We start from the raw sequence: 54,593 nt of genomic DNA on the forward strand, positions 1-54,593 counted from the left end.
GCCGGTGCTGCCGGCCACCGCTGCGCAGGCCGAGGCCTTCCTGGCCGCGCCGGTGAATGACTGGACCGAGCTGGCGCAGCCGCTGCTGGGCCACCGCATCACCGAATACACCCCGCTGTTCACCCGTATCGACCCGAAGAAGATTGACGCCATGATCGACGCCTCCAAGGACACCCTGACCGCCGCCGCGGCTGCCCCCGCTGCCAAGGTTGAAGCAAGCAAGCCTGCCGCACCGGTGGTGGCCAAGGACGAAGCAAAGAGCGCTGACGCGCCGGCCTACATCGGCATCGACGACTTCGCCAAGCTCGACCTGCGCATCGGCAAGGTGCTGGTGTGCGAGTTCGTGGACGGCTCGGACAAGCTGCTGCGTTTCGAACTGGATGCCGGCGAACTCGGCAAGCGCCAGATCTTCTCCGGCATCCGCGCCAGCTACGGCGAGCCGGAAGCGCTGGTCGGCCGCAGCGTGGTGTTCATCGCCAACCTGGCCCCGCGCAAGATGCGCTTCGGCCTGAGCGAAGGCATGATCCTGTCGGCCGGTTTCGATGGCGGCGCGCTGGCGCTGCTGGACGCCGACAGCGGCGCGCAGCCGGGCATGCCGGTCCGTTGATGCAACACGGGCGCGGCCCCGGCCGCGCCCGGTCATGAGCACTGCGATGGGAGGTACCGTGATGGGAGATGCTGCGTTGGAACTGGCGCTGTTCGACTTCGACCACACCGTCACCACCTGCGACACCTACGGCCGCTTCCTGCGCCGGGTCGCCACCGCCGAACAGCTGGCACAGGCCTGGTGGAAAGTCGGCCCCTGGCTGCTGGCCTACAAGCTGAAGCTGATCTCCGCCGAGCGCATCCGCGCACGGGTGACCCGGTTGACCTTCAGCGAGCGCCACGCCGATGACATCGAGACGCTGGCGGCGGGCTTTTCCCGCGAGTTCCTGCCCGATGTCGTGCGTCCGGAAATGCTGGAGCAGATCCGCTGGCACAAGGCGCAGCAGCACACCGTGGTGGTGGTATCCGGTTCACTGGATCTATACCTGCGGCCGTGGTGCGAGCAACTGGGCCTGCAGCTGATCTGCAACCGGCTGGAAAGCCAGGACGGTCGCCTGACGGGCCGCTACGCCGGTGGCGATTGTGGTCCGCGCAAGGTCGAGCACATCCGTCGCCGGTTCGATCTGTCGCGCTATGTGCGCATCCACGCCTACGGTGACAGTTCCGAGGATCGTCCGATGCTGGCGCTGGCGCACGAGCGCTGGTATCGCGGCAAACCCCTGAAGTAACCACACGCGCAGCCTTCGCCACGCATGAGCCTGATTCCGCCCCTGACCGAACGCCTGGACCGCTTGCTGCCACAGACCCAATGCGGGCAATGCGGCTACGACGGCTGTCGCCCGTATGCGCAGGCGATGGCCCGTGGCGAGGTGGGGGTGGATCGTTGTCCGCCGGGTGGCGATGCCGGTGCGCGGGCGTTGGCACAGGTGCTGGGTGTGCCGGCGCTGCCATTCGATCGATCGCGGGGCGAGCACAAGGCACCGCAGGTGGCGCTGATCGTGGAGGCGGACTGCATCGGCTGCACGAAGTGCATTCAGGCGTGCCCCGTGGATGCGATCGTCGGCGGCGCCAAGTACATGCACACGGTGATCGCCGATCTGTGCACCGGCTGCGAGTTGTGTATTCCGCCGTGTCCGGTGGATTGCATCGAGCTGGTGACACTGTAACGGGGTCAGATCCCTTTTCCTCCGGAAAAGGGATCTGACCCCTGTTCGGTGATTACGGCACGGCCGCCGTCACGATGATCTCGACCTTCCATTCGGCGTGCGCGAGCTTGGCTTCGACGGTGGCGCGGGCCGGGGTCGCGCCCTCCACCACCCACTCGTCCCACGCCTTGTTCATGCCTTCGAAGTCAGCCATATCGGCCAGGAAGATCTCCGCACGCAGCACGTGCTGGCGGTCACTGGCGACCAGCGCCAGCAGCTTGTCGATCTCGGCCAGCACCTGACGGGTCTGCCCGGTGATGTCCTGGCTGGTGTCTTCCGGAATCTGGCCGGAAAGGTAGGCGACCTTGTTGTACACGGTCATCTCGGACATGCGCGGTCCGACGTCGTAACGCTCCATCATGGGCGTGGCTCCTGCGGGTGGTCTGAACTGCATTCTCACCCAGCCGGCGTTGGAAGTGTGTGCCCTGTGCGGCCACTGAACACCGCCAGCGGCGGCACAGCCGTGGCGCTGGTCAAACCGCGCTGGCAGGCGCACGATGCGCGACGCCCTGCGTTGACACCGCCCTCGCCCTTACTGACGCACCCTTGCGCCGATGACCGCCCCTACCGATTCCGTCCCTGCCGCCGCTGCCCCGACCTGGAAGCGGGTCGTCACCATCGTCGTTCCATTGTTGATCCTGGCGCTGGCCCTGCACGGCCTGGCCGGTGAATTCGATGAGCACGGCTATCGCGCGATCCGCCAGGCCTTCCGCCAGCTCAGTGGTGCCCAGATCGCGCTGACCGTGCTGCTCGGCCTGGCCAGCTACGCGTGCCTGATCGGCTTCGATGCGATCGGCCTGCGCCGCAGCGGCATCCGCGTGCACCCGGCACGGATCGGCATCACCGCGTTCCTGGCCCACACCCTCGGCCAGACCGTGGGCTTTGCCGCACTCACCGGCGGTGCCGTGCGCCTGCGTGGCTACCGCAGTGCCGGCCTGGACCTGGCGCAGATCGGCCAGGTGGTGCTGATGAGCACGCTGGGCTTCATCTTCGGCGCGTGGCTGCTGATCGGCGTGGCGCTGTGCATGGAGCCGGCCGCTGCCGCGCTTGCGCTGCCGCTGGATCCCGCAGCGGTGCGCGTGGTCGGCATCATCGCGCTGATCGCTTTTGCCGCCACCGTCATCCTGGTCGGCCGCGACGGCCGCCAGTTCCGCATCTTCGGCCATGGCCTGTGGTTGCCGGACCGTCGCACCATGCTGGGTGTCACCGTGCTCAGCGTGGTCGAACTGGTGTTGGCCAGTGCCGCGTTCTACGTGCTGCTGCCGGATTCCACGCCGACCGGACTGCCTGGTTTCGTCGGCCTGTACCTGGTGGCCGTGCTGGCCGGCCTGGTCTCCACCGTGCCGGCCGGCCTGGGTGTGTTCGAGTGGAGCCTGCTGAAGCTGCTGCCGCAGGTGGCACCCGCAGCGGTGCTGGCGGCGGCATTGATCTACCGCGTCAGTTACTACGTGCTGCCGCTGCTGCTGGCCACCGTGTTGGCACTGGCACCCGCACTGCGGCAACCGCTGCAGGCCAGCGCAGGCGCAACCCGAGCTGGTTGGTACGCGCTGCGTCCGTGGTTGCCGCAGATCATCGCGCTGGCGGCCTTCAGTGTCGGCGCTGCGCTGGTCATCGACGGCACCTTGCCCACGCCGCGGCGGCACCTGATCAATGCCTCGCTGCCGATCCTGGAAACCTCGCACCTGATCGGCAGCCTGGGCGGTGTCGCCCTGCTGTTGATCGGCCAGGGCCTGGCCCGCCGCAGCCACGCGGCCTGGATGCTGGCGATGGCAATCTGTGTGATCGCGCCGCTGCCGATCTGGCTGCGCGGTGGCCAACCGCTGATCGCGTTGTCGGCGTTGCTGGTGGCGATGGCGCTGTGGGCGGCGCGACGCGAGTTCTATCGCCAGGGCGCGCTGCTGGACGAAGCCTGGTCATGGCCCTGGCTGCGCAACCTCGGCCTGGTGCTGGTGGCAGTGACGTGGCTGCTGTTCTTCACTTACAGCCATGTTGAATACCAGAACGAGCTGTGGTGGCAGTTCGCGGTGTCCGGCAATGCACCGCGCGCGCTGCGTGCGCTGCTGCTGGTGGCGATGGCATTGGTGATGTTCGGGCTGGCGCGGTTGCTGCACAGCACGCGCAGCCCGCTGCCGCCTGCCGACGATGCAACGCTGCAGGCACTGGCACCGGTGCTGGCCGGCGCTACCGACACCCAGGCCTGCCTGGTGCTGACCGCCGACAAGGCGGTACTGCGCGATGCGGAACACAAGGGCTTTGTGATGATGCAGCGCTACGGCGGCTCGCTGATCGCGATGGGCGATCCGGTCGGGCCACCCGAGGTGGCGCGTGCATTGATCTGGCGCTTCCGCGAAGAAGCCGACCGGCTCGGCCTGCGCCCGGTGTTCTACCAGGTGGGCGAAGCGTATTGGCAGACCTACCTCGATCTCGGGCTGGGTCTGGTCAAGCTGGGTGAAGAGGCCATGGTGCCGCTGCACGACTTCGGCCTGGAAGGCCGCGAGCGTGCCGACCTGCGGCAAGCCTGGAACCGCGGCAAGCGCGGTGGGCTGTCCTTCCGCGTTGCACCCGCGGAAGAGATCCCGGCCCTGCTGCCACGCCTGCATGCCATTTCCAACGCGTGGCTGGACGACAAGTCCGGCGATGAGAAGGGCTTCTCGCTGGGCAGCTACGACCCGGATTATCTGGTGCGTTTCCCGATCGCCCTGGTCGAAGCCGAAGGCCGGATCGTGGCCTTTGCCAACCTGTGGCAGGCACCGGCCGGCGCTGAGTTGTCAGTGGATCTGATGCGCCACGTCAGCGACGCACCGAAGGGCACGATGGACTTCCTGTTCATCGAGCTGTTCCTGTGGGGCCGCGCGCAGGGATATGCGCGGTTCTCGCTGGGCATGGCACCGCTGTCCGGCCTGGCCCAGCACCGCCTGGCCGGTCGCTGGAACCGCCTGGCCGGCCTGCTCGCACGACATGGCGAGCGCTTCTATGGCTTCAGCGGCCTGCGCAGGTTCAAGTCGAAGTTCGATCCGCAGTGGCGACCGCGCTACCTCGCCGCGCCCGGCGGCATGCACCTGCCGGCCGCACTGCTGGATGCCACGCGCCTGATCTCGCTGGACCCGCGACGCAACTGACGCCCCGATCCGCCGGGCATGGCCCGGCGCTACCTGATGGATCGTCCGCACGGGTAGCGCCGGGCCATGCCCGGCGGTGGTCCCATGAGGCCGATTACGCGCCGCCCTTGAGGATCACCTCGGCAAGGCGATCGTAGTCACCGCCGAAGTGATGGTCGCCCGGCAGCTTGACCTTGTGCACGCCGTCGTTGCCCGGCAGATCGGGGCATAGCGCGTCCTCGTCCTTGTCGCCGTACACGCACAGGGTCTTGTCCGCCGGCAGCTTGGCTACTTCCGGCGCGATCGGTAGACCGCCACCACCACCGCCCAGCCAGTTGCTGACATGGAATTCAAAGTCGGCGTTCTTGCCCACCGACAGCAGCACGATGCGCTCGAGACCGGCGCGGGTGCCCGTGTCCAGCTGATTGATGGTGGCCGGCAGCACATCGGCGCCCTGCGAGAAACCGATCAACATCACCTTGTCGCGCTGCCATTGCTGGCGGTAGTGGCCGATGATCTTCTGCAGATCGACAGCGAATCCCTGCGGCGTGCGTTCGCTCCAGAAGTAACGCAGCGAATCGAGGCCAACCACCGCCACGCCATGTTCGGCCAGGGCACCCGCTACATCCTTGTCCAGGCCGGCCCAGCCGCCATCGCCGGACACGAACACCGCCAGTGTGTCACCGCTGCCCTGCGCCGGCACTTCCACTACCGGCAGCCCCTTCAGGGCATCCGGCGGCGGTGCCAGCGCGACCCCGGCCTGCGCGCCGATCACCCGGGCGGCTGCCACCAGCCCTGGTGTCGCATCGCCGGCGACGGTGCGCTTGAATTCACGGGCCATCGCAACCTGCTGCACAAACGGGCCTGCACTGTTGGTTGAACACCCCGGCGCACCGGCCGCGTTCAACCACGGGAAATTCAGTTCACTGGGCTGCAGGCGGTCGTGCTTCACGCCATCGCCGCAGACCATGCGCTCGTGCGTGTGGGCTGGGCAGAAGCCCGAGGTCAACAGGCCGGCAAAGACCTGGGTGTCGGCCTGCGCTGCCAGCGCGTAGGCCAGTTCAGCACCTTCACCGCTGCCGCCGACCAACGGCAGGTGATACCCCGGCAGATGCAGGAACGCCTGCACCCAACGCGAGAAATTCTCGACATCGCCCGCCCCGAACGCGCAACTGCTGTTGCCTTCGCGCTTGAGCACGCCGCGCAGGTGGGCCACGTCCACCGATGCGACCAGCGCACCATCGGCGCGCAGCGCTTCGATAGGCGTATGGCCAGCATCGGCGCCATCATGGAACCAGATCACCACCCGTTGTGGCGCCCCGGCCGGCACATGCACCGGTACCTGATCGAAGCGCCCGTGGCTGACCTGCTGCACTGCCGCCATCGCTGGCAACGCCGCCAGCGCCAACACCAGTCCCATCGCCCTGCCCAGCCCTGCACGCATCGTTTCGGATCCCGTTGGAATGCGCACACGATACGCCGCCGCTGCGTGCACGGCACGTACCGGTACAGGCGACCCGCAACGCAGCGGGTGGTCGATTCAGCGGGTGCCGGTGGTACGCCCGCGGCGATACAGCGCCAGCGCCAGCCAGATCAACCAGCCAACGATTACCGCGATCACCAGTTTCTGCCCCAGCCCGCGCGGTGGCCCACCGCGCCACAGCACGTGCATCCACAACAGCACGAAGGCCAGCCATGCCCAGCCCCACAACAGCGCCGCACTGCCCCGCCAGCCCGGTTCGCGGCGCAAGTACCAGGCCTGCAGCAGCATGCCGACGCTGGCGCACAGGAACGCGGTATTGGCGGCCAAGCCGTGGATCAACGGTGCCAGCAACGGCGTTGCCGCAGGCAGCCAGCTGTCACCGATGGCAACGGTGGCCAGGCCGCCGGCAGCCACGCAGAACAGCAGCGGTGCCGCTGCGCTGCGCCGCGGCCCCACGCTGTACCGGTACAACGCGATGCCGAGCACGGCGATGGCCACTGCCAGCAGGCAGTAGGCCGTGCGCAGCGCCAGGCCCCACGGCCCATGCAGGTACAGGCTCAGGGTAGCCTTCACCCAATCCAGATCCGCCCGCGCGAACTGCGTCCACAACGCGGTCGCCACGAACAACAGCAGCGCCACCAGCGCCAGCATCGCGGCTGGACGGGCACGGCTCATGGGTCGGCGTCCGGGTGCCGCGCTTTCCAGTCAGCCAGCGCCTTGCGGTAACGCTGCAGCTCCTCGCTGTACAGGTCGAGCACGCACAGCGGACAGCCACTGCCGCAACATTCGTTGGGGCCGGGTTCTTCCGGCGGCAGCGGACGGGGATCGGCAGGGGTATCGGAGACGGTCACGGCTGGAAACAGCACCACGCGATTGCAGGTGGATAGTGTAGCGGCGCGCTCAGGCGCCCAGTTGGCGGCGCAGGTTGGCCCGCGCGGCGGCATCAAGTCGCTGGTCGAAAAAGTCGCTGAGGAAGATCCGCGGCGCGCGCAGCAGCCCCTGCAGGAAGCGGCGCCGTCCGGCGCGGTACAGGAAGCCCGGCACTACGCCCTTGTACTCTTCGGCCACGCCACGGTCGTAGGCGGAGAACACCGCTTCCGGCGCCGCCAGGATCGCCATGTCGCAATCCAGGAACAACGCGGCTTCGGCATCGACATCGGCCGGGCCCAGCTCGCCATGGCGGGCGGTAAGCAGGATCAGCTGCTCGACCCGGCCGGCGTCCACCGATGCCAGCTCCGGTGAGTCGGCGATGGCCCGCAGCGCCAGCGCGGCCGACTTTGCCTCGTTGTCCTTGCGCCCGGCCTGGTAGATCGCATCGTGATACAGCGCCGCCAGATAGACCTCGGCCGGCTGCTGCCAGCCCGGACCCTGGGCCACCTCCTGGCAATGCTGCAGCACCGCGCGTACGTGGCCGAAGTGGTGGTAGGCGCGCGGCGGCGTCGCATAGGCATCCTGCAGTGCCTGCCAGTGCGCGGGAGCGAGAGTCAGCGGGGCGAAGTCCATGCGTGGATGATCCCGCCGTTGGCAACGCCGGGCAAGCTGGCTGTTTTTTCACCAGCAGTTCACGCACCTCGCCAGGCAAGGCCCGGCAGCAGTTGTCCACAGGTTTGTCGCGCGCTGGTCCACACCGGCTGTGGATGAGCGGCGTGCCGGTCGCCGGTGGATGCGGACCGCCACATGCAGGTCTACACTGGCCGCAGGCGGGAGCGCCCGCCGCTGCCGGAAACCGTCATGCGCCGTCTTGCCGCTCGATGCTTTCTCCTGTCACTGGCTGTGCTCGGCGCGCCAGCCCTGTCCGCGCAGGACGCTGCGGCTCCTGCGCCCGCCATCCCGACCATCTCCACCGTAAAGGTCACCGCCACCAGCGTGCCGACGCCCGAACAGGTGTTCGCGATCCCGCCGGCGATGCGCGAGATGCTGCAGAAGCAGGTGATCAACCGCAGCTACTCGCGTGACCAGCGCCTGCAGGCGCTGGTGGAAATGATCTTCAGCCAGCACGGTCTGGACCTGCAGTACGACGCGGATGCGACCTACACCGTCAGCGAGATCTGGCAGCACCAGCGCGCCAACTGCCTCGCCTTCACCCTGCTGTTCGTCACCCTCGCCCGTGAGGCCGGCATCCAGGCGCGGGTGCAGGAAGTCGGCCAGGTGGTGTCGTGGTACCAGGACCAGGACCAGGGCGTGGTCTACAACGTCGGGCACGTCAACGCCGGCGTGGATGTCGGCGGCCGCTACGGCACCGTCGATCTGGACCGCAACGTGCTGTACGACCGCCATGGGCCGCAGCCGATCGGCCGTGAGCGGGCGCTGGCGCACTACTACAACAACCGCGGCGCGGAGCATCTGGCCGATGGCGACCTGAGCGGCGCGCGTGCCTTCTTCGATGCCGCGCTGGCACAGGACCCAAGCTTCGCCTCGACGTGGAACAACATCGGCGTGCTCGACAACCGCCTGGGCGATGACCAAGGCGCACGCCGCGCGCTGGACACCGCCCTGCGCCTGGACGGACGCCAGAGCGCGGCGCTGAACAACGCCAGTGCGCTCTATCGCAAGCTCGGCATGACGGCGCAGGCGCAGGCCATGCAGAAGAAGCTGCAGTCGGTGCAGCGCGAGGATCCATTCGCGCAGTACATGCAGGGTGCCCAGGCCGAACGCGCTGGCGAGCTGGACAAAGCGATCACCTATTACCGGCGCGCGGTGCGCCTGTACGACACCGCGCACCAGTTCCACTTCGGCCTGGCGCGGGTGTATTTCCTGACGGGCCGGCTGCAGCGTGCAGACCGCGAACTGCTGCGGGCGCAGGAACTGGGCGGTTCAACCCAGCAGGCCCGCTACCAGGCCAAGCTGGACAGCCTGGCCCGCTGGCGGGCGCAGCAGGCCAAGCGCTGAGGCGCGATCAGGCCTTCTTGAGGAAGCAGGTCTTCAGCACCAGCCCCTTGATCTTGTCCGAGTTGCCTTCGATGTGTTCGGCATCGTCTTCGACCAGGCGGATGTTGCGGATCACGGTGCCCTGCTTGAGCGGGATCGATGAGCCCTTGACCTTCAGGTCCTTGATCACGGTGACGGTGTCGCCGGTCTGCAGGGTATTGCCGTTGCTGTCACGCACGACCAGGGTCGAGCCAGCACCTTCTTCGGCCGTCCACTCGAAGCCGCAGTCGGCGCAGATCCACAGCGCGCCGTCGGCATAGGTGTTTTCCAGGGTGCACTGCGGGCAGGCGGGAACAGAAGACATCGCAAGTACCTCAAAATGAATCAACAGCCGCCATTGTAACCGCCCGGCCTTTTCGTTCATTTTCCGGCGGCGCCCCGGCTGGGCCCCCGCCCGCCCCCGCACAAGGCAGGCACCGGAACTTGCAGCGCGCGGCAAACTCCAGCAGAGTGCGCGGCCCCTGATCGTCCCCGGACCTCCCCATGCGCCTCGGCATCGACTTCGGTACCAGCAACTCCGCCGCCGCCATCGTGCGTGATGGGACGCTGCTGCCGATCCGCTTCGGCGAGGCCGAACAGTTCCGTACCAGCGTGTACTTCCCCGGCGTGGTACCCGACCCGGACGATTTCCAGCTCGACGCCGGGCAGGAACACGAACTGCAGCAGCTGATCGACAGCGCCGCCCGTGCAGCCCGCGCCGCCGGCCAGGAGCGCACGCCACAGGCCCTGCGCCGCGAGGCGTTGCGCGCCCTGCGCCGGGAGTGGATGGAGTCGCGCGCCGGAAAGGAACGCAGCGCCAGCGACCTGCTGCAGAACGCGGTCTATGGCGACGACGCGCTGGAAGCGTATTTCGAGGAGCACGAAGGCAACCTCGTGCAGAGCCCGAAGTCCATGCTCGGCTACAACCTGCACCCGCGCGCGCGGCAGACCATCACCGGCATCGCCGCGCACATCCTCGAACACATCCGCTTGACCGCCAGCGCCCAGCTCGGCCTGCCGCTGCGCAGCGCCCTGCTCGGCCGCCCGGTGCAGTTCCGCAGTTCGATCGGTGAGGCTGGCAACGACCAGGCCCTGGACATCCTGCGCGAAGCGGCCAGCCAGGCCGGCTTCGACCAGATCGATTTCCTTGAAGAGCCCGCTGCCGCCGCGATGCATTACCACGCTGAAAGCAGCGATCGGCACCAGGCGGTGATCGTCGATATCGGCGGTGGCACCACCGATATCGCACACGCTGAAGTGGGCGGCAGCGAAGCGCCACGCATCCACCGCGCCTGGGGCATCGCCCGCGGCGGTACCGATATCGACCTGGCCCTGAGCCTGTCCGGTTACATGCCGCTGTTCGGCCGTGGCATCACCCGCGTGCCCACCCACCATTACGTGGAAGCGGCCACCGTGCAGGACATGACCCGCCAGCGCGAGTTCCGCCAGCACAACTACGACAACGTGGATGCGCCGTGGGGCGCGCGCCTGCAGGCGCTGCAGGACACCGGCAACACCGCCCGCCTGTACCGCGATGTCGAGCGCGCCAAGATCGCCCTCAGCGGCGCCAGCGAGCACCGCAGCACGCTCGACTACATCGCCCGCGACCTGCACGTGGACAACAGCGCCGACGGCCTGGCCGCCGCCGCCCACAGCTACCTGACCCAGATCCGCGAACTGCTTGCGCAGGTCCGCAATGACATCGGCGGCGATCCGGACGCGGTGTTCCTGACCGGCGGCATGTCCCGCGCCGGCTACCTGCGGCAGGCCGCTGCCGAGGCCTTCCCGGGCGCCCGGATGGTCCACGGCGAACCCTCGCTGGGGGTCGTGCAGGGCCTTGCGCTGGCGGCAGCCAGCCGGGATTAACAAAACGTTACGCGGTCTGCGCTACCCTTGGCCGGCTAGAAAACCGCTGCACCTTCCGCTGGCCTCGCCGGTGTGTGTACCCATGGTGCAGCCTGCCCCGCCCAGCGGGTCTGGCGACCATGCCCTCTGGCTCGATCATGGTCCGCGTACTACCCGAGCCGCCATCGAGACCCGCTTTGGGCACCCGCCAGGCCCCTGTGGCCGTACAACCTGACGCTGAACCAGCACCCATCGACTGCCGCCGTTGTGACGCGGTCTGTTGCCGGTTGCCGGTCCTGCTGCAGCCCGGCGACCACGTGCCCGGCCAGTTCCTGTCGCGCGACGCACACGGCCGTGCCGTGATGGCGCGCAACGAGGAAGGCTGGTGCGCGGCGATCGATCCGTATCACCTGCGCTGCACGATCTATTCGCAGCGCCCGGCGATCTGCCGCCAGTTCTCGATGGGCGGCGACGACTGCCGCCGCGAGCGGCAGGACTACCTGCGCCAGGCTGAGTCCTGCGCGCTTTCCTCCCCTTCCACCTGACAGGAGCAACCATGCCCCGCAAGGCAAAGACCCCCGCGAAGGCCAGCAACAGCATCCGCAGCGAACGCAAGGGCGCATCCGCCAGCACCGTGGTCAACAGCGACTCGATCGCCTCCGACCTGGCCGCGTTCCGCAAGAGCGGTGGCAAGATTGAAGTTCTCGGTACCACCTGGGCGCTGAAGAAAGCCAGCTGACCCACCCCCGACCGCGGCGGCGCTGCCGCCGCGGCCTGCCGGGCCGCGCTCAGCGGTCCAGGCGTACCTGCACACTGCCCGAGTGCGACTGCACGCGGATATCGCCGTCGCCGCTGCCCAGGCGGGCATCCAGGCTGCTGCCCGGCCCATAGCGTGGCCGCTCGATCTTGCCGGCGTCGCTGTTGATCGACCCACTGAAGCTGTTCACCGACAGCTGTGCCGACACCGTGCGCGGCAGGCGCAGGCTGACCGAGGCACTGACCGATTCGACGTTGATACGGCCGCCCGGCGCCAGCCCGGCCGCCGACAGGTCGATGCTGCCCGACACGGTTTCCACCGCAAGCCGCTGCACGCGACCGGCGTCGACCTCGACCCGGCCGGACACCGTCTGCGCACCGATATCGCCCGACACGCCGCCGCCGGCTTCGATGCGGCCACTGACCGTGTTCACGTCCAGCTTCGGCGTCTGCAGTCGCGCACTGACACTGCCACTGACCGTGTTGAGCTTGCTGTCGCCACTGCGACCGGACGCACTCAGGCTGCCGCTGACCGTATCGGCCTGCAGGCGGCGCACGTCAATGCCACTGATGTCCTGGCTGGCACTGACCGTGCTCAGCAGCAGTTCCACCGAGCGCGGCACGTTCAATACCAGCGTGGCACCGCCGTTGTTGCTGCGGCGGGGATACTCGATCTCCCAGCGCACGCGGTTGGCACTCTTTTCCTGGCGCAGCTGCAGGCCATCGCTGAGCGTGCCGGTAAGCTGCACGTCGTTGCGGTCCCAGCCACGCACGCTCACCTTGCCGGCCACATTGCTCAATTCGATACGACCGCCCGCAGCCAGCGTATGGCGTTCGTCGATGCGGGTGTCGGCCAGTGCCATGGCCGGCACCAGCAGCAGCGCGACACAGCAGGACATCAGGGTTCGGGTCATCGGGGGTCTCCTCAGGTCGTCAAGCCGGATTCGGCGGCATAGGCCGCCTGCCGGGTCAGTTCCAGCCGCAGCGCGTAAGTGCGCTTGAGCTGTCCAAGCAGGTGCGGCGCACGCGGGTCCTGCGCCATCGCGGCGCGGATCTGTTCCGCGCTGCGATCCAGTTCATGCAGCGCGGGCTGCCACTCCGGCGCAGTGCCATCAGGCAGCGATGCCACTGCCTGCCGGTACTGTTCGGTCATCGCATCAGCCTGCAGCTGCAGGCCACTGGGTGCAGGCAGCGCCTCGGGTGCATGCCGCCACGGTGCCACCGCGTAGAGCGCGAGGCTGGCCGCCAACGCCGCGCCAACCGGCAACCACCAGCGTCGACGGCTGCGCAGTGGCAAGGCCACCACGTTGTCCTTCGGCACCTGTGCGGCAACCGGTTCGCGGGGTGGCAACCGCGCCGACAGGCGCTCCCAGCCATCGGTGGGTACGCTGCGTTCGCTCGGCAGCGCGCGCAGCCGGGCCAGCAGGTCGTGGTCGGAATCGTGGTCGTGTGTACTCATGTCATGTCTCCCAGCCGTGCACGCAGCAGGCCACGCGCGCGATGCAGCTGTGCTTTGGAACTACCGACCGCCATCTGCAGCTGGCCGGCGATTTCATGGTGTTTCCAGCCTTCGATATCGTGCAGCACCAGCACCGCACGTGCGCGCGGCGGCAGGGTCGCCAACGCGCGTTCGAGATCGCGTTCGGTGCCGGCGCAACCGTCATGCACCGCCATCTCCGGTATGCCACCGTCCACGTCGTCCAGGCTGTCGTGGTCATGCCCGGCGGCACGGCCGCGCAGTTCCATCAACGCGGCATTGACCCCCAACCGATGCAGCCAGGTCGACAGGCTGCTTTCGAAACGGAAGCCGGGCAATGCCTTCCATGCCTGCAGGAAGGCCTCCTGGAGTGCATCTTCGGCACGTGCCTGCTGGCCGCCGCACAGCCGCCACAAGGTGGCAAACACCCGCGGCGAGTGCCGCCGATACAGCAGTTCGTAGGCAGCGGTATCGCCGGCCGCCGCCGCACGCACCAAGGCGGTTTCGTCGACGGCGTCGGTGGCGGCAGGCGGCGCGGGCATGGTGGTGTCGAGCATATCCGTTGGATGCGGCCAGCCGGAAAAAGGTTTAGATCTGCCGACGCGCTTTGCGGTTGCAACCTTTTCGCGGCTGGCTGCATCCATCACAGGTCCCCCGCAGGCCTGCCCGGCCAGGAGCCTCCCATGTCCAGTCCTTCCTGCGCCGCCCTGCTGGCGATCGTGGCCTGCATGCTGCTGCAGGCGTTCGGCCTATCCCTGCACTGGCGTGCCGAGAGCGGTCACGCCTGCCTGCAGCAGCACAAACAGGACCTCGTCTGCCTTGCCTGGACACAGGCGGTCGAAACGTCGACACGCGCCGGGTAACATCAAGCCCCGTTTCCGTCACACGTTGTCGCCCCATGATGTTGTCGCTGAAGGACCACCTGCCCGCCTGGACCCACCCCTGGCTGCATGACATCGGGATCGCCCTGCAGATCCTGATCACCCTGCTCGCCGCCTGGCTGCTGCGGGTCGTGGCCCGGCGCCTGATCCGCCGCTTCGCCGACCACTACACGCTGCCACCGGAAATGGTGATGGGTGCGCGCCGGATCACCAGTTTCGTGGTCTATTTCAGCGCGGTGCTGTACATCCTCAGCCTGCTCGGCGCCTCGCCCTCGGTGTTGTGGACGGCCTTCACCGGTTTTGCCGCGGTGGGTGCGGTGGCGTTCTTCGCGGCCTGGAGCGTGCTGTCCAACATCTTCTGCACACTGCTGATCTTCACCACGCGGCCGTTCCGCCTGCATGACTACATCGAAGTGCTGGAAAACGGCGAAAAGCCCGGACTGAAGGGCCGGGTGATCGACGTCAACCTGATCTACACCACGCTGCAGGAAACCGGCGACGGCCACGAGGGCACGGTGCTGCAGCTGCCGAACAACCTGTTCTTCCAGCGCACGGTGCGCCGCTGGCGCGACCCGACACAGGCGCCCGGCGGCATCCAGGGCGACGGCTGAGGGTGGGTTGGTCGGCAGGGCTGCGCCCTGCACCTGCAGATGCTTCAAACCAAAGCAAAGGCAACAGCAAAAGCTGGGTTCCTGTGGGATGGCGGGGCACTGTGGGTTTGCGGGGACGCCGTGAACCCGTCCATGGGGGCTTGGCAGCCGCATCCATGCGGCTGACACCCCGCAAACCCACAGTGCCCCGCCTTCGACAGGTTCCCGCTGCTGTTGGTACGTGTCGACCTTGGTCGACACGTAGATCCACGCCATGCGTGGATGCTCTTCGATCCGATATCGAAATTTTCGATTCCGATGGAGATTCATCCACGCACGGTGGGATCTACCCGATCGCGGCAATCTGTCAGAGGTGGGGCGGTGTGGGTAGGCAGGACCGTTGGCGCCATGGATGGCGCCATCGAGCCCCCATGGAAGGGTTTACGGCGTGTCCTGCCTACCCACACCGTCCCGCCTTCCCACGGAATGCCCGCTTTTGACGTTGAAGTTGACGTTGCCTCGGCAGGTGCAGGGCGCAGCCCTGCCAAACCCCCTTCACCTCAGCTGGCTGTCCTTGCTGCCACGGCGGTTGTAGCCACTTTGCGCCTGCTCTTCGTCGTGCGCCCGCTGGCAGTTCACGCACAGCCGAACCCCAGGCACCGCCTGACGACGCGCCAACGGAATCGGCGCGTCGCATTCCTCACAGTGTTCCAGGCCCGGGCCTTGGCGCAGCTGGCGCCGTGCGCGGGCAATCGCATCGTCAACGGTGGCGTCGATCTGGTCCTGGACCGCGCCATCTCCGGCCCAACCGGTAGCCATGGCCATCCTCCGCAGGGGTGTCGCCCGATATGGGGACGATACACCCCGCCGCAATCGGCAGCGCCGGGCCATGCCCGGCGGACGCTGCGGCCGGTTCAGCGCCGCCTTACCAGACCAGGTCGTCGGGAACCTGGAACTGCGCGTAGTAGGCGTCGTCCTCGGCGTTGCCGGTGGAAATCTCGGCGCTGGAGCCGGGCGTGCCATGGTCGACAACAATCGCTTCCGGGGCGCGCTCGCGCACTTTTTCAGCCGCCGCGCGCGGCAGCACCGCGTAGCTGTCGCCGTGGGCCACGATGACCAGAACGCCCACCGACAGCGCCTTGCGCAGCTTGGTATCGATCAACAGAGTGCGGATCACCGCGCCATCGCTGAAGCGGTACTCGTCCTCGCCTTTGTGCGGCACGGCGTGGGCGCTGATGATCTGCTTGGCCTGCGCCTTGCGCTCAGCCTGCTTGGCCTGCGCGTTGCGCTCGGCGGCCAGCGCGCGGTCGCGCTCGACCTTCTCGGCGCGAGCGCGTTCAGCTTCACGCTGGACTTCCGCCGACGTCGACTCGGCCTTGCCCTGGCGGGCCTTGGCCTGTTCACGCGCGGCGGCGCTGGCCTGCGACTTCTTGGCCAGGCCGGCCTTGAGCAATTGTTCCTGCAGCGCGTTGGGCTTTGCCATGGTCGATACGTACCGCGTGTAATCTGGATGCCCCATTCTACCGACGCGCCGACGCCCCTGCATGGCTGTCCTGAAGTACCTCACCGGCTACCCCGAACCCCTGGTCGCCCAGGTCAGCGACCTGCTGGCCCAAGGCAAGCTCGGCCCCTGGCTGCAGCAGCGCTACCCCGACCCGCATGAGGTGCGCAGCGACCGCCAGCTGTACGACTACACCCAGGACATGAAGGACCGCTACCTGCGCAAGTCGGTGCCGCTCAACAAGGTCTGCTACGACAACACGCTGGAAGTCATCAAGCATGCCCTGGGCACCCACACCGCCATTTCCCGGGTGCACGGTGGCCGGCTCAAGGCCAGCCGCGAGATCCGCATCGCCACCGTGTTCCGGCAGGCGCCAGCCGCCTTCCTGCGCATGATCGTGGTGCATGAACTGGCCCATCTGAAGGAGGCCGACCACAACAAGGCCTTCTACCAGCTGTGCCAGCACATGGAGCCCGATTACCTGCAGCTGGAGTTCGATACCCGGCTGTACCTGACCGAGCTGGCCAACCGTGGGCAGCGCTGAGCTGGCGTAGCGGCTACACTGCGCGCCCCCTGCCCGACCTTTCGCCATGGAACCGACCCGACTCGACAAACGACTGTCCGCCCTGCTCGGCATCCCGCGTGGCGAAGCGCGGCGCTATATCGAGGGCGGCTGGGTCAGCGTCGATGGCGAGGTGGTGGAACAGCCGCAGCGCCCGGTGGACGAGAGCGCCAGCATCGTGGTGGCCGAGCAGGCCAGCGACAGCAAGGCCGAGCGCGCGAGCATGCTGCTGCACAAACCGGCAGGCGTACCGGCCGATGCCCTGTGCGCGCTGATCCGCACCGAGACCCGCAGCGAGCTGGATGCCAGTGACATCCGTCCGCTGCAGCGGCACTTCCACGGCCTGCAGCTGGCCTCCTCGCTGCCGGCCGACGACAACGGGCTGGTGGTGGTCAGCCAGGATCCGGCGGTGCTGGCACACCTGCAGCGCAACCTGGGCCGCACCGAACAGGAGTACCTGGTCGAAGTGGCCGAAGGCGGCCCGGAACGCGGCCCTTGGCTGATGGCCCGGCTGCAGCATGAAGCAGGCGGCCCCAAGGTCAGCTGGCAGAGCGAGCAGCGCCTGCGCTTTGCAGGCAAGGGGCTGACTGCGAAAGGGCTGAGGACTGCGGTGACGGCTGCCGGCCTGCAGGTGGTGGCGGTGCGCCGCCTGCGCATTGGCCGTGTGGCGCTGGGTCCGCTGGCCGTGGGCCAGTGGCGCTATCTGGGCAGCGACGAGCGGTTCTGAGTCACGGCGCTCCATCCACGCATGGCGTGGATCTACTGATGCTGCTTCATCCACGCATGGCGTGGATCTACTTCCAGGCGTGGCGTGGATCTACGCGTGGTGTGGATCTACCATCGGCGTCATGAGTCTGCGCAAACCCCTATGGCGGCGCCTGCTGCGCGTCGCCGCGATCATCGTCGCCGCCCTGCTTCTGCTGGTCCTGTCCGGCCTGCTGCTGGCCGACCACCTGACCCCACAGGCGCGCGGTGAAGCGTCGCAGGTCCTGCCACTGCAGCCTGCGCAGACGCCCATCGATCGACAGATCGTGTCGCTGCAGTCCGCCCATCCGGGGCAGTCGGGCGTGGCCTTTCTCAGCGATGGCATGGATGCATTCGCTGCCCGCGCGATGATCACCGAACACGCCGGCCGCAGCCTGGACCTGCAGTACTACATCTGGCACGACGACCTGATCGGCCACCTGATGGCCAAGGCGCTGTACGACGCTGCAGAACGTGGCGTGCGCGTGCGCATCCTGCTCGATGACATGAACGCCAAGGACAAGGATGCGCTGATGATGGCGCTCGATGCGCATCCCAACATCGAGCTTCGCCTGTACAACCCGTTCCGCAACCGCAGCGGTATCGCCCGTACGCTGGAGCTGGTGCAACGCGCCTTCAGCGTGAACCACCGCATGCACAACAAGAGCTGGATCGCCGATGGGCGCATCGCCATCGTGGGGGGCCGCAACATCGGTGAGGAATATTTCAGCGCGCGCAGCGACGTGAATTTCCAGGACCTGGACCTGGTGGTGGCCGGCCCGGCCGTGCAGCAGGCCAACCAGATCTTCGACGACTACTGGAACAGCGACGCGGCGATTCCGATCTCGGCGCTGGCGACCTACACCGATGCGCAGCTGCGCCAGCTGGTACGCCAGTCCGATCTGGACGCACTGCATGCGCAGGCGCAACCGTACCTGCAGCGCGTGGCCGAGTCGCGCCAGCGCCAGCGCGCCAGCCCGCAGCCGCTGCACTGGAGCACGCAGGTACGGATCGTGTCCGATCCGCCGATGAAGCACCACGGCGATGCGCACGACGACTGGCTGGTCACCGAGCTGGTCCGGCAGCTGCAGTCGACGCGCTATAAGGCCCTGTTGATCTCGCCGTACTTCGTGCCGGGCAACGAAGGGCTGGACGGCCTTTCGGCGATGGCCGGTCGTGGCGCCCAGGTCGGCGTGGTGACCAACTCACTGGCGGCCAACGATGTGGCCGCGGTGCACGGTGGCTACATGGGCTACCGGGTGCCGCTGCTGAAGGCCGGCGTGCAGCTGTACGAACTGAAGGCGAGCGGCCAGAGCGGTGACGGCAGCCTGTTCGGCAGCAGTGGCGCCAGCCTGCACACCAAGGCATTGCTGGTCGACGACCGGCGCGGGTTCGTCGGATCGTTCAACCTCGATCCGCGCTCTGCCTATCTCAACACCGAGATGGGCGTGCTGTTCGACGACCCGGTGCTGGGCGCGCAGCTGCGCGCGGAGTACCTGCGCCTGGCCAGCCCGGAACACAGCTGGTGGCTCGCACTGGGCGCTGATGACGAACTGCGCTGGCTGCAGCGCGAGCCACCACCGCACTGGGTCGACGCCGAGCCCGGCAGCAGCCTCGGCAAACGCTGGACGGCGCGGGTGATCAGCTGGTTGCCGCTGGAATCGCAGCTGTAACGATCAGCGGGCGCCCCCTTCCCCATCGCCGTGCAGGCTCTCATCCAGTGTTTCCACATTGCGCCCGTGCAGGCGCCGCCAGATCCAGCGCAGCGCGTGCGGCGGCGCTGCCGGCAACTGCTCCAGCAAGGCCAGCATGCGGCCCTGGCTGGCATGCCCGTGCCGGCACAGCAGGCTGGCCGCCGCAGCGGCGCTGGCCAGTCGCAGGCTGTCGGCCAGCGGACCGTCAGCGTCAGGCGCCAAGGCCTGATGCACCGGTTCGGGCAGTTCCCAGGCGGCAGCCACCCGCTGTGCCAGCGGTAGTGACCACTGCTGCAGCAACTGCAGGGCCAGCGCGGGCTCCACATCTTCGCCGCGTGCCTGCGCTTCCTGCAGCAGTTGGCGCATGACCAGCGCTGCGCCCAGCCCCTGCACCAGGCCCAGCCATTGCGCGGCGAAGGCATCGCCGAAGGTGACCGTGCGGGCGTGGTCGGCGGCCGCGCGCGAAGCCAGCAGGGCGTGCTCCCAGATGATCGAACTGAACTGCGGGAACACCTCGCACTGCACCTGCATCACCGGCTGCACCAGCACTGCGCTGATGATCTGCCGCACGCCTTCAGTGCCGACCAGGGTCACGGCCCGCTGCAGGCTTTCCACGGGCCGCTCGTGCACCTTGTAGGCCGGGCTGTTGGCGATCCGCAGCAGGTTGCCGGTCAGCACCGGATCCTGGCCGATGATCGCGGCCATCACCCGCGCCGATGCAACGTCGTCATTGACCGTCTGGATCAGCTGCGGCAGCAGTTGCGGGCGTCGCGGCAGCTGTCGGGTGGCCCAGTCGCGGTCCCGCAGCGCGCGGTCCACCGCCTCGGCCAGGCCCGATGCACTGACTTCGGCGGGCTCGCCGGCCAAGCGCGGATAGAGGGCCAGCGCATGCAGCCCGCGCTGCAGGTGAGCGGCGACCTCGACCGCCGGCAAAGCGTCGCCCTGCAGGCTGGCCGCCGCCGCGGCCACGGCCTGGCGGGGCGCTGCGGCCAAGCGTGACGGGGCCTGCCCGGTCAGCCGCGACAGCCAACGGAGCACAGATCGCCACCACGCTGCGGTCATCGCCGCCCATCCTGTCGTTGTCCTGCTGCTGCCACTGCCTGCGCCTTCATCACATCCGGCCACCTGCCGTCGTCGCAGCATCGGCCGCACTTTCATCTTCTTTAACCCGGGCGCCTCCGGCGTCGACGGCATATCCCGGGCGAATGGACTAGAATGGCGCCGCGCGACCCGTCCCCCTGTACCGACGACGTCGCTTTTTTTGTTTTCGGACCCTACCGTTCATTGGCAGTTCGCCGCAGTTCACCGCAGATCGCGCCATCGGAGACCCCATGCTATTCGAAACCCTCGCAACCACCGGCCACGAACAGGTGGTGTTCTGCCACAACCAGGATGCCGGCCTGCGGGCGATCATCGCCATCCACAACACCACCCTGGGCCCCGCCCTGGGCGGGGTGCGCATGCGCCCCTACGCCAGCACCGACGATGCGCTGGCCGACGTGCTGCGGCTGAGCCGCACGATGACCTACAAGAATGCGCTGGCCGGTCTCAATGTCGGTGGCGGCAAGGCGGTGATCATCGGCGACCCCAAGGTCGACAAGACCGAAGTGCTGTTCCGCGCCTTCGGCCGCTATGTCGATTCGCTGGGCGGTCGCTACATCACCGCCGAGGACGTCGGCACCGACGTCAACGACATGGAGAACATCTACCTGGAGAGCCAATTCGTCACCGGCGTGCACCAGGTCCATGGCGGCTCGGGTGATCCGGCCCCGTTCACCGCCTATGGCGCGCTGCAGGCGCTGATGGCCTCGATGCGCTTCAAATTCGGCCATGAGGAAGTGGGCAAGACCAGCATCGCGGTGCAGGGTCTGGGCCATATCGGCATGGAACTGGTGAAGCTGCTGCGCGACCGTGGCGCCAAGCTGTATGTCACCGACCTGGACAGCGCGCTGGTCGATCGTGCGGTCAGCGATTTCGGCGCCGAGGCCGTCAAGCCGGACGAGATCCACGAAGTGAACGCCGATGTGTTCGCGCCGTGTGCGCTGGAAGGCGCGATCAACGCCGACACTCTGCCGCGGATCAAGGCGAAGATCATCTGCGGCACCGCCAACAACCAGCTGTCCAGCCTGGAGATCGGCGACGAGCTGCATGCGCGCGGCATCCTGTACGCGCCGGACTACGCGGTCAACGCCGGCGGCGTGATGAACGTGTCGCTGGAAATCGACGGTTACAACCGCGAGCGCGCGATGCGATTGATCCGCAGCATCTACCACAACCTGACGCGCATCTTCGAACTGTCGCAGCGCGAGAACATCGCCCCGCAGCGTGCCGCCGACCGCATCGCCGAAGCGCGCATCCTGTCGATCGGCAAGCTGAAGATGCCGCTGGGCCGCAGCACGCCGCGCCTGGGCAACCTGCGCGGCGGCTGATCGCCGCCCTCGCGGACCGGGCGCGTGCCGACCGTGGGTCGGCACCGCCGGGTAGACGCGCCGGGCAAGCCCGGCGCCATGATCAGAAGCCCGTGCTGTAGCGCAGCGCCGCCTGCCGGGCATCATTGCCACCCACGCGCTGGTCGATACCCAGGCTCAGGCGGCCATTGCGGCCCCACCACGATTCCAGCGCCAGGCCGAACAAGGCACTGCCACGCGGTGCGTCGACACCGGCCAACGGCGCCCAGGCATCAACGCCGACGAAGCTTGCCTGCCAGGCCTGCTCACTGCCATCCAGCCGTTGCTGCCATTCGGCATGGCCGCGCAGCGTCCAACGCCCCCACTGCCGCTCGCCCCGCAGGCCCGCCAGCATCTGGCTGCGCTGTGCCCGTGACGCCTCCCCGCGCAGGCCGAAGCCGAAGCCACCCTGCTCGCTGAAGCCGTCGGTATCCAGGCGCGTGCTGCTGGCCCCCAGGTACGGGGTGAACGATGCACCGATGCGGCCGAAACGATAGCCGCCTTCGACGCTGGCACTGCTGAAACGCCCGCCGTAGCGCGCAGACACACCGTAGGCACCGGCGCCCAGCAGCAACTGGCGTTCCAGCTCACGGGTGAACTGGCCGGTACCGAACTGGGCCAGCGCGTAGCCACGCCCCAGGTTCCAGCCGGCATACAACTGCGCCTGCGTCTGGCGGTCACGCCCACGATCGCCGCTGAAGTTGCTGCCGCCGTTGCTGCGCGTTTCGCCGAAGGCCATGCCGAGCAGACCATTGCTGCCCAGTGCCACGTCCTGGCCTGCCATCCAGCCCTGGCTGTCGGCGGCATTGCCGGCAAAGCTGCCCTGCCCCGCTTCGCCCAGCGCGCTCTGCCAGGCGCCACGCAGCTTCGGCGCCGCCTGCACGCGATCAAAGCGCTCGGCAACTGCACGGCGTGACATGTCCACACTGTCGAAGGTCGACGCTTCAGCACGGGCATGCGCCTGCCCGGACAGACTCTCCAGGCTCGCTGACAGGCCATCGGTCCCACCCGCCGTGCGCTGCAGCGCGCCGGCGGCCGCACCGAATGCCGAACCCTGCAGATCCGCATTGCGGTCCAGCGCGGTGAATGCCGACGCCACCCGCAGTGCCGATGCCTGTGCATTGGCGCCGAGGCCGGACGCGGCGGCGGAAACACTGACCTGGGTCAGGTCCATCCACGCATCGTTGCTGCCATAGCCGTACTGTGCCTGCAGCAGGGTCAGGCCGTTGGCGCCGGTGTTGGCCACTGGTGTGGTGAACGTACCGTTGATACCGCCGTTGGCATGGATCAGCCCTTGGCGGCTGCCGGCCTGCGGCACGTAACCGGAAACGATGCCATCGACCACCACGCCACCGGCCAGGCGTGCGGTGCCGGTCACCTGCAGCGGGTTCACGCCCAGCGCGACGATCAGCTGCGCATCCGGCCGCTGGCTGTAATTGCCTTCGATGGTCGCGGTGGTGTTGGCGTTGATCAGCACCACGCTGGCGCCGTTGTCGACGTTGCCGATCACCCGCGGGGTACCCGGCATGAACTGCAGGCCGGCCATCGAGGCACCGCCGGCACCAGAGATGCTGACGTTGGAACGGATCACAGCGCCGCCCCGCAGGGCCAGGCTGCCGCGCTCGATGCGGGTGGCACCGCTGTAGCTGTTGTTGCCGCTCAGTTCCAGCCGGCCATCGCCGCGCTTGACCAGGCCGCCCGCGCCAGCGATGTCGTTGCTCCAGATCGAGCCCGAGGAAGCCGCATCGACATTGACCGTGACATCGCCCCAGTCGAAGCGGCCGGGACCGTTCACTGCCTTGCCGACGTTGAGCATGCCGTAGCCGTAGATCGGATCGACGCCCGGCGCACCGATGTCGGTGGCGGTGCCGAGCAGGGTCTGCCGCACCAGGTCGTTGTCGAAGTACGGGTAGCGCTGCCAGACCAGCGCAGCAGCACCGGAGATCAGCGGCGCGGCGAAGGACGTGCCGTAGTTCCACAGGTATTTGCCGGTACCCGGCTCCGGGAACACCGCGCTGCCGGGAGCGGTCAGGCAGTAACGCGCGGTGTCGCCACAGGCATTGGCCCAGGGCGCTCGCTCACCTGGCTTGTTCGGATCGATCGCGGTGGCTACCAGCCAGCCCTTCTCCAGGTCGGCCGCCGGCAGCGATCCGCCGAAGCCTCGCTGGCTGGGCAGCGCGGCCACGCTGCTGGGCTGGTCGCGCCCCTCGTTGCCGGCGGCGAACACCACCAGGCCACCGTGATTGATGATGAAGGGACGGTATTCGGCCGCGACCTGCGCGGTGGTACCGAGGTCGGTCCAGTACAGGCCGCCCCAGGAATTGTTCATCACCTTCACGCCGTAGTTGATCAGGTCCTGGTGGACCCCGGCCACGCCGAGCGTGCCGCTGAAGGAATTGCCCTTGCCGCTGCCGTCGTCCTTGGGCGCAGTGTCGGAAATGATGCGTGCCGAGACGATCTCCGCACCCGGTGCGATGCCGCCCGGCCAGACGCCCACCGATGCGCCGGCAGCCAGGCTGGCGACGGCCGTGCCGTGGCCAAGCACGTCATCGACGTTGAGATTGTTGCGGCTCGGGTCGATGTAGTTGAGGTTGGCCACCACCCGCCCGTTCAGCGCCTCGGCACTGCGCAGCACGCCCGAATCGACGATGCCGATGCGCACGCCGCGGCCGGTCGCGCCAGTGGCCTGTGCGGCACGCGCATTGGTCTGTGCCAGATGCGCATCCACAGCCGGTTCCAGCGGCCTGGACGCGGGAGGCGGGGTGACCGGGGGCGTGACCGGAGGCGTCGTCGGGGGCGGGTCGATGCGCACGTTGCTGCCGCCCCCTCCACCGCCACACGCCGACAGCGCCACCGCCAGCGCCGATGCCAGGACCGACCTTCCCATCGTCTTACGTTCCATCGTTTCCTTCCCATGAACGTTGGCCTGCCGCCATCCGGGCAGGCATCCAGTACTGCCCAGCGGCAGTCTTCGCCGACCCTCTATACTGAGCCGACCCCCACGCAGTCTGCCGGGAAACGGCGCCGCTTCCAACGCCCGTCGTCTCCTTTCCGAACATTGCTCACGCATCAACGAGATTGCCATGTCCAACATCGTCATCGCCGCCGCCAAGCGCACTGCCATCGGCTCCTTCCTCGGCCAGTTCAACGGCGTTCCGACCCCGACCCTCGGCGCGGCCGCCATCGCTGCCGCACTGGAACAGTCGGGCGTTCCTGCCAGCGACGTCTCCGAAGTGCTGATGGGCTGCGTGCTGCCGGCCAATCTCGGCCAGGCCCCAGCCCGCCAGGCAGCGATCGCCGCCGGCATCCCGCTGTCGGTCGGCGCGACCACCCTCAACAAGGTCTGTGGTTCGGGCATGAAGGCCATCATGCTCGGCCATGACCTGATCAAGGCCGGTTCGGCCAAGGTCGTGGTCGCCGGCGGCATGGAATCGATGTCCAACGCCCCGCACCTGCTGCCCAACTCGCGCACCGGCAACCGTTTCGGCAACTTCCAGGCCGTGGACCACATGGCCCACGACGGCCTGGTCAATGCCTACGACGGCAAGGCCATGGGCGAATTCGCCGAATGTGCCGTGGACAAGTACCAGTTCACCCGCGAAGAGCAGGACGCCTACTCCATCGAATCGGTCAAGCGCGCACAGGCGGCCCAGGCCAACGGCGCCTTCGCCGACGAAATCGTTGCGGTGAAGGTCGCCACCCGCAAGGGTGACGTCGAGGTCGCCAGCGACGAACAGCCCGGCCGTTCGGACATTGCCAAGATCCCGACCCTGCGCCCGGCCTTCAAGAAGGACGGCAGCGTGACCGCCGCCAGCTCCTCCAGCATTTCCGATGGCGCCGCTGCCGTGGTCCTGCTGACCGAAGAAGATGCTGCCGCACGCGGCCTGCAGCCGCTGGCACGCATCGTCGGCCATGCCACCCACTCGCAGGAGCCGGAGTGGTTCACCACCGCCCCGATCGGTGCCATCCACACGCTGCTGGAGAAGACCGGCTGGTCGCTGGACCAGATCGATCTGTTCGAAGTCAACGAGGCTTTCGCCGTGGTGGCGATGGCGCCGATGCGCGAACTGGGCATCCCGCACGACAAGCTCAACGTGAATGGCGGTGCCTGCGCGTTGGGCCATCCCATCGGTGCCTCTGGCGCACGCTTGGTGGTCACCCTGGTCAACGCATTGCGCACGCGCGGCGGCAAGCGCGGCATTGCCACCCTGTGCATCGGCGGCGGCGAAGCGACGGCAATCGCCATCGAGTTGATCTGAAAGGGTTTAACGTCTATTTCGCAAAAATGAATGCGGGATCGCTTGACACCCAATCTTGGCTTGTCATCATGTTGTCGGCGCGCAGCATGCGCGTTGCCTAATTCTAACGACGAGGATTTACACAATGAGCATCAACAAGCTGCTGGTCGCGATGTCCCTGGCTCTGGCCCTGGCCGCCTGCTCGAAGCAGGAAGCTGCCCAGGACGCCGCTGCTTCGGCCAACCAGGCCGCCACCGAAGCCCAGGCTGCTGCCGACCAGGCCGCCGCTGCTGGCGCCCAGACCGCCGACGCTGCCCAGCAGGCCGCTGACACCGCCGCCACCGCTGCTGACGCTTCGGTTGACGCCGCTGCCCAGGCTGCTGGCGCTGCCACCGACGCTGCTGCCGGCGCTGCTGCCGACGCTGCCAAGGCTGCTGAAGGCACCGCCGAGAAGGCCAAGGACGCTGCTGAAGAAGCCAAGAAGTAATAACTTCTTTCTTCAAGCTGTTCTGAAGAAGCCGCTGGTTCGCCAGCGGCTTTTTCTTTGCGCGCCGTTCCGTGCGCAGGTCACCACCACGTCTTCACAACGGTATGAATAGGCTGGCGTCCCCATCCATTGCAGCACCGGAGACCGCCATGAAGATTCGCCCGCTGACCACCACCCTGCTGGCCGCCTCCCTGCTGCTCGCACTGGCCGCCTGCAAGGGCCCGGAAGCCGAACAGGCCAAACAGGATGCCGCGCAGGCCGCCGACAGTGCTGGTGTTGCCGCACGCGATGCCGTCGACAAGGCTGCCGCAGCCACCCGTGAGGCCGCCGACAAGACCGCGGCCGCCTCCGAGCAGGCTGCCGCCGACACCCAGCAGGCGCTGGACAGCGCTGCCGCCGCGACCGCCAACGCGGCTGACAAGGCCAAGGTCGCAGCGACCGATGCCGCCGCGCACGCCAGCGACGCCACTGCCGATGCCGCGCAGAAAGTTGCCGACAAGGCTCGCGACGTGGCCGACGACGCCAAGGCCACTGCCGCCAAGGAAGAAGCCAAGCACTAAGGCCTTCGAGTTCGCCGGGCATGGCCCGGCTACCGGAAAAAGCCGAGCACGGGCTCGGCTCTACAGGAAAAGCCGCGGCATCGCCGCGGCTTTTCTGCTTTCTGCTTTTCGCTTCTTCTGTTGATTCCGTGCTGGACGCGCACGGAAACCGTCCAAGGCCGCGCGGGTGGGCTGCGCAGGGGCGTAAGCGCCATGGATGGCGCGCCCGAGCCTACATGGACGTATTTACGGCGCCCCCTGCGCAGCCCACCCGCGCGGCCCTGCCCACGCTCCTGCAGCGCCCACCACGAGGGGCTCCGCCGTTGGCCGTCACCTACGGCAGCGCGCGCGCCAGCATCCCCGCCACATCCACCCCGGCCGGCAGCGTGCCGAATGCCAACCCATGTTCGCCCTGCAGCCGGCTGCGGATGAACGCCTCGGCCATCGGACTGCGTGCGCGCAGCAACAACGCCGCCTGCAGCAGCAGGGCAGTCCGTTCGCAGAACACGCGCGCCTGCGCCTCCTCCGGTGCCGCCGCATCGCGCCAACGCTGCAGTGCGGCCGCATAGCGCGCATCACGGTCGGCCACCGCCTCCAGTTCACCCTGCAGTGCCGCCAGCACCTCCGGCTCGCGCGCCAGCGCGCGCAGCACGTCCAGGCACTGGATGTTGCCGCTGCCCTCCCAGATCGAATTCAACGGCGCCTGCCGGTATAGCCGCGGCAACATCGATTCCTCCACGTAGCCGGCACCGCCCAGGCATTCCTGCGCTTCGTTGACGAACGCAGGCGCACGCTTGCATATCCAGTACTTGCCCAATGCCGTCCCCAACCGCGCGAGCGCGGCCTCGACCGGATCGCTGCCGGCGTGATCGACCGCGCGCGCGATACGCATCGCCAGCACCGTGGCAGCTTCCGATTCCAGCGCCAGATCGGCCAGCACGTTGGCCATCAGCGGATGGTCCATCAGTGGCTTTCCAAAGGTGCGCCGATGCCGCGCGTGGTGCAGCGCCTGCGCCAGCGCCATGCGCATTTCCGCCGCAGCGCCCAGCATGCAGTCCAGCCGGGTCATCATCACCATGCCGATGATGGTGGCCACGCCGCGTCCCTCCTCGCCCACCCGCCAGGCCTGGGCACCGCAGAACTCCACTTCGCTGGAGGCGTTGGCCCAGTCGCCCAGCTTGTCCTTCAAGCGCATCAGGCGGAACGCATTGCGATCCCCGTCGGCCAGGCGCCGTGGCATCAGCAGGCAGGTCAATCCGGCCGGCGCCTGCGCCAGTACCAGAAAGCCATCGCACATGGGTGCGGAGAAGAACCACTTGTGTCCGATCAGTCGATAGCGCTCACCATCGATGGGTTCGGCGCGGGTGGTGTTGGCGCGCACGTCCGAGCCGCCCTGCTTCTCGGTCATGCCCATGCCCAGGGTGATGCCGGCCTTGTCGGCCACCGGCACATCGCGCGGGTCGTACACCGGTGCGGCGGCCTTGCGCGACCAATCGGCCAGATGCGGCTGCCCGCGCAGCACGGCCACTGCGGCATGGGTCATGGTCAGCGGGCAGCTGGTGCCTGCCTCGGCCTGGTGGTGCAGGTAGCTCAGTGCAGCGCGCGCAACATGGGCGCCGGGCTGCGGCTCATGCCAGGACAGTCCTGCAACGCCGTGCTCCTTCGCCGTCTGCATCAGCTGGTGGTACGCCGGATGGAATTCCACGGTATCGATGCGATGGCCCTGCGCATCGTGCGTGCGAAGGCGTGGGCGGTCGCGGTTGGCGTCGAAGCCGATGCGGTACAGCTCGTCCCCGGCCAGTCCTCCATACACCGCCAGGCGTGGCGCGAAGGCTGCCGCGCCCTCGCGCTGTACGGCCTCCATCAGCGCGATGTCGTCGGTCCACAACTGGCGGCCGGCGAACGGTGGCGGCTGGTTGAGCACCACGTGGGTTTCGTAGGGAGCGCTGCTGTTGAAGCTCGGTCCACTCATCGGTTCCTTCCCCGCCGGCAAGAGGTGTGCGGCCCGATTGTGCCGTATCGTCCGGCAATCCCGCGTTCAGGCCGATTCTCGCCGCGTGCACGACCGCCACGCCACAGTGAGGGCATGGCAGGCAATGACGATCTGGTGGTACTGCGGCCGGAAGGGCTGTACTGCGCGGCAGGCGATTTCCATATCGATCCCTGGCGGCCGGTGCCGCGCGCGGTCATCACCCATGGCCATGGCGACCATGCGCGTCCGGGCATGGGCGAATACCACTGCAGCACCGGCAGCGTGCCGATCCTGCGCTGGCGCCTGGGCGATGTGCCGCTGCACGCGCATGCCGAGGGCGTGCCGTTTGCGCTGGGCCGGGTGCAGGTATCTCTGCATCCCGCCGGCCACGTGCTCGGCTCATCGCAGGTGCGCATCGACGACGGCGAGCAGGTCTGGGTGGCGTCGGGCGACTACAAGCGCCAGCCCGACCCCACCTGCACACCGTTCGAAGTGGTGCCCTGCGATACCTTCATCACCGAGGCGACCTTTGCGCTGCCGATCTATCGCTGGCCCGATACCCACGCGGTGGCGGCCGAGATCGCCGCCTGGCGTCGCGAGTGTGCGCAGCGCGGGGAAGCGGCCGTGCTGCTCTGCTACGCGCTGGGCAAGGCGCAACGCGTGCTGGCCGAGCTGCGCGCGGTGGATGACCAGCCTGCGTGGCTGCATGGCGCCATCGCCAACGGCGTCGCCGTCTATCGCCAGGCCGGTGTACCGATGCTCGACACGCTCACCGTTGCCGAGCAGGGACGTCAGCCCGATGCGGCCGGCCAGCTGATCCTGGCGCCGCCCTCGGCCGCCGGCACGCCCTGGCTGCGCCGGTTCGGCCGCCACCAGCTCGGCTTCGCCTCGGGCTGGATGCAGTTGCGCGGAAATCGCCGCCGCCGCAACGTCGACCGTGGCTTTGTGATCTCCGACCATGCCGATTGGCCGGCCCTGCTGCAGACCATCACGCAGACCGGCGCGAAGAGGATCATCGCCACCCACGGCAACACCGATGCGCTGATTCCGTACCTGCGCGAACGCGGCATTGCCGCCGAAGCCTTCCGCACCGACTTCGGAGGCGAGGAATGAAGGCCTTCGCCGCGCTGTACCAGCGACTGGATCGCAGCACCGCGACGCTGGACAAGCGCGCGGCGCTGATCGACTACTTCCGGCACGCACGTCCGCACGATGCAGCGTGGGCGCTGTTTCTGCTCAGCGGTGGCAAGGTGGGCGGCGCACGCCGCAAGATTGCAGGCAGTGGCGAACTGCGGGCGTGGATCGCCGAAGAATCCGGCCTGCCGCCATGGCTGGTCGAGGACAGCTACGCGCAGGTCGGCGACCTTGCCGAGACGCTCACGCTGCTGCTGGATGATCCGGCCAGCGAAGGCGAGGATCGCCCCCTGGCCGACTGGATCGAACAACACCTGCTTGCCATCGCCAACCAGCCAGAGCCCGTGCGCCGTACCGCTGTAGTCGAGGGCTGGCGCAAGCTTGCTTCGACCGAGCGCCTGGTCTTCAACAAACTGTTGACCGGTGCACTGCGCGTTGGCGTATCGCAGCGCGTGGTGCAGCAGGCACTGGCGGAGTGGTCCGGGCTGGACATCGCCCGCATCGCCCAGCGCATGCTCGGCGACTGGGTGCCCTCCCCCGGCCTGCTTGCCATGTTGCTGTCTGCCGAAGAACTGCCGACCGATCGCCAACAGCCCTATCCATTCTTCCTCGCCTCGCCGCTGGAAGGTGAGCCCACCGAGCGACTGGGCGAGATCGGCGACTGGCTGCTGGAATGGAAGTGGGATGGCATCCGCCTGCAGCTGCTTCGGCGCCAAGGCGAAGTGGCGCTGTGGTCGCGCGGCGAAGAACGGCTGGACGGTCGCTTCCCGGAGATCGAACAGGCCGCCGCATCACTGCCCGATGGCTGCGTGCTGGATGGCGAACTGCTGGCATGGGACGACGCCGACAATCTTCCGCGTGCATTCACCGCACTGCAGACCCGCATCCAGCGCCGCAAGCCCGGCGCCGCCACCCTGCGCAACACGCCGGTGCGCGTGCTCGCCTATGATCTGCTTGAACGCAACGGTGAGGACCTGCGTGCGCTGCCACTGCAGCAACGTCGCGCGCAGTTGGCCGAGGTGGTCGGCGCGCTCGGCGATCCGCGCATCCAGCTGTCGCCCGAGGTGACCGCCGACGATTGGCAGCATGCCGCGCAGCTGCGCGAAGCATCGCGCGAGCGCGGCGTGGAAGGGCTGATGCTGAAGCGCCGCGATTCGATCTACCAGTCCGGGCGTCGCCGTGGCGACTGGTGGAAGTGGAAGGTCGAGCCGCTCACCATCGATGCCGTACTGCTGTATGCACAGGCAGGTCATGGCCGGCGCAGCACGCTGTACACCGACTACACCTTCGGGGTGTGGGATGGCGACACGCTGGTTCCCGTGGCCAAGGCCTATTCCGGGCTGGACGACAAGGAAATCCTCGCCCTCGACCGTTGGATCCGCGCGCATACCCGCGAGCGCTTCGGGCCGGTACGCAGCGTCAGTGCCGAGCAGGTGTTCGAACTCGGTTTCGAAGCGGTCAACCGCAGCGCACGGCACAAGTCCGGCATCGCCGTGCGCTTTCCACGCATCCTGCGCTGGCGCCACGACAAACCGGCTGCCGAAGCCGACCATCTCGCCCAGTTGCAGGCGCTGGCGCGATGAAGCGCAGCGATGCGCTGCAGCGCCTGAACGACTGGTTCGGCAGCCGCGGCTGGCGCCCGCTGCCCTTCCAGCGCGCGATGTGGCGACACTACCTGGCCGGCGAATCGGGCCTGCTGCACACGCCTACCGGCAGCGGCAAGACCCTTGCCATGTTCGGTGGCCCGGTGCTGCAGGCGATGCTCGACCCGCCCCCCGCACCGCGTCGCGCCAGCGCGGTACGCCCGCTGCAGGTGCTGTGGGTGACACCGCTGCGGGCGCTGGCCAGCGATACCGCACGCGCGCTGCAGGCGCCGATCGATGGCCTTGGCCTGGGCTGGCGCGTGGGGCTGCGCAGCGGCGATGCCAGCAACCGTGACAGGCGCCTGGCGCGCGAAGGTCGCATCGATGTGCTGGTGACCACACCGGAGTCGCTGGCGCTGCTGCTCAGCTATCCCGACACTCTTGAGCGCATGCGCCAGTTGCGCTGCGTGGTGGTGGACGAATGGCACGAACTGCTGGGCAACAAGCGCGGCGTGCTGCTGCAGTTGAACCTGGCGCTGCTGCGTGCGGCGGCGCCCGCGATGCAGCTGTGGGGGCTGTCGGCAACATTGGGCAACCTGCCGCAGGCACGCGACGTACTGCTGCCGCACCGGCCACAGTCACCGATCGTGGAAGGTGCACGGCAACGTCCGGTGACGATCCGCAGCCTGCTGCCCGAACCCGGCGAACGCTTTCCATGGGCCGGGCATCTTGGCCTGGCGCAACTGCCGCGCGTGCTCGATGCACTGTTCCGCGCGCGCAGCAGCCTGCTCTTCACCAACACACGTGCGCAGGCGGAACTGTGGCACCAGGCCCTCGCGGCGGTGTGGCCGGAGGATGCCGGCACGCTCGCCCTGCACCACGGCTCGTTGGATCCCACGCTGCGCCAGCAGGTTGAAGACGGACTGCGTGCGGGCACGCTGCGGTGCGTGGTGGCCACGTCCAGCCTGGATCTGGGCGTGGACTTTCCGGAAGTGGACCAGGTGCTGCAGCTGGGCAGTCCGAAGGGCGTAGCCCGCCTGCGCCAGCGGGCCGGGCGTGCGCGCCATCGGCCCGGTGCCAGCGGTGAAATACTGTGCATTCCCAGCCATGCGCTGGAACTGGCCGAGTACGCGGCGGCCCGACGCGCGCTGCATGACGGGATGATCGAAGCACGCCGTCCTCCCACCTTGTCGCTGGATGTATTGGCCCAGCACGCGGTCAGCCGCGCGCTGGCTGGCGGCTTCGACGCCGATGCACTGCTGCAGCAGGTTCGTGGCACGCATGCCTTCGCCGCGCTGGAGGACGGGCAGTGGAATGCCGTGCTCGATTTCATCGTGCAGGGCGGACGTGCGCTGTCCCGGTATCCGGAGTTCCACAAGGTGGTACGCGATGCCGAGGGCATCTACCGCATGCCCGATCGCCGCCAGGCGCTGCGCCATCGGCTGTCGATCGGCACCATCAGCAGCGACGGCAGCGTGCGCGTGCAGTTCCTGCGTGGCGGCAGCCTGGGCGCGGTGGAAGAGCAGTTCGCCAGCCGCCTGCGCCGGGGCGACCGCTTCCAGTTTGCAGGACGCCTGCTGGAGCTGGTGCAGCTGCGCGACATGACCGCGTTCGTGCGCGTGGCACGCGGCGGTGGTGATGGCGTGGTGCCGCGCTGGCAGGGCGGGCAGCTGCCGTTGTCGATGCCACTGGGACGCGAACTGGAAAAGGTGCTGTCAGGAGCCGACCAGAGCGCGGAGTCGCGCTGGCTTGCGCCGCTGCTGGCGTTGCAGTCGCAGCTGTCTGCGCCGCCATCGCCCGGCCACCTGCTGGTGGAGGACGTGCGCCGACGCGAGGGACAGTTCCTGTTCGTCTATCCCTTTGCGGGTCGCCATGTGCATGAAGCGCTGGCCGCATTGCTGGCCCTGCGCTGCACCCGGCAACAGCGCAACAGCATCGGCTATGCGGTGAACGACCATGGCCTGGTGCTCGCTCCGGCAACGCCGGTGGACCTGCAGGACCAGGACTGGCGGGCGATGCTGGATGCTGACGGCCTGCTGCAGGACCTGCGCGAAGCGGTGAACCTGGGTGAGCTGGCGCGCCGTCAGTTCCGCGGCATCGCGCGCGTGGCGGGCCTGCTGGTGCCCAGCCTGCCTGGCGGCATGCCACGATCGCTGCGCCAGCTGCAGGCCTCCGCCGGTCTGCTGCATGACGTGCTCCGCGAGCACGACCCGGAGCATCTGCTGTTGGCACTGGCCGAGCATGAGGTGCTGCACGACAGCCTGGATCTGCCCGGGCTGCAGCAGGTGCTGGCAGGCATCGCCACACGTTCGTTGTCGCTGCAGCAGCCATCATCGCTGACGCCGCTGGCGTTTCCGCTGTGGGCCGAGCGCCTGCGTGGGCAGTTCAGCAATGAAGACTGGCGCACGCGCGTGCAGCGTGCCGCGCAACAGCTGGAGCGGCGTCATGGCCGCTGATCTGCCGCTGCAGCTGGGCGGTGAGTCGATGCTGCTGCTGGGCGGACGAGCGCTGCTGTGGCCAGCGCGTCGCACGTTGTTGATCGCCGACCTGCACCTGGGCAAGGCGGACGTATTCCGGCGCGCAGGAATCGCCCTGCCGGCCGGCGGTACCGGCAATGACCTGCAGCGCCTGCAGCACATGGTGGCCACCCACCAGTGCCAGCAACTATGGATTCTCGGCGACGTCCTGCATGGCCCGGCGCATCGCGCGGCCTGGTACCAGCAATGGCTTGGTTGGCGCCAGCAGCATGTTGCGCTGGACATCCACGTGGTGCGCGGCAATCACGACCGTGATCTGCCGAAGGCAGCGCTGCAGGTGCAGATGCATGACGACGCGCGCTTGGGACCGTTCCTGCTGCGGCACGAGCCGCTGGCCGATGCCTCCGCGCACGTGCTGGCGGGCCATGTGCATCCGCAGGTTGCGTTGCCGGCATTGCGTCGGCGCTTCCCCGCGTTCTGGCTGCGCCAGGGCATCACCATCCTGCCGGCGTTCTCGGCATTCACCGCCGGTGTCGTGCCTGTACTGGCACCGGGCGAACAGCTGCTCGCCTGTGTGGAAGACAGCGTGGTGCCGCTGCCGGTTCGCTGATTCTTCGGGGCCTGCGTCGAGGCCTGGCCTGCATTACGACGGACGGGCGACGATCCCGGGCATCAGGCTGAAATCCGGCGCTTCCTCGTCGGCGTGGCGCGGCAGTGCCTGTATCGCCACCAGCATCTCGTGGGCGCAGGCGCGGATATGGTCGTGGTTTTCCGGTGATGCGTGGCTGATCAAACTGCCGACATGGAACTCGAACACATCTTCCAGTACGTCGGGCTGGTCCTCGTGCAGCATCCGCAGAAGACCGCGCAGCTTGCAGATTTCCGATTCCAGCTTCTCGACCGCGAACAACATGGCGTCCTCCTCGTGCATCGTGCGGCGCATCCGGGCCGCAGCAGGCAGCGACGGCGACGCCACCCGGGCCACGCGATGATCGATCACGAAAAGGAAAGCGGGCGACGCGGCTGCCGCGTGCTCATCTCTTGTCGCATATACGGGGTGAGGTAATCGTTAATCGACGTGACGAGAGATTCACGCGGTGGCCGGAATTGCCACGCTCTGTGCGGCCGAGGGTGCGGCGGCCAGCGCTTCGATGAATGCCGGATCGAGCGGCAACGCGCCCAGCCACCCGTGCTGGGTACCGCTGAGCACGCGCAGCATGTGCCCGCGCCCGCCAGGCAGTCGTCCCATCGGCCCCAGCAGCACGTCGCGCGCCTTCGCCCACGCGTCGCGATCGGACTGGAACAGCGGCGTCAGCCAGCGGCTCCAGCGCTGATAGACCGCCACATGCGCACGCCTTTGTGCCTGGTAGGCCTGCAATGCCGGTTCACCGCCACCCTGGGCACGCAACGCATCGCGCAGTGCCAGCGCATCCAGCAGCGCCATGTTCACGCCCTGCCCCAGCTGCGGGCTCATCGCATGCGCCGCATCACCCACCAGTACCAGTCGGCCCTGGTGCCAACGCTTCATTACTGCATCGCGGTACACCGCCCGCGCCAGTTGCCCGGCGTCCTGCAGATGGGCGAAGCGCGCGCCCGCCTGTGGCCACAGCGCATGCAGTTCTTCCAGCCAGGGCGCCATGCCGTCGCCCTGCCAGCGCTCGAAATCCGCGCGCGGCAGGCTCCAGAAGAAGCTCAGGCGAGGCGTATCGTCACCCGGTCGGCTACCCACCGGCAGCAGGCCGATCATCTTGCGCGCGGCGACGTAGCGCTGCCGCAGCTGCTGCATGTGCGGCCAGTCTTCGGCCGGCAACAGGCACCACAGCGCGCCCCACGGGTACACCCGGTCCAGCGCCGCGCCACCGTCGATGCCGTTGCGCAGCGTGGACGCAGCACCGTCGGCAGCAACCACCAGATCGAACGGTCCGTGCGCGCGGCCGTCACTGTCGCGCAGCCGTCCCTGCTGGTGGTCGACCTCGACGATGGTCGTACCCACATGCAGTTCGCCGGCGCCTTCACGCGCTTTGTCCAGTACCGAGAACAACGCCCCGCGCTGCATGCCCATACCGTGCAGGCGCGCATCCAGGCCGTCATAGCCCATGTCCATCACCGCACGCTCGCACGGCGTATCGCCATACAGCCGGTGCACCGGCATGGCGTAGCTGCGCACGGCATCGAGCAGGCCCATCTGCCACAGCACCTGCAGTCCGCTGGGTTGCAGCAGGAACCCTGCGCCCACCGGCCCTGGCGTCGGCACGCGTTCGAATATCTCCACCTCGTGGCCATCACGGGTGAGCAGGATGGCCAATGCCTGGCCAGCGGTGCCGTATCCAATTACGGCGATGCGCAGTCGTTCCGTCATGCCCGCATTGTGCCATCGGCGCAGGGGCGGTACATCGACCGCCTCCTCTTCCGAGCAGATTTGCATCGGGCTCCGCCACCACTGCCGGCCATCCTGCGAATGTCCCCCGGCAGCCTCTACGCGGCTGCCTCCTCCTTTACTTCGCAGGAGAGCCGACAGTGGTGGCGGCGCTCGGCTTTCATGGCCTCTGTTGGCGCGCGCGCGATTCCGCAACGGGAGCGCCTGTCCTTGCGTGCGAAGTAAAGGAGGAGGCGATGGCCGCAGGCCGGCGCCGGGGGACATTCGCACGCAGGGACAGGCGCTCCCCCCGCAAAAGCGTCTTCACGTTCACGGCCCGCAAAAAAAAACCCCGCCGAAGCGGGGTTTTCAACGCACTATCGAGTGGATCACTCGGCCGGAACGATGTTCGAGGCCTGGGCGCCCTTCGGGCCCTGGGTCACGTCGTAGGTGACCTTCTGGCCTTCCTGCAGACTGCGGAAGCCCTTGGAGTTGATCGCGGAGAAGTGCGCGAAGACGTCGGCGCTGCCGTCCTCCGGCGAGATGAAGCCAAATCCCTTGGCGTCGTTGAACCACTTGACGGTACCGTTCGGCATGGTGATGCGTGACCTTATGCAATGAATGGGTGGTGTACGCTGAACCCGCGCACAAGCTGAGTATGCAAAGCTTGTTACGCGAAGACAATCACCCCCGCGCCAATTCGCCGACCAGTTCCGGAAGTCCGTTGCTGGCGGCCTGCACATTGACCAGTACTTCGGCCATGGTGATTTCCTCGCCGTCACCGCACCCGGCGGCCCAGTTGGCAACGATCGCCAGGCAGGCATAATCCAGCCCCAGCTCGCGTGCCAGCGCCGCTTCGGGCATACCGGTCATGCCTACCAGGTCGCAGCCATCCCGGCGCATGCGCGCGATTTCGGCGATGGTTTCCAGCCGCGGGCCCTGCGTTGCGCCGTAGCAACCGCCGTCGTGGACCTTCACACCGGTCACCTTCGCCGCCGCCAGGATTTTGCTGCGCAGCATCGGCGTATACGGATGGCCGAAGTCGACGTGCACCACGTCGGTGCCTTCTTCTTCGCAGATCGTGCTGATCCGGCCCCAGGTGTAATCGATTACCTGATCCGGACAGGCCAGCACGCGCGGACCGAAATCGTCACCGATGCCGCCCACGGTATTCAGCGCCAACACACGCTGCGCGCCGATCTGCTGCAGCGCGGCCAGGTTGGCGCGGTAGTTGATCTTGTGCGGCGGCAGCGAATGACCTTCGCCGTGGCGCGCCAGGAAAGCCACGCGATGACCAAGCAATGTCCCGACCCGCACCGGGCCGGACGGCTGCCCGAAACGGGTCGAGACTTCGTGGGTCTGCACGTCGTCAAGCTGGGCCAGGTTATAGACACCGGTGCCGCCAATCACGGCCAGGGCGATCTGTTGCATGAAAAGCACTCCAGAGAAAAAAGAACGCCGGCACCCGAGGATGCCGGCGGCAGGAAACGCAGGCCGCAGGCGGCCGCGTTGTTATTCCTTCATCGCGTAGATGGCCGGCACGCAGCGCAGGGTTTCGTTGACGTCCATGCCAAAACCGAACACGTAGCGGTCCGGCAGCTCGATGCCGGCGTAGTCGGCGGTGACGTCCGGCAGCGCGCGGTCGTGCTTCTTCACGGTCATCGCGGCAATGCGCACGTCGGTCGCGCCCTGCTCCAGGCACCAGGTGCGCACGCCCTGCAGGGTGTAACCCTCGTCGAGGATGTCATCGACCAGCAGCACGCGACGGCCGAACAGCGCGGTGGCCGGCTTGTGCTTCCACACCAGGTCACCGCCGGTGGTCTCGCCACGGTAACGGGTGGCGTGCAGGTAATCGAACTGCACGTCCTGGCCACGCGCGCCCAGCTCCAGTGCCAGCTGGCCTGCGAACGGCAGCGCACCGTGCATGATCGACAGGAACAGCGGCACCTCGCCCTGGTAATCGCGCGCGATGGCGTCGGCGATGCCGGCAATGGCCTTGTCGATGGTGGGACGATCGACCAGCAGGTCGGCTTGGGCCAGGGCCTGGGAAATGGTGAGGTTCGGCATCAGACGGTTCTTCCAAGGGTTTGAAGCAGACGGGATTGGGTGTCGCCATGGCGGGCATCGGCCAGCAGGCCATCCCAGCCAAGTGCGCCGCGGCCGAGCAGGCCCAGCAGCGCAGCGGTATTGAGGGAGCGTCCCTGCACCGCGTGCAGGGCTTCATCGACCAGTTCCGGGTGGCAGACCAGCACCACGTCGCAGCCGGCATCCAGGTGCGCGTGCACGCGCGCCGGCACGCCACCGGCGCTGTGCGAGGCGGCCATGCCGATGTCGTCGGAGAACACCACGCCGCGGAAGCCGAGTTCGTCGCGCAGGATCTGCTGGATCCAGCGCGGCGAGTAGCCCGCGGGTTCCGGCGCGACCTGCGGATAGATCACGTGTGCCATCATCACTGCATCGGCGCCGGCGGCGATACCGGCCGCGAACGGGACCAGATCCTGTGCGCGCAGTTCATCCAGCGCACGCGGATCGATCGCGATATCCACATGGGTGTCTTCCAGCACGGTGCCATGTCCGGGGAAATGCTTGAGGGTGGCGGCCATGCCGACCGCGTGCATGCCACGCACATAGGCGGCGGTGAACGCGGCCACGACCTGCGGGTCTTCACTGAAGGCACGGTTGCCGATGGCGCGATTGCCACGGCCAAGGTCGACCACCGGCGCGAAGCTCAGGTCCACACCGCTGGCACGCACTTCACTGGCCATCAGCCAGGCGTGCTGCTCGGCCAAGGCAAGCGCAGCGTCGGGGTCCCTGGCGTACTGGACACCGATGTCCTGCAGCGGCGGCAGCTCGCTGAAGCCCTCGCGGAAGCGCTGCACGCGTCCCCCTTCCTGGTCCACGCAGATCAACTGCGGACGCGGAGCGGCAGCGCGGATCGCCGCGGACAGTTCGGTCACCTGCTGCCGCGAAGCGAAGTTGCGCTTGAACAGCACCACCCCGGCCACAGCATCGTGCTGCAGCCAGTCACGTTCCTGGGCGGTCAGTTCAGTACCGGCAACGCCGATCAGCAGCATGGTCGATCTCCACAACGGGCGCCCGCATGGCGCAGTGCCGCATTGTCGCAGAACCGGCCAACAGGCGCAGTGGTCAAAAAGGGGACGGAGGGGATCCACGCGCAATCGGCCCACTGGTGCCGAATACGACTTGCTCCCCTCCGTCCCCTGTTGCGGTCCGGTCAGACCTTGCAGCCGTCCGCGCCGCAGGCGTCGTCGCTGCCATCCGTGGAACCCTGCGTGCCCTGCCCCGCGGCCTGCTCGGCGGCAATCTGGCGCAGGGCGTTGGCGAAGGCTTCCGGCGGCTGGGCGCCGGATACAGCCCAGCGACCGTCGATGACGAAGGTGGGCACCGAGGAGATACCCAGCGCATGGGCCTGCGCCAGGCCCGCTTCCACTTCGGCCAGGCCACGATCGCCGGCCAGCATCTGCTGGATCTCATCTGCAGCCAGACCACCCGCAGCACCGGCCTCGACCAGCACCGCCGGGTCGGCCAGATTCCGCCCCTGCTCGAAATGGGCGCGGAACAGCGCCTCGCCGACCGCCTCCTGCACGCCGTGCTGGCCCGCCAGCCACAGCAGGCGATGCGCCGGCAGCGTGGTTACCCGCACCTGGCCCTGGCTGAAGTCCATCGGCAGGCCCTCGGCCCGCGCAGTGGTCTGGGTCTGGCCAAGGATCTGCTCGGTGCGCTCGGCACCGCCGAACTTACGCTCATAGGCCTCGCGCAGCGGCACCGGGGTGGCGTCCGCATCCGGATCGAGCTGGAACGGCTGCCAGTGGATCTCGAGTTCGGGCGCGTCGGCGCCCAGCAACTGCACACCCTGCTGGAAGCGATGCTTGCCGATCCAGCACCAGGGGCAGACCACGTCGGAGTAGATGTCGATTCTCATTCCTGCGACATGTGGCCTGCTCGCCCCGAAAAAAGGGGACGGAGGGAATCAAGTCGCCATTCCCTTCGCCCCCGCTTCAGGATTTCACCACTGTGAATAGGGATTATTGGCCAACGCCACGTTGTAGTAGCGCGCGTCGTCGGTCACTTCGGCGCCGACCCAGTCCGGCAGGTCGATGGCCTGGTTGGCGCTGTCGAGTTCGACTTCGGCGACCACCAGGCCGGCGTTGTCGCCCAGGAACTCGTCCACTTCCCAGGTCAGGCCGGCGTACGCGACCAGATGCCGGCGCTTGTCGATCAGGCCACCGACGCACAGCGCCAGCAGGTCGCGCGCATCCTGCACCGGGATCGGATAGTCGAACTCCTGCCGGGTATGGCCCAGCGTTCGCGACTTCAGGTTCAGTGCGGCCTTCTCGCCTTCGATGCGGACCCGCACCGAGGCGTTCTGGGTGCCGCGGTCGAGCGCGCCCAGATCGTTGATGTAGCCCTGCGCCATCGGGATGACCCGGTGCGCGGCGGTGCGCCACCCATCATGGGTGACGAGGAATTTGCGTTCGATTTCGATGCCCATGGGCACAGTATGCGGCTCACGCCAGATGCTGCCTATCGGCACGGCGGCAGGCACGACTACACTGCGCAGCCCCCAACCAAGGAAGGGTCGCCCATGGCACTTTCCCGTCGTCTTCGTCGCTGTCTTGCCCTGTCGGCACTGCTGCCGTGTGTGGCCGCCAATGCCGCATCAACGGCGATGCCATCGCTGCAGCAGGCACAGGCCGCGATGGACCGGATGTTCGATCAGGCCATTGCCGATCGCCCCGCCAGCGACAGCAGCCGCCTGGTCGCCGAGACCTTCCGGCCGCGCCTGCAGGCGCTGGACAGCTGCGCAGCCGCCGAGGCCGGCGACGCCGTCGACTGCATCGCCACCGCCAGTGCAGGCATCAATTCGCGACCGCAGCTGCTGCGGCTGGCCCTGGTGGGCGGCGTGTGGACCCTGCCTGACCAGCGCGATGTTCCGGTTCCGGCGCCGCCGAAGGATCGGGTGCAGGCCCTGCTGCGGGAACGGATCGCCGCACAGGCGCAGCAGCAGGCCGACCCCGCCCTGCGCGCGCGATACGAGCAGGCGGCCGGCACCCTGCAGGTGCAGGACGTGAGGAACTGCGACGTTGCCAGCGACAAGGCCGTCATCGAATGCACCGTGCGCGCGGGCGACGGCAACGAGCACGGCGAGCAGTCGATGGCCTTCGTGCGCGTGGACGGCCAGTGGCAGAACGCCCCGGCCGACTGAGCGCGTTGCTTGCATGCAAGCGGCAGGGCAGGCGCCGGACAGACCCCGGCGCCGCAGGCATCAACGCTTTTCGAACACCGCGATGCTTTCCACGTGCGCGGTATGCGGGAACATGTCCATCGCACCGGCGCTGACCAGGGTGAAGCCCTGTTCGTTGACCAGGTAGCCGGCATCGCGGGCCAGCGAGCCCGGATGGCAGCTGACATAGACGATGCGCTTGAACTGCTTCAACGGCAGCTGCTGCAGCACTTCGATGGCACCGGAACGCGGCGGATCCAGCAGCAGCTTGTCGAAGCCCTGGCGCATCCACGGCGTGCTGCGCTGGTCCTGGGTCAGGTCGGCGCTGTAGAACTGCGCGTTGGCCAGTCCGTTGCGCTCGGCGTTCTCGCGCGCACGCGCCACCAGCCCGGCATCACCTTCCACGCCCACCACTTCACGCACCTTGCGCGCCAGCGGCAGGGTGAAGTTGCCCAGGCCACAGAACAGGTCCAGCACGCGCTCGTCGGCACCCGGCTCAAGCAGGTCCAGCGCGTGGGCGATCATCTTCTCGTTGAGCTTGGCATTGACCTGGATGAAATCCAGAGGACGGAACGCCAGTTCGACATCCCACGGCGCCAGCCGGAACGACAGCGCCACGCCCTGCCCGTCCAGCGGCTGCACGGTGTCCACGCCACCCGACTGCAGGTAGATGACAAAGCCCTGCTGCTGGCCAAAGGCTGCCCAGGCAGCGCGATCGGCGTCACTCAGCGGCTGCAGGTGGCGCACGGTCAGCACCACGGCCTGGTCACCGGCGATGAACTCGATCTGCGGGATGTCGCGCTTGCCGTCCAGGGATTCGATGAAGGTCGACAGCACCTCCACCTTGGTGCCGATTTCCGGGATCACGGTCAGGCACTGCTGCAGGTCCGCGACGAAGCGCGGGTCCTGCTCGCGGAAGCCGACCAGGGTCTTGTCCTTCTTCTCGACCCGGCGCACCGAGAACCGACCCTTGCGGCGGTAGCCCCAGCTGTCGCCGACCAGCGGCGGCAGCACGGTGCCCGGCTTCACATGGCCGATGCGCTCCAGGTTGTCCATCAGCACGCGCTGCTTGGCGACGATCTGCTGGTCTTCATCCAGGTGCTGCAGCACGCAGCCGGCGCAGGTGCCGAAATGCGGGCACTTGGGGGTGACCCGCTGCGGCGAGGCCTGCAGCACCTGCACCGTGCGCGCCTCATCGAAGTGGCGGCTGCGGGCGGTCTGTTCGGCCATCACCACTTCGCCCGGCAGGGCGCCGCTGATGAAGGTGACCTTGCCGCCCTCGCCTTCACGGCGGGCAACACCGCGACCATCATGGCTGAGGTCGAGGATCTCGGTCTGGAAGGGAGTACGGTCGATGCGGGAGCGGGATCGGGCCACGTGGCAACAGGCTGCGGGCAAAAGTGGGGCGGTATTGTCGCAGATCCTGACCGGCGGGGCCGCTGGCCGCTTGCGCCCGCCGCCGCCGTGCTTGATGATTGACCCCAGCTGACATGGAGGCAGCCCTGATGCAGATGACCCCGCGGGCCAGTCGACCCCGCTTCCTGCTTGTCGAGGACGACATCATCAGCCGCGGTTTTTTCAAAGCGGCGTTGGAAACGTTACCAGCGGATGTGGACACCGCCGATTCACTGGCCAGCGCTTTGGCACGCGCCGAGCCCGGTGCCCACGATCTATGGCTGATCGACGTCAACCTGCCCGATGGCAATGGTGCCCAGCTGTTGCACCAGCTGCGCCGCTCGCACCCGGACACCCCGGCGCTTGCGCATACCGCCGACGGCGATGCCGCCATTCACGCACGCCTGCGTGAGGCCGGCTTCAGCGACACCCTGGTCAAGCCGCTGGGCCGCGACCAGCTGCTGAAGGCGGTCCGTCGTGCGCTGGTCAACAGCCCCGGCGGTTCCACGGTGCCGCCAGCGGCGGTCGAGCTGGCGCTGGAGGACTGGGACGAAACCGCCGCCCTGGCCGCGCTCAATGGCCAGCGCAACCACTTGATCGCCCTGCGCGAACTGTTCCTGGCCGAACTGCCGGGCGTGCGCGACGCGGTCGAACAGGCCGTGGACCAGCATGACGAACGCCAGCTGCGCAGCCAGCTGCACCGGTTGCAGGCCAGCTGCGGGTTCGTGGGTGCAGCGCGACTGGCACGCGCGGTGCGGCAGCTGCATCACATGCCCGAATCGGGGCAGGCACAGGCGGGGTTCCGCGCCGCCGTAGCGGCTCTGCTGCACTGAAGGGTTCGGCCGGGCTGCGCCCGGCACCCGCAGAGGCAACAGCCGGAGCAACGGCCAAAGCCAAAGCGGCTTCCTGCGGGATGGCGGGGCGGCATGGGCTGGCAGGACACGCCGTAAACCCAGCCATGGGGGCTCGATGGCGCCATCCATGGCGCCAACGGTCCTGCCAACCCATGCCGCCCCACCCCTGACAGTTTCCCGTTGTCTGGTAGATCCACGCCATGCGTGGATGAATCCATCGAAATCGAATATTTCGACAATTGAACGAAGAGCATCCACGCTTGGCGTGGATCTACGTGTCGACCAAGGTCGACACCCACCAAGAGCAGGCCATGCCATCCCGACAGATCGCAGAAATCTGTCGAAGGCGGGGTGGGTCCGGTTGCGGGGCGTGAGCGCCATGGATGGCGCGACCGAGCCTACAGGGACGTATTCACGGCGCCCCCCGCAACCGGAGCCACCCCGCCATCCCACGGATCGCCCGCTTTTGCTTCAGCCGTTGCCGTTGCCGTTGCTCCGGCCTCTGCAGGTGCAGGGCGCAGCCCTGCCGGACACCCACACTCAGCGCCTGGGCGCCAGCTGCTCCAGCATCTCCCACGACTTCAACCCGCGCGCGCCAAGGTGATGGGACAGCACCCGACGCATCGGCAGGCGCAGACTGGCCAGATCGGCGGCGTCCGGTTCGTCGTCGGCTGCGAGGGCCAACAGTGCCGAGCCGGTAGCCGCCGCGCGACGTTCGCCGCCACGCTCACTGAGCAGGCGCTGCGGTCCTTCCTGCGGGTCCAGCTCATAGCGCGCCGCCGGGTCGATCGGCTGGCCATCGCTGGCGGTCTCCAGATCGAAGCCCACGCCCAGCGCCGCCAGCAGCTCGCGTTCGAAACGACGCAGGGTCCAGGCCAGTCCGGCACCCACGGCCAGGCGCGCACGCGCTTCGCCGTAGGCCAGGTACAGCTCGGGCAGCGGATCCTGGCGCGGTGCCAGGCGCAGGGTCAATTCACTTAGATAGAACCCGGCCAGCATGGCCTGGCCAAGCAGGCGCGGCGCCACATCCAGCGCTTCAGCACCGCGCAGCTGGGCCAGTTCGCCACGCTGCAACGCGCTGAAGCGGATCCACTGCAGGGGCTGCAGGGCCGCTCGCAGCACCTGCCCCTTGGCAGTGGAAACACCACGCGCGAGCAGGCCGATCCGGCCGTGCTCGGCGCTCAATACCTCGACCAGCAGGCTGGTCTCGCGATAGGCCCGCGCATGCAGCACGAAGCCAGTGTCGTCCTCGATCAGCATCGAAGCGACCGTCGCGGCTTATTCGTAGCCGAAGGCCTTCAGCGCGGCCTCGTCATCAGACCAGCCCTCACGCACGCGCACCCAGGTTTCCAGGAACACCTTGGCGCCGAACAGACGCTCCATCTGCAGGCGGGACTTGGCCCCGATCTCCTTCAGGCGGGTACCGCCCTTGCCGATCACGATCGCCTTCTGGCCTTCGCGCTCGACCCAGATCACCGCACCGATGCGCAGCAGGTTGCCGTCCTCGGTGAAGCGCTCGATCTCCACGGTGGTGGCGTACGGCAGCTCTTCGCCCAGCTGGCGCATCAGCTGTTCACGCACCAGTTCGCCAGCCAGGAAGCGCTGGCTGCGGTCGGTGATTTCGTCTTCGCCGAACATCGGCGGAGCTTCCGGCAACAGCGCCAGCACATCACGGACCAGGGCTTCCAGACCGTTGCGCTTCTGCGCCGAAATCGGATGCACCGACGAGAAGTCACGGCCGGCGGTCACTTCCTGCAGGAACGGCAGCAGTGCGCCCTTGTCCTTCATGCGGTCGATCTTGTTGACCACCAGCACCACCGGAATACCGGCGTCACGCAGCACGTTGAAGGCCAGGCTGTCCTCTTCGTCCCAGCGTCCGGCTTCGATCACCAGCAGGCCGGCGTCAACGCCTTCCAGCGAACCGCGCGCGGCGCGGTTCATGACCCGGTTCATCGCACGCTTCTGCACCTTGTGCAGGCCGGGCGTGTCGACCAGCACCAGCTGCCCTTCCGGGTAGGTGGCGATGCCCAGAAGGCGGTGACGGGTGGTCTGCGGCCGGTTGGACACGATGCTGACCTTGGCCCCGACCAACGCATTGGTCAGGGTCGATTTGCCCACGTTCGGGCGGCCGATGACGGCCACGCTGCCGCAATGATGGGGAGTTTGTTCGCTCACTTGGAATCCAGTTGTTCAAGGACGGCCGCAGCCGCTTGTTGTTCGGCGATCCGCCGCGAGGAGCCTTCGCCCTCGGTGCTGGCGGCGGGGTCGGCTACGTTGCAGCGTACCCGGAAGTGTTTGGCGTGGTCGTCACCGGATTCTGACACCAGTTCGTACTGGGGCAACGCCTTCTGTCGGCCCTGCAGCCATTCCTGCAGGCGGGTCTTGGGGTCCTTCTCCGGTCGCCCGGTGGCCGGCAGCGCCTCCATCGAGGCGGCAAACCAGGGCAGGACCATCGCCCGGCAGGCTTCAAAGCCGGCATCCAGGTAGATCGCCGCAACCACGGCCTCGAATGCATCGGCCAGGGTCGAGTCGCGGCGATGGCCGCCGGACTTCATTTCGCCAGGCCCCATGGTCAGCCGGTCACCCAGCTGCAGGGTCCGCGCGATCACCGCCAGCGCGCCTTCGCGCACCAGCTCGGCGCGGGCGCGGGTCATCGCGCCTTCGTCCGCCTTGGGCCAGCGCAGGTACAACGCCTCGGCGACCATCATGTTGACGATGCTGTCGCCGAGGAACTCCAGCCGCTCGTTATGCGGCGCGCCGGCACTGCGATGGGTCAGCGCCTGCTTGAGCAGGCCTGGATCGCGGAAGGTGTGACCGATCAGGTCTTCACGTTGGAAAGATTTATTCGGCACCGCTACGGGTCAGGTCCTGGGAAGAATCGAATTTGCCAACCACATCCAGGTTGCCGACCAGCGGGCGGCGCACTTCGTAGTTGACCTTGAGGGTCCAGCCATTGTCGCGACGATCGAACTTGACGTTGGCCGGCTTCACGTTGTCCGAGTAGTTGATGTACAGCCGCTTGAAGAACAGGTCCTGGATGTTGGCCGGCGCCATGCTGCCGATACCGGGTTCCTTGGCCAGGCTCTTCATCGCCGAGCGCACCGCGTAATACTCCTGGTACATCGGGAACAGCTTCATGCCAACGTAAAGGAAGAACCCGACCACGATCAGGACTACCAGGAACGAAGTCAGGGTCATGCCGCGCTGCGTGTTCATCGTCTTCATTGCGTTCTCCCCAGATACGCGAGTGGATGTGAAGTCAGTTGATGCTCGAGCCGATACGCGACGGTTCGAAGCCGTCCTTGCAGAACCATCCCTGGCAGTTCAGCCAGATCAGGAATGCCTTGCCGCGCAGGTTCTCTTCCGGCAGCAGGCCCCAGAAACGGCCGTCGTCGCTGTTGTCACGATTGTCGCCCATCACCAGGTACTTGCCGGCCGGTACGGTCCACTGGCCCTGGCCACGCGGATAGTCGGTCTCCAGCACGGTATGCGTACGGCCCGGCAGGTGCTCGACCAGCAGGTTGGCACCCTCGCCCTGGCCCTTGTGGCCGGCGTAGATGCCCTTGTTGTCGTACTTCAGCGGTTCGCCGTTGAGGATCACGCCGTCGCCTTCGAACACGACGGTGTCGCCCGGCACGCCGATCACGCGCTTGATGAAGTTCTCGCCCTTGGCCGGGTCGTTGTCGCCATGGCCGGGGAAGTGGAACACCACCACGTCGCCGCGGGCCGGATCACCGACCGGCACGAAGCGGGTATTGGTGATCGGCAGGCGCAGGCCGTAGGAGAACTTGTTGACCAGGATGAAATCGCCGATCAGCAGGTTCGGCATCATCGAGCTGGACGGGATCTTGTACGGCTCGGCGATGAAGCTGCGCACGATCAGCACGATCGCCAGCACCGGGAAGAACGCACGCGAGTAGTCCACCAGCACCGGCTCGGTGTCGAGCAGGCCGGCGCGCTGGGCGCGACGCTTGGCCAGGTACAGCTTGTCGGCCAGCAGGATCAGGCCGGAGGCCAGGGTCAGCACGACCAGGAGGATCTCAAACAGTTTCATTCAGGGTCCTTTGCAACGTCACCGGACGATCGGCCCGCAGGCCGGTTTCGGGGCTTATTTGTTGTCCATCTGCAGCACGGCCAGGAAGGCTTCCTGCGGAATTTCCACGCGGCCGACCTGCTTCATGCGCTTCTTGCCTTCCTTCTGCTTTTCCAGAAGCTTCTTCTTGCGCGAAACGTCGCCACCATAGCACTTGGCCAGAACGTTCTTGCGCATGGCCTTGACCGTGGTGCGCGAGATGATCTGCGAGCCGACGGCAGCCTGGATGGCCACGTCGAACTGCTGGCGCGGGATCAGGTCCTTCATCTTCTCGCACAGCTCGCGACCACGACGATCGGCATGGCTGCGGTGCACGATCAGCGACAGCGCATCGACCTTGTCGCCGTTGATCAGCACGTCAACGCGCACGAACGGACCGGCATCGAAGCGCACGAAGTGGTAGTCCAGCGAGGCATAGCCACGGCTGACCGACTTCAGCTTGTCGAAGAAGTCCAGCACCACTTCGGCCATCGGCAGCTCGTAGCTGATCTGCACCTGGCTGCCCAGGTAGTTGATGCCGAGCTGGCTGCCGCGCTTTTCTTCGCACAGCTTGATGATGTTGCCGATGTACTCCTCGGGGGTGAGCACGTTGGCGCGGATGATCGGCTCGCGGATCTCCTGCACATGGTTCACCGGCGGCAGCTTGGCCGGGTTGTCCATGTTGATGATCGTGCCGTCGGTCTTCAGGACTTCATACACCACCGTCGGCGCGGTGCTGATCAGGTCCAGGTTGTATTCGCGCTCCAGGCGTTCCTGCACGATTTCCATGTGCAGCATGCCGAGGAAGCCGCAGCGGAAACCAAAGCCCATCGCTTCGGAGCTTTCCGGCTCGAAGCGCAGCGCGGCATCGTTCAGGCGCAGCTTGTCCAGCGCTTCGCGCAGATCCGGGTAATCCTCGGCATCGACCGGGAACAGGCCGGCGAAAACGCGCGGCTGCATTTCCTGGAAGCCCGGCAGCGGCTTCGGCGCCGGGTCGGCAGCGAGGGTGAGGGTGTCACCGACGGGCGCGCCGTGCACGTCCTTGATGCTGGCGGTGACCCAGCCCACCTCGCCCGCGCGCAGTGCTGGCAGCACCTTGCGCTTGGGGGTGAACACACCGACGTTGTCGACCTGGTGGTTGCGGCCGGTGGACATCACCTGCAGCTTGTCGCCGGCCTTGATCTCGCCCTGCATCACGCGCACCAGCGAGACCACGCCCAGGTAGTTGTCGAACCACGAGTCGATGATCAGCGCCTGCAGCTTGTCGGTATCACGCGGCACCGGCGGCGGAATGCGATGCACGATCGCTTCCAGCACATCGACCACGTTCAGGCCGGTCTTGGCACTGACCGGGACCGCGTCGCTGGCATCGATGCCGATCACGGCCTCGATCTCGGCCTTGGCGCGCTCGATATCGGCGGTGGGCAGGTCGATCTTGTTGATCACCGGCACCACTTCCAGCCCCTGCTCCACCGCGGTGTAGCAGTTGGCCACCGACTGCGCCTCCACACCCTGCGCCGCATCGACCACCAGCAGCGCGCCTTCGCAGGCGGCCAGCGAGCGGCTGACTTCATAGGAGAAGTCGACGTGGCCGGGGGTGTCGATGAAGTTCAGATGGTAGGTCTGACCGTCCTTCGCCACGTACGGCAGCGACACCGACTGCGCCTTGATGGTGATGCCACGCTCGCGCTCGATCGGGTTGGAGTCGAGCACCTGCGCTTCCATCTCGCGGGCCTGGAGGCCGCCACAGAGCTGGATGATGCGGTCGGCCAGCGTGGACTTGCCGTGGTCGACGTGGGCGATGATGGAGAAGTTGCGGATGTTCCGCATCGAATCAGAGGACATAGAGAGGTGGCGGCGGCGCGCGGCGTCGTCAGGGTAACGGTCGATTATCGCATGCCCGGAGGGTGACCGCGTGGTTGGCCTGTCCGGGCAAGCCCCGGAATGGCCGAAGCCCCGCCGGGGCGGGGCTTCGGGGATACCACATGGGCCGCCGTGAAGGCGGCCATCCGTTGTTACGGGCCGGCCTTGACCGCCACGAAGGCGCTGTTGCCGCTGCCGGTACGGACCAGCAGCATGACCACGTCACCCTTCTTGTACCCGGAAAGTGCACGGTTCAGGGTTTCCACGCTGCCGACCGGGGTACTGGCCACCTGCAGGATCACCATGCCGCCCGACAGGCCGGCATCACGGGCGCCTTCGCCCTTCACTGCGGTGATGCGGACACCTTCGCCCGCCTCAAGACCCAGCTGCTTGCGCTGCGGCGCGGTCAGGTCGGCAACGTCCAGCCCCAGCAGGGCATTGGCGCCGGTCTGCGGAGTGGCCGTGTCATTGCCTGCGGACGGGCCGCGGGCATTGCCCTGCGCATCCTCTGCCAAAGCGGTCAGGGTCGCGCTCAGGTCACGCGGCTTGCCGTCGCGGATCACACCCAGAGTGACCCGGCTGCCCGGTGCCATCGCACCGATCAGCGGCGGCAGATCGGACCAGCTGTTGACCGGGGCGCCGTTCACCGTGCGGATCACGTCACCTATCTTGACCCCGGCCTTGGCCGCAGCGCTGTCCGGCACGATCTGGTTGACCAGCGCGCCGCGGCTGTCGGGCAGGCCCATGGCCTGTGCCTTCAGGCCGTCGATCTCCTGCACCACCGCGCCGAGCTGGCCACGGGTGACCTTGCCGGTCTTCTTGATCTGCTCGACCGCGCTCATCGCCAGGTCGATAGGGATCGCGAAGCTGATGCCCATGTAGCCGCCCGAGGCCGAGAAGATCTGCGAGTTGATGCCGACCACTTCACCACGGGTATTCAGCAACGGGCCGCCGGAATTGCCCTGGTTGATCGCCACGTCGGTCTGGATGAATGGCACATAGCGTTGATCCGGCCCACCGGTGTTGCGGCCGAGGGCACTGACCACGCCAGCGGTTACCGAGTGGTCGAGGCCGAACGGTGAACCGATCGCGACAACCCACTGGCCGGGCTTCAGGCTGTTGGAATCACCCACGCGCACGGTCGGCAGGTTCTTGCCGTCGATCTTCAACAGGGCCACGTCGTACTGCTGGTCGCTGCCGACCACCTTGGCGGTGAACTCGCGACGATCGCCGAGCTTGACCTTCACTTCGCTGGCGTCGGCGACCACGTGGTAGTTGGTCAGCACGTAGCCGTCAGGCGAAATGATGAAGCCCGAGCCCATGCCGCGGCCCTTGATGCTGGGTCCACCGTCCTGGCCGCCGGGCCCTTGCCCCGGCATCGGGAAATCCGGGCCGAAGAAGCGGCGGAAGAACTCGGGCATCTCGTCATCGCCCGGGCCCATGCCACCGCGTGCCTGCCGGTTGCTGCGGACGATGGTGGTATCGACGTTGACCACGCCGGGGCCGACCTGTTCCACCAGATTGGTGAAATCAGGCAGACCGCTGACCAGCGGTTGCGCCGGTGCGCGCGGCGCCGCGGCGGCGGCGGCCTGCGGCGGGGCGGTCGGCGCCGCCGGTTGGGCGCAGGCCACCAGCGGCAGGGTCAGGGCGAACAGGCCAATGGCCTGTGTGCGGAGTCGGGGAGTCATCGGACGGCAACCTCCGGGTCGGATGTAGAGGGAAAGAAGCGCCCCGCTGACGGCGGGGCGTGTGACGTTACCCGGCTCAGTCGCGCGGGCGCTGCGGCGCCGGCAGATCATCCTGCAGGCGCGGCTCGAACGGATAGAACGCGGCGCCGCCGGCATGGGCCGGGAAGCTGGCGTTGAGGGCGCCACCGGCGGCGGGCGCCAGGCTGGAGCGCGGCCACGGCCGTGCCTGCAGGCTGCCGACCTCGCCAAATGGCAGGTTGCGCGCGCTACCGGCCGGCACGGTCGGGGTCAGCGGCGCCTGGCTGGCGACCGCGCGCAACGGGGTGTCATCGCGCTGGGCCACGCGTGCGGCCTGCTGGCTGCGGGTGGCACTGGCGCGGCGCGCGTCCTGGCGACGGCTGGCTGCGGCCATGGCCACCGCCGGCACACTGGCCACGGCCATCGCGGCGGTGTCCACCGAGGCCTCGGTGACAGCCGCGGGCTGCGCTGATGCCGGCGGCAACTGCGCCTGGCTGGCGATCACCTGTGGTGCGGAGACATCGACAGGCGGCGCCTCCTGCAGCTTTTCACGGCCGACGAACAGCGCCACGGCAGCAACCGAAGCCGCCAGTGCGCCGCCCCCCCAGGCACGCCAGCCACTGCGGCGGGCCTGACGCTTCGGCTCGGCCAGCGGCGCAGGCTCGGTGGCGATGGCTGCAGCCACGGCAGCACTGAAACCGGCCGGTGCCAGCAGTGACGCCTGGCCACGCATGACGTCACCCAGCAGCTGCCAACGCTCCTGGCAGCCGGCCAGTTCCGGATCGTGTTCCATGCGGCGCACCAGGAAGCGCGCCTCGTCTGCACCCAGCTCGCCGTCAACCAGTGCCGACAACTGCTGGCGATGGCGTTCGTCCAGGCGTTGCCCGGCGGGAGACTGGTGGTTGTGCGATTCGTTGTTCGGAATGCGGGTCATATACGGCTCTTCTCGCGGGTGGCGCTGCCGATGTCCAACAGCGGCCGGAGTTCGGTGTCGATCGCCTCGCGCGCCCGGAAGATCCGGGAACGCACGGTGCCGATCGGGCACCCCATCTTCTGCGCGATTTCCTCGTAGCTCAGGCCTTCCACCTCGCGCAGGGTGATCGCTGACCGGAGTTCTTCCGGCAGCGCGTTGACGGCCTTCATCACCGTCTGTTCCAGCTCCTGGCGCATCAACTCGCGCTCGGGCGTGTCGGTGTCGCGCAGGCGTGTCCCGCTGTCGAACTGCTCGGCGTCGCCGATGTCGATGTCATCGGTCGGCGGGCGGCGATTGTGCGAAGCCAGATGATTTTTGGCGGTATTCACGGCGATCCGATGCAACCAGGTTGAGAACTGGGCGTCGCCGCGGAAGCTTCCAATCGCACGGTAAGCACGGATGAAAGTGTCCTGGGCCACGTCCTGACATTCACTCCAGTCGGCGATGTAGCGACCGACCAGGGCCACGACCCGATGCTGGTACTTGCGCACCAGGACATCGAAGGCGGCACTCTCGCCGTGCTGCACGCGCCGGACCAGTTCCAGATCCAGCTCCTGTGGTGTATCAACATCGGCCATGAGGGGCCGCACTCCTGTCAGCCCAACCGACGTCGGGCAATGAGACTGCCAATCCCGGGAAAAGTTCAGTCGCCGATCACCTGGCGCCGCACCAGCTTTTAACCACCGTTCCGTTAACGTTCCGGTCCAAGGCCTGCGATCCGGGGCGCCACACCCCTGCTATTGGGATTTGACGCGGGGGAAACAACCTCTGGATCATAGCCCCCTTCTCCATACACAACCGGATGGAACGTCCATGCTCTCAAGCTTCGATGGTCTCCGCTTCAGCCACTGGCACCCCGAGATCCGCGACGATGGCGTGGTGGTCCTCTCCCTTGATCGTCAGGACAGCAGTGTCAACGCAATGTCGCAGGATGTACTGCTGGAGCTGGGCGATCTGCTTGAACGCATCGCCATGGACCCGCCCAAGGGCGTGGTGATCCAGTCGATCAAGAAGGCAGGCTTCATCGCCGGCGCCGACCTGAAGGAATTCCAGGAATTCGATCGCCGCGGCACCGTCAACGATGCCATCCGCCGTGGCCAGTCGACCTACCAGAAGCTTGCTGAGCTGCCCTGCCCGACCGTGGCCGCCATCCATGGCCATTGCCTGGGCGGCGGTACCGAACTGGCCCTGGCCTGCCGCTACCGCGTCGCGTCCAATGACAGCTCCACCCGCATCGGCCTGCCGGAAACCCAGCTGGGCATCTTCCCGGGCTGGGGTGGCAGCGCACGCCTGCCGCAGCTGGTCGGTGCGCCAGCGGCGATGGAAATGATGCTGACCGGACGCACGCTGTCGGCCTCGGCCGCACGCGGCATCGGCCTGGTCGACAAGGTGGTGGCACCGGCCGTAGTGCTCGACACCGCCGTGGCGCTGGCCTTGTCCGGCACCACCCGCCCGTTCAAGCAGCGCGCGACGGCGTGGGCGACCAATACCTGGCTTGCACGCCAGCTGCTGGCACCGCAGATGGTCAAGCAGGTCGCGCGCAAGGCGAAGAAGGACCAGTACCCGGCGCCGTATGCATTGATCAGCACCTGGCAGCGCAGCGGCGGCAAGCCGGTGCAGGCACGCCTGGATGCCGAACGACGCGCCGTGGTGAAGCTGGCCAGCACGCCGACCGCGCGCAACCTGATCCGCATCTTCTTCCTCACCGAACGCCTGAAAGGCCTGGGCGGTGGCGATTCCGGCATCCGCCACGTGCACGTGGTCGGTGCTGGCGTGATGGGCGGTGACATCGCGGCGTGGGCCGCCTACAAGGGCTTCGACGTGACCCTGCAGGACCGCGAGCAGCGTTTCATCGACCCGGCCATGGAACGCGCGCAGGCACTGTTTGCCAAGAAGGTGCGTGACGAGAGCAAGCGCCCGGCCGTAGCCGCGCGCCTGCGTGCCGATCTGGAAGGCAACGGCG

At 67.6% G+C, this 54,593-nt stretch carries 56 protein-coding genes (2 of these 56 running past the window's edge); 24 read left to right on the top strand and 32 right to left on the bottom strand.

The window, feature by feature from the left end; all coding sequences use genetic code 11:
* The 3 genes from metG to rnfB form a co-directional block, all read left to right on the top strand.
* Positions 1-607, top strand: the 3' portion of a protein-coding gene (gene metG, locus MRBLST15_RS09525) for a methionine--tRNA ligase (RefSeq protein WP_367785775.1). Its footprint begins 1,472 nt before the window's first position; only the last 607 of its 2,079 coding nucleotides appear in the window; the start codon falls outside the window, past its left edge; the stop codon is at positions 605-607.
* Between the two features lie 76 nt (positions 608-683).
* The gene (locus tag MRBLST15_RS09530; protein WP_265952867.1) at positions 684-1,274 is read left to right on the top strand and encodes an HAD family hydrolase; all 591 of its coding nucleotides are present in this window, start codon (positions 684-686) and stop codon (positions 1,272-1,274) included.
* Between the two features lie 24 nt (positions 1,275-1,298).
* Positions 1,299-1,712, top strand: coding sequence for an Rnf electron transport complex subunit RnfB (gene rnfB / locus MRBLST15_RS09535; RefSeq protein ID WP_367785776.1), 414 nt, complete (start codon positions 1,299-1,301; stop codon positions 1,710-1,712).
* A gap of 52 nt (positions 1,713-1,764) precedes the next feature.
* Here rnfB and MRBLST15_RS09540 read toward each other — a convergent pair whose 3' ends face one another.
* Positions 1,765-2,112, bottom strand: coding sequence for a RidA family protein (locus tag MRBLST15_RS09540; protein WP_025879081.1), 348 nt, complete (start codon positions 2,110-2,112; stop codon positions 1,765-1,767).
* A 193-nt stretch (positions 2,113-2,305) separates the two neighbouring features.
* On the opposite strand from MRBLST15_RS09540, the gene mprF reads away from it, so the two are divergent.
* Positions 2,306-4,870: a bifunctional lysylphosphatidylglycerol flippase/synthetase MprF gene (gene mprF / locus MRBLST15_RS09545; protein WP_265952862.1), complete on the top strand. Its 2,565-nt coding sequence runs from the start codon at positions 2,306-2,308 to the stop codon at positions 4,868-4,870.
* 94 nt (positions 4,871-4,964) lie between these two features.
* On the opposite strand, the gene MRBLST15_RS09550 is transcribed toward mprF, so the two are convergent.
* The 4 genes from MRBLST15_RS09550 to MRBLST15_RS09565 form a co-directional block, all read right to left on the bottom strand.
* Entirely contained in the window at positions 4,965-6,293 is a 1,329-nt protein-coding gene (locus MRBLST15_RS09550) for a virulence factor family protein (RefSeq protein ID WP_367785777.1), read from the bottom strand.
* Positions 6,294-6,389: 96 nt separating this feature from the next.
* Positions 6,390-7,007, bottom strand: a complete 618-nt coding sequence (locus MRBLST15_RS09555; RefSeq protein ID WP_265952861.1) for a DUF998 domain-containing protein — start codon at positions 7,005-7,007, stop codon at positions 6,390-6,392.
* Positions 7,004-7,183, bottom strand: coding sequence for an oxidoreductase-like domain-containing protein (locus MRBLST15_RS09560; RefSeq protein WP_236512968.1), 180 nt, complete (start codon positions 7,181-7,183; stop codon positions 7,004-7,006). The genes MRBLST15_RS09555 and MRBLST15_RS09560 overlap by 4 nt, the downstream gene beginning before the upstream one ends.
* A gap of 49 nt (positions 7,184-7,232) precedes the next feature.
* On the bottom strand, positions 7,233-7,835 hold the full coding sequence (locus tag MRBLST15_RS09565; RefSeq protein ID WP_100461310.1) for a hypothetical protein: 603 nt from the start codon (positions 7,833-7,835) through the stop codon (positions 7,233-7,235).
* A gap of 228 nt (positions 7,836-8,063) precedes the next feature.
* Between MRBLST15_RS09565 and MRBLST15_RS09570 the strand changes: the two genes are divergently transcribed.
* A complete protein-coding gene (locus MRBLST15_RS09570) occupies positions 8,064-9,221 on the top strand; it encodes a tetratricopeptide repeat protein (RefSeq protein WP_312705623.1) in 1,158 nt (385 codons plus the stop codon).
* 7 nt (positions 9,222-9,228) lie between these two features.
* Here MRBLST15_RS09570 and MRBLST15_RS09575 read toward each other — a convergent pair whose 3' ends face one another.
* The gene (locus tag MRBLST15_RS09575; protein ID WP_099818962.1) at positions 9,229-9,564 is read right to left on the bottom strand and encodes a zinc ribbon domain-containing protein YjdM; all 336 of its coding nucleotides are present in this window, start codon (positions 9,562-9,564) and stop codon (positions 9,229-9,231) included.
* Positions 9,565-9,743: 179 nt separating this feature from the next.
* On the opposite strand from MRBLST15_RS09575, the gene MRBLST15_RS09580 reads away from it, so the two are divergent.
* The 3 genes from MRBLST15_RS09580 to MRBLST15_RS09590 all read left to right on the top strand — a co-directional run bounded on the left by MRBLST15_RS09580 (position 9,744) and on the right by MRBLST15_RS09590 (position 11,823).
* Positions 9,744-11,105 (top strand): Hsp70 family protein, encoded by a 1,362-nt coding sequence (locus tag MRBLST15_RS09580; RefSeq protein WP_367785778.1) that lies wholly within the window; start codon positions 9,744-9,746, stop codon positions 11,103-11,105.
* Between the two features lie 230 nt (positions 11,106-11,335).
* The gene (locus MRBLST15_RS09585; protein WP_051501656.1) at positions 11,336-11,629 is read left to right on the top strand and encodes a YkgJ family cysteine cluster protein; all 294 of its coding nucleotides are present in this window, start codon (positions 11,336-11,338) and stop codon (positions 11,627-11,629) included.
* An 11-nt stretch (positions 11,630-11,640) separates the two neighbouring features.
* Positions 11,641-11,823: a hypothetical protein gene (locus MRBLST15_RS09590; RefSeq protein WP_025879072.1), complete on the top strand. Its 183-nt coding sequence runs from the start codon at positions 11,641-11,643 to the stop codon at positions 11,821-11,823.
* 49 nt (positions 11,824-11,872) lie between these two features.
* Here the strand turns inward: MRBLST15_RS09590 and MRBLST15_RS09595 are convergent, their stop codons facing one another.
* Genes MRBLST15_RS09595 through MRBLST15_RS09605 form a run of 3 tightly spaced genes read right to left on the bottom strand, consistent with a single transcriptional unit; the run spans position 11,873 to position 13,874 of the window.
* Complete coding sequence (locus MRBLST15_RS09595) at positions 11,873-12,754, bottom strand: DUF4097 family beta strand repeat-containing protein (protein ID WP_367785779.1); 882 nt, start codon at positions 12,752-12,754, stop codon at positions 11,873-11,875.
* 11 nt (positions 12,755-12,765) lie between these two features.
* The gene (locus MRBLST15_RS09600; RefSeq protein ID WP_312705625.1) at positions 12,766-13,299 is read right to left on the bottom strand and encodes a hypothetical protein; all 534 of its coding nucleotides are present in this window, start codon (positions 13,297-13,299) and stop codon (positions 12,766-12,768) included.
* Positions 13,296-13,874, bottom strand: coding sequence for an RNA polymerase sigma factor (locus MRBLST15_RS09605; RefSeq protein WP_100461324.1), 579 nt, complete (start codon positions 13,872-13,874; stop codon positions 13,296-13,298). Before MRBLST15_RS09605 ends, MRBLST15_RS09600 begins: the two co-directional genes overlap by 4 nt.
* Positions 13,875-14,000: 126 nt before the next feature.
* On the opposite strand from MRBLST15_RS09605, the gene MRBLST15_RS09610 reads away from it, so the two are divergent.
* Together MRBLST15_RS09610 and MRBLST15_RS09615 are read left to right on the top strand one after the other, a co-directional pair.
* A complete protein-coding gene (locus MRBLST15_RS09610; protein WP_100461328.1) occupies positions 14,001-14,180 on the top strand; it encodes a hypothetical protein in 180 nt (59 codons plus the stop codon).
* A 35-nt stretch (positions 14,181-14,215) separates the two neighbouring features.
* Positions 14,216-14,809, top strand: coding sequence for a mechanosensitive ion channel family protein (locus MRBLST15_RS09615; RefSeq protein WP_367785780.1), 594 nt, complete (start codon positions 14,216-14,218; stop codon positions 14,807-14,809).
* Between the two features lie 534 nt (positions 14,810-15,343).
* Here MRBLST15_RS09615 and MRBLST15_RS09620 read toward each other — a convergent pair.
* Together MRBLST15_RS09620 and MRBLST15_RS09625 are read right to left on the bottom strand one after the other, a co-directional pair.
* Positions 15,344-15,607 (bottom strand): DksA/TraR family C4-type zinc finger protein, encoded by a 264-nt coding sequence (locus MRBLST15_RS09620; protein WP_367785781.1) that lies wholly within the window; start codon positions 15,605-15,607, stop codon positions 15,344-15,346.
* Between the two features lie 106 nt (positions 15,608-15,713).
* On the bottom strand, positions 15,714-16,271 hold the full coding sequence (locus tag MRBLST15_RS09625) for a DUF2058 domain-containing protein (protein WP_367785782.1): 558 nt from the start codon (positions 16,269-16,271) through the stop codon (positions 15,714-15,716).
* A gap of 61 nt (positions 16,272-16,332) precedes the next feature.
* On the opposite strand from MRBLST15_RS09625, the gene MRBLST15_RS09630 reads away from it, so the two are divergent.
* The 3 genes from MRBLST15_RS09630 (at position 16,333) to MRBLST15_RS09640 (ending at position 19,268) form a co-directional block, all read left to right on the top strand.
* Positions 16,333-16,833: a M48 family metallopeptidase gene (locus tag MRBLST15_RS09630; protein WP_059064772.1), complete on the top strand. Its 501-nt coding sequence runs from the start codon at positions 16,333-16,335 to the stop codon at positions 16,831-16,833.
* A 46-nt stretch (positions 16,834-16,879) separates the two neighbouring features.
* The gene (locus MRBLST15_RS09635) at positions 16,880-17,578 is read left to right on the top strand and encodes an RNA pseudouridine synthase (protein WP_025879164.1); all 699 of its coding nucleotides are present in this window, start codon (positions 16,880-16,882) and stop codon (positions 17,576-17,578) included.
* Positions 17,579-17,699: 121 nt separating this feature from the next.
* Positions 17,700-19,268, top strand: coding sequence for a phospholipase D family protein (locus tag MRBLST15_RS09640; RefSeq protein WP_265952849.1), 1,569 nt, complete (start codon positions 17,700-17,702; stop codon positions 19,266-19,268).
* A 3-nt stretch (positions 19,269-19,271) separates the two neighbouring features.
* Here the strand turns inward: MRBLST15_RS09640 and MRBLST15_RS09645 are convergent, their stop codons facing one another.
* Positions 19,272-20,351 (bottom strand): HDOD domain-containing protein, encoded by a 1,080-nt coding sequence (locus MRBLST15_RS09645; protein ID WP_265952848.1) that lies wholly within the window; start codon positions 20,349-20,351, stop codon positions 19,272-19,274.
* Positions 20,352-20,620: 269 nt separating this feature from the next.
* On the opposite strand from MRBLST15_RS09645, the gene MRBLST15_RS09650 reads away from it, so the two are divergent.
* Positions 20,621-21,718, top strand: a complete 1,098-nt coding sequence (locus MRBLST15_RS09650; RefSeq protein ID WP_099818951.1) for a Glu/Leu/Phe/Val dehydrogenase dimerization domain-containing protein — start codon at positions 20,621-20,623, stop codon at positions 21,716-21,718.
* Positions 21,719-21,800: 82 nt separating this feature from the next.
* Here MRBLST15_RS09650 and MRBLST15_RS09655 read toward each other — a convergent pair whose 3' ends face one another.
* A complete protein-coding gene (locus MRBLST15_RS09655; protein WP_367785783.1) occupies positions 21,801-24,638 on the bottom strand; it encodes a S8 family serine peptidase in 2,838 nt (945 codons plus the stop codon).
* Positions 24,639-24,819: 181 nt separating this feature from the next.
* Between MRBLST15_RS09655 and MRBLST15_RS09660 the strand changes: the two genes are divergently transcribed.
* From MRBLST15_RS09660 to MRBLST15_RS09670, 3 genes are all read left to right on the top strand, one after another.
* Positions 24,820-25,995 (top strand): thiolase family protein, encoded by a 1,176-nt coding sequence (locus tag MRBLST15_RS09660; protein WP_312705634.1) that lies wholly within the window; start codon positions 24,820-24,822, stop codon positions 25,993-25,995.
* A gap of 124 nt (positions 25,996-26,119) precedes the next feature.
* Positions 26,120-26,461, top strand: a complete 342-nt coding sequence (locus MRBLST15_RS09665; RefSeq protein ID WP_089236409.1) for a hypothetical protein — start codon at positions 26,120-26,122, stop codon at positions 26,459-26,461.
* Positions 26,462-26,610: 149 nt separating this feature from the next.
* Positions 26,611-27,021 carry a hypothetical protein gene (locus MRBLST15_RS09670; protein ID WP_099818948.1) on the top strand — a complete coding sequence of 137 codons (411 nt, stop codon included), beginning with the start codon at positions 26,611-26,613 and terminating at the stop codon, positions 27,019-27,021.
* Positions 27,022-27,334: 313 nt separating this feature from the next.
* On the opposite strand, the gene MRBLST15_RS09675 is transcribed toward MRBLST15_RS09670, so the two are convergent.
* Positions 27,335-28,972, bottom strand: coding sequence for an acyl-CoA dehydrogenase family protein (locus MRBLST15_RS09675; RefSeq protein ID WP_367785784.1), 1,638 nt, complete (start codon positions 28,970-28,972; stop codon positions 27,335-27,337).
* 114 nt (positions 28,973-29,086) lie between these two features.
* Between MRBLST15_RS09675 and MRBLST15_RS09680 the strand changes: the two genes are divergently transcribed.
* From MRBLST15_RS09680 to pdeM, 4 genes are read left to right on the top strand one after another with little or no spacing between them, the layout of a single operon-like run.
* The gene (locus tag MRBLST15_RS09680) at positions 29,087-30,085 is read left to right on the top strand and encodes a ligase-associated DNA damage response exonuclease (protein WP_265952410.1); all 999 of its coding nucleotides are present in this window, start codon (positions 29,087-29,089) and stop codon (positions 30,083-30,085) included.
* Positions 30,082-31,689 (top strand): ATP-dependent DNA ligase, encoded by a 1,608-nt coding sequence (locus tag MRBLST15_RS09685; RefSeq protein WP_312705949.1) that lies wholly within the window; start codon positions 30,082-30,084, stop codon positions 31,687-31,689. The genes MRBLST15_RS09680 and MRBLST15_RS09685 overlap by 4 nt, the downstream gene beginning before the upstream one ends.
* The gene (locus MRBLST15_RS09690; protein WP_367785785.1) at positions 31,686-34,145 is read left to right on the top strand and encodes a ligase-associated DNA damage response DEXH box helicase; all 2,460 of its coding nucleotides are present in this window, start codon (positions 31,686-31,688) and stop codon (positions 34,143-34,145) included. Before MRBLST15_RS09685 ends, MRBLST15_RS09690 begins: the two co-directional genes overlap by 4 nt.
* Positions 34,135-34,776, top strand: a complete 642-nt coding sequence (pdeM, locus tag MRBLST15_RS09695) for a ligase-associated DNA damage response endonuclease PdeM (protein WP_367785786.1) — start codon at positions 34,135-34,137, stop codon at positions 34,774-34,776. The genes MRBLST15_RS09690 and pdeM overlap by 11 nt, the downstream gene beginning before the upstream one ends.
* 33 nt (positions 34,777-34,809) lie before the next feature.
* On the opposite strand, the gene MRBLST15_RS09700 is transcribed toward pdeM, so the two are convergent.
* From MRBLST15_RS09700 to MRBLST15_RS09735, 8 genes are all read right to left on the bottom strand, one after another.
* Positions 34,810-35,079: a hypothetical protein gene (locus tag MRBLST15_RS09700; RefSeq protein WP_099819111.1), complete on the bottom strand. Its 270-nt coding sequence runs from the start codon at positions 35,077-35,079 to the stop codon at positions 34,810-34,812.
* A 177-nt stretch (positions 35,080-35,256) separates the two neighbouring features.
* Positions 35,257-36,525 (bottom strand): FAD-dependent oxidoreductase, encoded by a 1,269-nt coding sequence (locus MRBLST15_RS09705; protein WP_367785787.1) that lies wholly within the window; start codon positions 36,523-36,525, stop codon positions 35,257-35,259.
* A 386-nt stretch (positions 36,526-36,911) separates the two neighbouring features.
* Positions 36,912-37,118, bottom strand: a complete 207-nt coding sequence (gene cspE, locus MRBLST15_RS09710; protein WP_019183439.1) for a transcription antiterminator/RNA stability regulator CspE — start codon at positions 37,116-37,118, stop codon at positions 36,912-36,914.
* A gap of 88 nt (positions 37,119-37,206) precedes the next feature.
* Positions 37,207-37,953 (bottom strand): S-methyl-5'-thioinosine phosphorylase, encoded by a 747-nt coding sequence (locus tag MRBLST15_RS09715; protein ID WP_367785788.1) that lies wholly within the window; start codon positions 37,951-37,953, stop codon positions 37,207-37,209.
* Between the two features lie 81 nt (positions 37,954-38,034).
* On the bottom strand, positions 38,035-38,589 hold the full coding sequence (locus tag MRBLST15_RS09720) for a hypoxanthine-guanine phosphoribosyltransferase (RefSeq protein ID WP_025879180.1): 555 nt from the start codon (positions 38,587-38,589) through the stop codon (positions 38,035-38,037).
* Positions 38,589-39,596 (bottom strand): beta-N-acetylhexosaminidase, encoded by a 1,008-nt coding sequence (gene nagZ / locus MRBLST15_RS09725; RefSeq protein WP_265952402.1) that lies wholly within the window; start codon positions 39,594-39,596, stop codon positions 38,589-38,591. The genes MRBLST15_RS09720 and nagZ overlap by 1 nt, the downstream gene beginning before the upstream one ends.
* Positions 39,597-39,757: 161 nt before the next feature.
* Positions 39,758-40,465 (bottom strand): DsbA family oxidoreductase, encoded by a 708-nt coding sequence (locus tag MRBLST15_RS09730; RefSeq protein ID WP_367785789.1) that lies wholly within the window; start codon positions 40,463-40,465, stop codon positions 39,758-39,760.
* 84 nt (positions 40,466-40,549) lie between these two features.
* Positions 40,550-41,035 (bottom strand): CYTH domain-containing protein, encoded by a 486-nt coding sequence (locus tag MRBLST15_RS09735; RefSeq protein ID WP_367785790.1) that lies wholly within the window; start codon positions 41,033-41,035, stop codon positions 40,550-40,552.
* 93 nt (positions 41,036-41,128) lie between these two features.
* Between MRBLST15_RS09735 and MRBLST15_RS09740 the strand changes: the two genes are divergently transcribed.
* Complete coding sequence (locus MRBLST15_RS09740; protein ID WP_367785791.1) at positions 41,129-41,749, top strand: hypothetical protein; 621 nt, start codon at positions 41,129-41,131, stop codon at positions 41,747-41,749.
* A 60-nt stretch (positions 41,750-41,809) separates the two neighbouring features.
* Here MRBLST15_RS09740 and rlmD read toward each other — a convergent pair whose 3' ends face one another.
* Complete coding sequence (gene rlmD / locus MRBLST15_RS09745; protein WP_099818938.1) at positions 41,810-43,144, bottom strand: 23S rRNA (uracil(1939)-C(5))-methyltransferase RlmD; 1,335 nt, start codon at positions 43,142-43,144, stop codon at positions 41,810-41,812.
* 128 nt (positions 43,145-43,272) lie between these two features.
* On the opposite strand from rlmD, the gene MRBLST15_RS09750 reads away from it, so the two are divergent.
* Positions 43,273-43,995: an Hpt domain-containing response regulator gene (locus MRBLST15_RS09750; RefSeq protein WP_265952398.1), complete on the top strand. Its 723-nt coding sequence runs from the start codon at positions 43,273-43,275 to the stop codon at positions 43,993-43,995.
* 561 nt (positions 43,996-44,556) lie between these two features.
* Here MRBLST15_RS09750 and recO read toward each other — a convergent pair.
* The 9 genes from recO to rpoE form a co-directional block, all read right to left on the bottom strand.
* Entirely contained in the window at positions 44,557-45,276 is a 720-nt protein-coding gene (recO, locus tag MRBLST15_RS09755; protein WP_367785792.1) for a DNA repair protein RecO, read from the bottom strand.
* Between the two features lie 18 nt (positions 45,277-45,294).
* The gene (gene era, locus MRBLST15_RS09760; protein WP_025877117.1) at positions 45,295-46,191 is read right to left on the bottom strand and encodes a GTPase Era; all 897 of its coding nucleotides are present in this window, start codon (positions 46,189-46,191) and stop codon (positions 45,295-45,297) included.
* Positions 46,188-46,868 carry a ribonuclease III gene (rnc, locus tag MRBLST15_RS09765; protein ID WP_236512326.1) on the bottom strand — a complete coding sequence of 227 codons (681 nt, stop codon included), beginning with the start codon at positions 46,866-46,868 and terminating at the stop codon, positions 46,188-46,190. Before rnc ends, era begins: the two co-directional genes overlap by 4 nt.
* A complete protein-coding gene (locus tag MRBLST15_RS09770) occupies positions 46,858-47,241 on the bottom strand; it encodes a DUF4845 domain-containing protein (protein WP_100553201.1) in 384 nt (127 codons plus the stop codon). Before MRBLST15_RS09770 ends, rnc begins: the two co-directional genes overlap by 11 nt.
* 34 nt (positions 47,242-47,275) lie before the next feature.
* The gene (gene lepB / locus MRBLST15_RS09775; protein WP_025877111.1) at positions 47,276-48,070 is read right to left on the bottom strand and encodes a signal peptidase I; all 795 of its coding nucleotides are present in this window, start codon (positions 48,068-48,070) and stop codon (positions 47,276-47,278) included.
* A gap of 54 nt (positions 48,071-48,124) precedes the next feature.
* The gene (gene lepA, locus MRBLST15_RS09780) at positions 48,125-49,918 is read right to left on the bottom strand and encodes a translation elongation factor 4 (RefSeq protein ID WP_162291979.1); all 1,794 of its coding nucleotides are present in this window, start codon (positions 49,916-49,918) and stop codon (positions 48,125-48,127) included.
* Positions 49,919-50,103: 185 nt separating this feature from the next.
* A complete protein-coding gene (locus MRBLST15_RS09785; protein ID WP_367785793.1) occupies positions 50,104-51,639 on the bottom strand; it encodes a DegQ family serine endoprotease in 1,536 nt (511 codons plus the stop codon).
* A 76-nt stretch (positions 51,640-51,715) separates the two neighbouring features.
* Positions 51,716-52,591 (bottom strand): RseA family anti-sigma factor, encoded by an 876-nt coding sequence (locus MRBLST15_RS09790; protein ID WP_367785794.1) that lies wholly within the window; start codon positions 52,589-52,591, stop codon positions 51,716-51,718.
* The gene (gene rpoE / locus MRBLST15_RS09795) at positions 52,588-53,208 is read right to left on the bottom strand and encodes an RNA polymerase sigma factor RpoE (RefSeq protein WP_025877103.1); all 621 of its coding nucleotides are present in this window, start codon (positions 53,206-53,208) and stop codon (positions 52,588-52,590) included. The genes MRBLST15_RS09790 and rpoE overlap by 4 nt, the downstream gene beginning before the upstream one ends.
* A gap of 235 nt (positions 53,209-53,443) precedes the next feature.
* On the opposite strand from rpoE, the gene MRBLST15_RS09800 reads away from it, so the two are divergent.
* A protein-coding gene (locus tag MRBLST15_RS09800; RefSeq protein WP_367785795.1) for a 3-hydroxyacyl-CoA dehydrogenase NAD-binding domain-containing protein crosses the window boundary here: on the top strand, positions 53,444-54,593 show its 5' portion. It continues 914 nt past the right edge of the window; only the first 1,150 of its 2,064 coding nucleotides appear in the window; the start codon lies at positions 53,444-53,446; its stop codon lies beyond the right edge, outside the window.

Source organism: Stenotrophomonas sp. LST15-1-1.1, assembly GCF_040815575.1.
Taxonomy (GTDB): domain Bacteria; phylum Pseudomonadota; class Gammaproteobacteria; order Xanthomonadales; family Xanthomonadaceae; genus Stenotrophomonas; species Stenotrophomonas lactitubi_B.

Excerpts from the sequence above, each read along its gene's own strand:
- rnfB (WP_367785776.1), top strand. The coding sequence starts at position 1,299 with ATGAGCCTGATTCCGCCCCTGACCGAACGCCTGGACCGCTTGCTGCCA.
- MRBLST15_RS09540 (WP_025879081.1), bottom strand. The coding sequence starts at position 2,112 with ATGATGGAGCGTTACGACGTCGGACCGCGCATGTCCGAGATGACCGTG.
- mprF (WP_265952862.1), top strand. The coding sequence starts at position 2,306 with ATGACCGCCCCTACCGATTCCGTCCCTGCCGCCGCTGCCCCGACCTGG.
- MRBLST15_RS09550 (WP_367785777.1), bottom strand. The coding sequence starts at position 6,293 with ATGCGTGCAGGGCTGGGCAGGGCGATGGGACTGGTGTTGGCGCTGGCG.
- MRBLST15_RS09555 (WP_265952861.1), bottom strand. The coding sequence starts at position 7,007 with ATGAGCCGTGCCCGTCCAGCCGCGATGCTGGCGCTGGTGGCGCTGCTG.
- MRBLST15_RS09565 (WP_100461310.1), bottom strand. The coding sequence starts at position 7,835 with ATGGACTTCGCCCCGCTGACTCTCGCTCCCGCGCACTGGCAGGCACTG.
- MRBLST15_RS09570 (WP_312705623.1), top strand. The coding sequence starts at position 8,064 with ATGCGCCGTCTTGCCGCTCGATGCTTTCTCCTGTCACTGGCTGTGCTC.
- MRBLST15_RS09575 (WP_099818962.1), bottom strand. The coding sequence starts at position 9,564 with ATGTCTTCTGTTCCCGCCTGCCCGCAGTGCACCCTGGAAAACACCTAT.
- MRBLST15_RS09580 (WP_367785778.1), top strand. The coding sequence starts at position 9,744 with ATGCGCCTCGGCATCGACTTCGGTACCAGCAACTCCGCCGCCGCCATC.
- MRBLST15_RS09590 (WP_025879072.1), top strand. The coding sequence starts at position 11,641 with ATGCCCCGCAAGGCAAAGACCCCCGCGAAGGCCAGCAACAGCATCCGC.
- MRBLST15_RS09595 (WP_367785779.1), bottom strand. The coding sequence starts at position 12,754 with ATGACCCGAACCCTGATGTCCTGCTGTGTCGCGCTGCTGCTGGTGCCG.
- MRBLST15_RS09600 (WP_312705625.1), bottom strand. The coding sequence starts at position 13,299 with ATGAGTACACACGACCACGATTCCGACCACGACCTGCTGGCCCGGCTG.
- MRBLST15_RS09605 (WP_100461324.1), bottom strand. The coding sequence starts at position 13,874 with ATGCTCGACACCACCATGCCCGCGCCGCCTGCCGCCACCGACGCCGTC.
- MRBLST15_RS09610 (WP_100461328.1), top strand. The coding sequence starts at position 14,001 with ATGTCCAGTCCTTCCTGCGCCGCCCTGCTGGCGATCGTGGCCTGCATG.
- MRBLST15_RS09615 (WP_367785780.1), top strand. The coding sequence starts at position 14,216 with ATGATGTTGTCGCTGAAGGACCACCTGCCCGCCTGGACCCACCCCTGG.
- MRBLST15_RS09620 (WP_367785781.1), bottom strand. The coding sequence starts at position 15,607 with ATGGCTACCGGTTGGGCCGGAGATGGCGCGGTCCAGGACCAGATCGAC.
- MRBLST15_RS09625 (WP_367785782.1), bottom strand. The coding sequence starts at position 16,271 with ATGGCAAAGCCCAACGCGCTGCAGGAACAATTGCTCAAGGCCGGCCTG.
- MRBLST15_RS09630 (WP_059064772.1), top strand. The coding sequence starts at position 16,333 with ATGGCTGTCCTGAAGTACCTCACCGGCTACCCCGAACCCCTGGTCGCC.
- MRBLST15_RS09635 (WP_025879164.1), top strand. The coding sequence starts at position 16,880 with ATGGAACCGACCCGACTCGACAAACGACTGTCCGCCCTGCTCGGCATC.
- MRBLST15_RS09640 (WP_265952849.1), top strand. The coding sequence starts at position 17,700 with ATGAGTCTGCGCAAACCCCTATGGCGGCGCCTGCTGCGCGTCGCCGCG.
- MRBLST15_RS09645 (WP_265952848.1), bottom strand. The coding sequence starts at position 20,351 with ATGACCGCAGCGTGGTGGCGATCTGTGCTCCGTTGGCTGTCGCGGCTG.
- MRBLST15_RS09650 (WP_099818951.1), top strand. The coding sequence starts at position 20,621 with ATGCTATTCGAAACCCTCGCAACCACCGGCCACGAACAGGTGGTGTTC.
- MRBLST15_RS09655 (WP_367785783.1), bottom strand. The coding sequence starts at position 24,638 with ATGGAACGTAAGACGATGGGAAGGTCGGTCCTGGCATCGGCGCTGGCG.
- MRBLST15_RS09660 (WP_312705634.1), top strand. The coding sequence starts at position 24,820 with ATGTCCAACATCGTCATCGCCGCCGCCAAGCGCACTGCCATCGGCTCC.
- MRBLST15_RS09665 (WP_089236409.1), top strand. The coding sequence starts at position 26,120 with ATGAGCATCAACAAGCTGCTGGTCGCGATGTCCCTGGCTCTGGCCCTG.
- MRBLST15_RS09670 (WP_099818948.1), top strand. The coding sequence starts at position 26,611 with ATGAAGATTCGCCCGCTGACCACCACCCTGCTGGCCGCCTCCCTGCTG.
- MRBLST15_RS09675 (WP_367785784.1), bottom strand. The coding sequence starts at position 28,972 with ATGAGTGGACCGAGCTTCAACAGCAGCGCTCCCTACGAAACCCACGTG.
- MRBLST15_RS09680 (WP_265952410.1), top strand. The coding sequence starts at position 29,087 with ATGGCAGGCAATGACGATCTGGTGGTACTGCGGCCGGAAGGGCTGTAC.
- MRBLST15_RS09685 (WP_312705949.1), top strand. The coding sequence starts at position 30,082 with ATGAAGGCCTTCGCCGCGCTGTACCAGCGACTGGATCGCAGCACCGCG.
- MRBLST15_RS09690 (WP_367785785.1), top strand. The coding sequence starts at position 31,686 with ATGAAGCGCAGCGATGCGCTGCAGCGCCTGAACGACTGGTTCGGCAGC.
- pdeM (WP_367785786.1), top strand. The coding sequence starts at position 34,135 with ATGGCCGCTGATCTGCCGCTGCAGCTGGGCGGTGAGTCGATGCTGCTG.
- MRBLST15_RS09700 (WP_099819111.1), bottom strand. The coding sequence starts at position 35,079 with ATGTTGTTCGCGGTCGAGAAGCTGGAATCGGAAATCTGCAAGCTGCGC.
- MRBLST15_RS09705 (WP_367785787.1), bottom strand. The coding sequence starts at position 36,525 with ATGACGGAACGACTGCGCATCGCCGTAATTGGATACGGCACCGCTGGC.
- cspE (WP_019183439.1), bottom strand. The coding sequence starts at position 37,118 with ATGCCGAACGGTACCGTCAAGTGGTTCAACGACGCCAAGGGATTTGGC.
- MRBLST15_RS09715 (WP_367785788.1), bottom strand. The coding sequence starts at position 37,953 with ATGCAACAGATCGCCCTGGCCGTGATTGGCGGCACCGGTGTCTATAAC.
- MRBLST15_RS09720 (WP_025879180.1), bottom strand. The coding sequence starts at position 38,589 with ATGCCGAACCTCACCATTTCCCAGGCCCTGGCCCAAGCCGACCTGCTG.
- nagZ (WP_265952402.1), bottom strand. The coding sequence starts at position 39,596 with ATGCTGCTGATCGGCGTTGCCGGTACTGAACTGACCGCCCAGGAACGT.
- MRBLST15_RS09730 (WP_367785789.1), bottom strand. The coding sequence starts at position 40,465 with ATGAGAATCGACATCTACTCCGACGTGGTCTGCCCCTGGTGCTGGATC.
- MRBLST15_RS09735 (WP_367785790.1), bottom strand. The coding sequence starts at position 41,035 with ATGGGCATCGAAATCGAACGCAAATTCCTCGTCACCCATGATGGGTGG.
- MRBLST15_RS09740 (WP_367785791.1), top strand. The coding sequence starts at position 41,129 with ATGGCACTTTCCCGTCGTCTTCGTCGCTGTCTTGCCCTGTCGGCACTG.
- MRBLST15_RS09750 (WP_265952398.1), top strand. The coding sequence starts at position 43,273 with ATGCAGATGACCCCGCGGGCCAGTCGACCCCGCTTCCTGCTTGTCGAG.
- recO (WP_367785792.1), bottom strand. The coding sequence starts at position 45,276 with ATGCTGATCGAGGACGACACTGGCTTCGTGCTGCATGCGCGGGCCTAT.
- MRBLST15_RS09770 (WP_100553201.1), bottom strand. The coding sequence starts at position 47,241 with ATGAAGACGATGAACACGCAGCGCGGCATGACCCTGACTTCGTTCCTG.
- lepB (WP_025877111.1), bottom strand. The coding sequence starts at position 48,070 with ATGAAACTGTTTGAGATCCTCCTGGTCGTGCTGACCCTGGCCTCCGGC.
- lepA (WP_162291979.1), bottom strand. The coding sequence starts at position 49,918 with ATGCGGAACATCCGCAACTTCTCCATCATCGCCCACGTCGACCACGGC.
- MRBLST15_RS09785 (WP_367785793.1), bottom strand. The coding sequence starts at position 51,639 with ATGACTCCCCGACTCCGCACACAGGCCATTGGCCTGTTCGCCCTGACC.
- MRBLST15_RS09790 (WP_367785794.1), bottom strand. The coding sequence starts at position 52,591 with ATGACCCGCATTCCGAACAACGAATCGCACAACCACCAGTCTCCCGCC.
- rpoE (WP_025877103.1), bottom strand. The coding sequence starts at position 53,208 with ATGGCCGATGTTGATACACCACAGGAGCTGGATCTGGAACTGGTCCGG.